The sequence below is a fragment of the Caballeronia mineralivorans PML1(12) genome (genome assembly GCF_001028175.1).
GTDB classification, from domain to species: domain Bacteria; phylum Pseudomonadota; class Gammaproteobacteria; order Burkholderiales; family Burkholderiaceae; genus Caballeronia; species Caballeronia mineralivorans.
Genome location: NZ_AEJF01000171.1, coordinates 1 through 56761 on the forward strand (window position 1 = coordinate 1; position 56761 = coordinate 56761).

The window sequence follows — 56761 nt, forward strand, 5'->3', positions numbered from 1 at the left end:
ATGCCGTCGGCAGCCCGAGACGCGCGACGGCGCGTGCGACGTTCCAGCCCGCACCGCCTGGGCGCGACAGCCAGTCCGACGGACCGGTGCGAATCAGGTCGGTGAGGATGTCGCCGGCCGAGACGAATTGCGGGAAGTTTGAATTGGAGGTCATCGTGCTCACCGTTTAGCCTGTCTCTTTCGCTGTCTCGCGGTTTTCCTGGGGCGCGTTCGCGGCGCCTATTGCGTTGAGCACTTCGTAGCACGCGCCCATCGTGTGGTAATCGGTCTTGCCGGCCGGGCTTTTTTCGTCGCCGTACTTGCGGTTGTCGCAGGTCAGGATGCGGAACCACGCGCCGTATTCGTGATCGACGAAATGCTTCCAGCTATAACGCCAGAGCTCGTCGTAACAATCCCAGAATCGCTCCAGGCCAGTCCGCTTGCCGAGCAGTGCGGCGGTGGCGAAGCTCTCGGCCTGCACCCAGAAGTATTTGTCGTGGTCGCAAATCGAGTCGTCAGGGCCGAAGCCGTAATACAGGCCGCCGTGTTGCTCGTCCCACGCGCGATTGAAACCTGCATCGAATAGTTCGATAGCGCGCGGCGCCAGCCACGGCAACGCGCGATGCCGCTCCAGGATCAGCAGCAGCTTCGCCCATTCGGTCTGATGGCCGGGCTGGAAACCCCATGGGCGAAAAATGTTCGAACTGTCGGATTCGTTGTAATGCCAGTCGATCGACCAGTCGGCGTGGTAATGCTCCCAGACCAGACCGTTGCTCAGCCGCGCCTGGCGCAACGTGATGTTGCCGGCGATTTTTTCCGCGCGATCCAGGTAAAGCACGTGGCCGGTTGCCTCGTACGCGGCGAGCAGCGCTTCGGTTGCGTGCATGTTGGCGTTCTGCCCGCGATACGACGACAACTGCCAGTCGGGCGTGGCTTCATCGGCGTACAGACCGGCGCTCGCGTCCCAGAACTGCTTGTCCATCAACTGGAAGGTTTCATCGATCAAGGGTTTGGCTTCATCGATACCCGCCATTGCCGCGTGCGCGCATGCCAGCAGAACGAACGCGTGGCCATAGCAATGCCGCGTGCCGTCGAGCGTGCGTTTCGCGCCGTCGCGCCATTCGATTTCCCAGTCGTAGCCTTCGTTCACCGCGTCCCAAAGCGCGTTGCGCAGGAACGCAAACGCGTGCCGGGCGTTGTCCTGATGCTGCTGGCCGCCGAAGTGGCGGAAGGCCATCGCATGATTGAAGACGAAGCGCGTGCTGCTGACGAGATGGCGCGTGGTGCGGTCGTAGACCGTGCCGTCGTCCTTGAAAAAATGGAAAAAACCGCCTGAATCGTCGCGGGCGGTTCGCGCGTAGAACGCGAGGGTGTGACGAACGTGGTCGAGGAGGAAGTCGCGGTTGCGAAAGTCCGGTTCTGCCGGACTCGCCACGTTCAGAGCGGTTGAGTTCATACCGGTGTCTGTGTCCGTGTTATGGCCGAGCTCGCGCGAGGAATCAGGCGCACGGGCACGAGCGTGTCGGTGGTGTTCGCGTTGTCCTGATTCTGGGCGGTTTCCAGCAGCAATTCCACGCCGCGCCGTCCGAGCGCTTCCTTGTCGACAGTGACCGTGGTGAGCGGCGGCGTGCTTTGCGCGGCGGCGGGAATATCGTCGAAACCTACGAACGCGATGTCTTCCGGCACCCGCAAACCGTGCGCAAGACAGACGCGCATGGCAGCGAGGGCCGCAGCATCGTTATAGGCGAAAACGGCGTCCGGCAGCGGTGCGGATTGCGCGCGCGCTTGGGCGATCAGGCGTTCCATGGCGTCGGCGGCGGCAAGGTCGGCGTCGATAGCCGGCTGCGTGGTGACTTCCAGCGTCGGATTGAAGAGCAATCCCGCTTCGAAATACGCCAGCCGATAACCCATTGCCCGCTGCGAGATGCTGTAGTGCGCCAGCGATCCGCCAATGAACGCAATCCGTTTGCGTCCGAGTGCAAACAGATGTTGCATGGCGAGCGCGGCGCCGCGGGTGTTATCGACGTTGACCGAACGGAACCCCGGCGCGCGCAAATCGATCAGTACGACCGGCCGGTTCATGGAGCGCAGATGAGCGAGCAGCTCCGGCTCGATAAACCCCGCCACCGCCACGGCGTCCGGCGCGTGAAGCCGCATTTGCTGGGCGAGATCGTGAGTCGGGCCGGCCGTCAGTACCGACGGCACCAGCCGCCGCTCACGGCACGCTTCTTCGAAGCCGTGCAGCACATGCGAAAAGAACGGGCTGACCGCGAAGTTATTGTGCTGGCGATGCAGCAGGAAGGTGACGCGCCGGATGCGGGTGCGAAGCTGGGCCGCGTCGTAGCCAAGTTCCCGCGCCGCTTCCACCACGCGTTCCCGCGTTGCTTCCGACAAGCCCGGCTGGTTTTTCAGCGCCCGCGATACCGTGCCGATCGACACACTGGCTGCGCGCGCGACATCACGAATGGTTGTGGCCATCGGGTTTCTCGTCTCCGCATTGCCTGGATTATTGTTTATCGGCGCTGATGCGTTGTCGACACGTTGCGTGTTTACTAACGCTATAGGGTTCGCACGAATGCGGCGATTGTATAGTAAAACAGAGCATCGATTCCCCTGAAAGCCCTAGAGAAAACCCGTAAGTGGTCTATACATAAGGCTTTCAGTTGTCTTCATTGTTTAGTAAATGAACCGAGGCATTTCAACTAAACACACAATGACACACATTAACGCGCTTCTCGCTGATGTACAGACGCTCCATTCGATGACCACACATCAAGCACCCTGTCATCGTCCTGATACTGATACTGATGCGAAGCAGCCACGGGTCATCGCTGCTTTGATAGCGACCAGCGAAATAGTCCCGGGCGCCCGGTTCCCGCGTCATATCAGTACGACCTCGTACGATCGCGTAAGACGTTCGAGCACGTGCTCAGGCAGGATCGCCTCGCGGCCCGTCGAACTATCGGCTTCGATCTGGCTGCGGAACGCCTGCACCGCGTGAAGCTTGCGGGCAAGCGTGGCCGCGTCCAGCACGATGCGCCGGGCACGGCTCCAGGGCACGCGTGAATCCTCGGGTGTCGCCCAGTGCCAGGTCCACACGGGGACTTCGACGAACGGCAGGTCGAGCGCACCGGCCACGGCCGTCATGGCACGGCCAACCGACTCGTGATCGGGATGACCGTCGAAACGCCAGGTTCCGAACACGATGTCACCGGGTTCCAGATGCGCTTTTAGCGCTTCTGCCAGTTCCGACTCGAACGTTTCGCCGCCGCCATCGGGAAGGTGCAACCGGACCAACGCGACGTGCCTCATGCGCAGACGTTGTAGCGCGTCGCGTGTTTCTTGCGGGCGGATTGCAGCGAGACGCGCTGCTGGCCACTCCGGCGAATCGGGGTGGCTCGCAGTGCCGTCAGTCACGGCGATGATCAGCACCTTGCGGCCCAGATCGGACAATTTCGCTAGCAGACCGCCGGTGCCGAGGATCTCGTCATCTGGGTGCGGCGAGACGATAACGGCGCGTGCGCCGGGCGGCACGAGGGTCGCCGGGTCGACTTCGGGCAAGGTCGACAGCCGCCCGGAGTTTTGCCAGGTAGCTTCCCGCGTGCCGAGCCCCTTGCTAGCGCGGTCGTTTGGCGCGTGAGCGTGAATTACACCAGGTTCCATGTGCCGCATTCCTCGTTGACGATTCGTTCAGCAAGCGTGGCTTCATCGCGCTCGGAGTGACGCTGCCGGAGTGTGTGGATGAAGTCCGGCAAGTCGTGTTCAGTTGCTTGCTGCTATCGGCCGCGTGTGAGCACAAGTGTGGCAAGTCACATGCCCGATCACCAGTCCGCCAAACGGCATAGGGATGCTGAAGAATTGAAACGGGTTTGCCGGCTCACGGCATCAAGTCATAGGCCTTCTGGCCGAATCAACAGAACGTCTGGACAAGTTCCAAATAGCAAAAAAGCCGCACAGGGCGGCTTCATGCTTTGGTTCGCGCAGGCAGTCATGCAACGTGTTTTCACACTATTGCCAGTTTCGGCACGGGTCCGGCGCTTACGGCTGGACTTGCGCGCCGGCGCCTTCTGGCCGTGCAGCTTGCTCACCGGAGGTGTCGCGAGCGCCCCAGCGCTGCGCGAGCACCGCGCACGTCATCAACTGGATCTGATGAAAAAGCATTAACGGCAGCACAACCGCGCCCACCGCATGCGAGGCAAAAATCACCTTCGCCATTGGAATTCCCGACGCGAGGCTTTTCTTCGATCCGCAAAAAACGATCGTGATCTGATCGGCGCGATTAAAGCCCAGCCGCTTGCTGGCAAATGCCGTCAACCCAAGCGCGAGCGCAAGCAGCACCACGTTCACCACGACCAGTCCGCCAAGCGTTTGCAGGGAGATCGTGTGCCAGATGCCTTCATTCACCGCTTCGCTGAACGCGACGTACACCACCAGCAGGATGGAACCTTGATCGACGAAACGCAGAACGCCCCGATTCTTCTCGATCCATTTGCTGATCACCGGCCGCAGCAATTGCCCGGCAATAAACGGCACGAGCAGTTGCAGCACAATATTGCCGACCGTGTGCCATGCCGAACCCGCGTGGCCGCTGCCGTCCGTCACTACCAGTCCGACCAGCGCGGGCGTGATGAAGATGCCGAGCAGGCTCGAAGCCGAAGCGGCGCAGACCGCCGCCGGCACGTTGCCTTTGGCGATGGAAGTGAACGCGATGGACGACTGCACGGTGGAGGGCAGCGTGCAAAGAAACAGGATGCCCATGTAGAGCGCGGGCGTGACGAGCGGCGTGAGAACGGGTTTCAGCGCCAGGCCGAGCAATGGAAACAGCGCAAAGGTACTAAGCAGTACGACGATGTGCAGGCGCCAGTGCGTCATGCCTGAGACGATCGCTTCACGCGAGAGCTTCGCGCCGTGCAGGAAAAACAACAGTCCGACTGCTATGTTCGTCAACCAGTTGAAGCCCACTGCTGCCGCGCCGCGGCACGGCAGCAGGCTGGCAAGGATCACCGTGCCTACGAGTGCGAGAGTGAAGTTGTCGGGGAGAAACTTGGGGCGGGTCATCGGCGTTTCGCATATTCGTGAAAATGCATGACGACTTCCGGCGAACACATTGTGCGCCTGCAAAAAAAGGCGAACGGAAACGCGCGAAAAGCGTCGCAAGCCGCTATTTGACCGGATAGCAATTCAAGATGCAAATTCATTTAAGTGATTTATTAATGCGTCAAATGCATGAATTGGCGCGATTGTGGGCTCGGCAGGACCATCCGCAGACCATTGGCCAGTAACCGGAATCAAGGGTATTTGATAAGACGGAAGCGTCGCGGGCCATCTCGAAAAGAGCCGAAAAACCGTGAAGTAACATGGTGTTACAACCGTCAGGAAGACCTAACACTTTTTGGCTCGACTCCAGTCGTGCAGCACAATAAATTGAGTGGTAGACCGGTTGGCTGGGCGCGTTGTCGTTGTGAAGCGTGGCCCCGATGTTCCGATAATGACCGGTCGGCGATGCTGGCGGATCTCACTTTCCGCCCACACGCTCGAACGAGTCGGACAATTCGCAGTATCGACATGTTGCTCACCCGATTTCGACTTATCGCTCGCTTGATCTTCGCCGCCGCTGCCGGTTTGGTTGCGGCGTCGACCTTGTGCGGGTCGCTCGCGTTCGCCGGCGGGAACAACGGTGCGATGTTCAACCGCAGTGCGGGCCAAGGGCCATGGCAGGCGGCGAACCGCAATGCCATGCGAGTCGATGACGTCGAGCGTGGTGCCCAGCCCTTCCGTTATCAACGCGTGGCGGCAGGCTCTGGCCTGACGCCGATCAGCGCGGAAGTGCGCGGCGGACCGCGCGCCGAGCAAGGCGCGCAGTTGCGCACCGGCGGATCGATCCGTGCCGATATCGCGCGTTATAACGAAGAGCGCAGCACCCCGCGCCCGTCGAGCCGCCAGGGCGACGATCCTCGTTTGCCCGCAAACTCCCCCTATCGGAATTAATTGCGGGCGCGAGGCGTCACGCACTCACGCACGCGAATCAATACTCCGTATTAAATGCGCGAAACGCGCATCGCCCTGCCAATCCCCAAAAAACACAGTGCGTCTAGCGCACTGTCCACTCGCTTGTTCGCGCGACTCGAACTTGCTTTCGAGTGCAAAACAAAAAACAATTCCCGCGTCTACGGAAAGCGTCGCAATGACGTAATCCCGCCACAGTTTCAACGCCAGAACCTCTGCTTCCATTCCTCTCAAAATTAGCGGCATTAACAATGCGTTTCGCCAGCGTTTCTTATCGCGTTCTTATTGTTGCCTGAATGCAGATTGCCCGGCCGCGCCGTGGCATATAGCATCGCGGGCCATCGACTGGCAAGCCGGGCATCCGTTCAAGCGCTTTCCGTATTGCGCGACAGCGCACGCCATAAAAGTGCGCCGCGTGCAATGTATTCAAACCGCTATAGACGGCATAAGGAAAGTTATTTTTGTCCGGAAAAATGATCCGTAAAGATGGTCCCGCCCTAAGCCATGCACATGCATAGCGGACGTCAATAAGAACAGTCCGAAGGCGAAGCAATGCCCGCCAAATACCCGTTTAACGTTAATACGACAGGAGAGTCCATGAAGCCACCCGTGAACCGCGCGTTTAAAGCCGCGGCCAAGGCGACCGTTACTGCAGGCATGTTCGGCTTGCTTGCCGCCGGTTCCGCCCACGCGCAATCGAGCGTCCAGTTATACGGACAAGTCGACGAATGGGTGGGAGCCACGAAATTCCCAGGCAGCGCCACAGCCTGGAACGTGGGCGGCGGCGGTATGTCGACGTCTTACTGGGGCTTGAAAGGCAGCGAAGATCTCGGTGGCGGCTATAAGGCGATCTTCACGCTGGAAAGCTTCTTTCGCGCGCAGAACGGTAACTATGGCCGCTTCGCGGGCGACACGTTTTTTGCGCGCAACTCGTATGTCGGTATCCAGTCGCCGTACGGTACGGTCACCGCTGGCCGGCTGACCACGCAGCTCTTTGTATCGACGATCCTGTTCAACCCGTTCATCGATTCGTACACTTTCTCGCCGATGGTGTATCACGTGTTCCTCGGCCAGAGCACGTTCCCGACGTACACGACGGACCAGGGCGTAGTCGGCGATTCGGGTTGGAACAATTCCGTTCAGTACACAACGCCCGATTTCAGCGGTTTGTCGGGTAGCGCGATGTACAGCTTCGGCAACCAGGCCGGCCAGAACGGCTCGAAGAAATACAGTGCGCAATTCCTGTATTTCCACGGCCCATTTGCGGCGACCGGCGTTTATCAGTATGTGAATTTCAGCGCAACGCCGGGTGACCTCACGTCCTTCGTGGCGGGTTACAAGAGCCAGAGCGTGGCCCAGTTCGGCGCGTCGTACGACATGAAGTTCGTCAAGTTCTTCGCGCAGTACATGTACACGAAGAACGATATCGATCCGGGTACGTTCCACGTGAACACGGGGCAAGGCGGCGTGACGGTACCCCTGGGTGTGGGTTCGGTGATGGCGTCGTATGCGTATTCGCGCAGCAACGGCGGCCTCGACCAGACGCACAAGAGCTGGGCTATCGGCTACGACTATCCGCTGTCCAAGCGCACGGACGTCTATGCTGCGTACCTGAACGACAAGTACACGAGCATGTCGAGCGGCGATACGTACGGCGTGGGCATTCGCACGAAGTTCTAAGCGCGGCAGGCGAGCGCGATGCGCTTGCTCCCGGCAATACCTCCCGGCAATACAAAACGCCGCCTGAATCAGTCAGGCGGCATTTTTGTTATCAAGTGCGAAAAGCGTATCTAACGCGCTATCGCGCGATACCCAACCGCGCTTTCGCGTCGTCGTATTCCTGCTTGAGCCGCGTTACCAGTTCCGCCACTGTCGGTACGTCGTCCATCAGGCCGACGCCTTGTCCCGCACCCCAGATTTCCTTCCACGCCTTGGCCTTGATCGCCGCGTCGCCGAAATTCATCGCGCCTTTGTCCGATGCCGGCAGAGCGTCCGGATCAAGTCCGGCGTTGAGAATGCTCTGACGAATATAGTTACCGTGCACGCCGGTAAAGAGATTCGTGTAGATGATGTCCGCTGCTTTCGAACCGACGATCGCCGTCTTGTACTCTTCCAGCGCATGCGCCTCGCGCGTGGCGATAAAGCGCGTGCCGATATACGCGAAATCCGCGCCCATGGCTTGCGCGGCGAGAATGGAGCCGCCATTCGCGATGGCACCAGACAGCGCAATCGGGCCGTCGAAGATGCGCCGCACTTCGCCCACCAGCGCGAACGGCGAGGTCATGCCCGCGTGTCCGCCCGCACCGGCCGCGACCAGGATCAGGCCGTCGACCCCCGCTTCCAGCGCCTTTTCCGCGTGCCGCAAGTTGATCACGTCGTGCAGCACGATGCCGCCGTAGCTGTGCACGGCGTCGATCATCTCCTTGACCGGCGCCCGCAGGCTCGTGATGAAAATAGGCACACGATGCTCGACGCACACACGCACGTCCGCTTCAAGCCGCGCGTTCGAGTGATGCACGATCTGGTTCACCGCGACCGGACCGACCGGTGCGCCCGGATTTGCCGTCTTATGCGCCTCGATTCCCTCGCCGATTTGCGTGAGCCATTCGTCGAGCAGCTCGGCCGGCCGGGCGTTCAGCGCAGGAAACGAGCCGACGATGCCCGCCTTGCACTGCGCGAGCACGAGCTCGGGATAGCTGACGATGAACATCGGCGAGGCGATGACCGGTAGCGCGAGGTGTTGCAGAGCGGCGGGAAGTGCCATGACTCGAGTCTCCTGATTGAATGTGAAGCCGGCGATACCCGCGCGTCCATCTGATGCGGAATTACGGCAACTGCGCACGGCGATTTCGGTCGGACTTGCAACGCTAAGCGCATGCGCCCAAGGTATGCGAACGACCGTTCTATTATAGGCGAATCTTTCGATGCGCGATCGCCCGGCACATTGGAAGAAGTCTTCAGCTTCTACGAAAGCGCTTGCCAGCAGGCAGTTTAGTATCGCCGGGGACGCCTACAATGCTTTTCCAGCCATCCGAACATTCACGCCATGCCGTTCGAAGACTACGAGCCGTTCACCGTCGACGCCGCGGGCGTCGAACTCTTCGGCATGAAGGGCGGCAACGGGCCGCCGCTTCTGCTGCTTCACGGTCACCCGCAGACGCACGAGATCTGGCATCGGCTGGCTAATGTTCTGGCGCAGCATTTCACCGTGATCGCAACCGATTTGCGCGGTTACGGCGCGTCGGCGAAACCAGTCAGCGACGCGCAGCACACACCTTATTCGAAACGCGCCATGGCCGCCGATCAGGTCGCGCTCATGCGGCACTTCGGCTTCGAGCGTTTCATGGTTTGCGCGCACGATCGCGGTGCGCGCGTGGCGCACCGGATGGCGCTGGATTTCCCGCAGGCCATCGACCGCCTGATGCTGCTCGACATAGCGCCGACGCTCGCGATGTACGAGGCCACCGATCGCGCCTTCGCCACCGCCTATTTTCACTGGTTCTTCCTGATCCAGCCCGAGCCCTTGCCGGAATTGCTGATCGGCGCGCACCCGGATGCGTATGTCGAGCGGGTGATGGGCAGCCGCCACGCGGGGCTCGCACCGTTCGCGCCGCATGCGTTGCAGGCGTATCGCGATGCGCTGCGCCAGCCCGGCGCGGTGCATGCAATGTGCGAGGATTATCGGGCGTCGGCGACTATCGATCTCGAGCATGATCGCGCGGATCTTGAGTGCGGCAACAAGATTGCGTGTCCGATGCGGGTGTTGTGGGGACAGGAAGGTGTGATCGAACAGTGCTTCGAGCCGCTGGACGAATGGCGTCGTGTGGCACGCGATGTCAGCGGCCGTGTGTTGCCTTCGGGCCACTATATTCCGGAAGAAGTACCCGACGAATTGCTCGCGGAAATCCTCGCGTTTTTCGAGGCGAGCGAGGAGGCGTAAGGGTCCTGCGCGCCCGCGTCATGGCCCGTTCATCTAGTTGTTGTAAGTCTGTAGGGAAAGCACCGATGCATCTCGAAAACAGGCGCGTTACGATGCAAACGGCGCTGATCACGTCAACAAAAATTCCGCCGCTTGGTCTACAAGCGGCTTTCTTTTGGCCGTTTCAAGTATCGCGCCTGGGTATTCAGGCAAACCACTCAGGCAATCTTCACCGTCTCGCCTTCCATCTTCAGCGCGCCGCTTGCCGTCAGTTCGGCAAGATACTTGCGCACCAATCCCCGACGATCGTCGGAGAGCAGGTTGGCGGCCGCGCGCATCAGCCGGGCTTCGTCGATTAGCAGCAACAGTTCGTCGATCTGCATCGAGCGCAACTCCATCAGCTTGAACACGATCAGCACCTTTAGCGCGTTCTTCGCGTTGCGCGCGGGATCGGCGCTCAAATAATCGATTCGCGACGAAGCGATATCCAACGCCTTCGAAACATCCGTGAACGGCGCCCCGTGACCGGGAATGACCGCTCGCACGTCCAGCGTGGCGATCACGTCCAACACCGCGCGCTGTTCCGCGAAACCGCTGTCACCCTCCAGTTCGGGAAAAATCACGCCGAAGCCGTTTTCCCACAACGCATCGGCGCTGATCAGGACGCGTTCTTCGGCGCAATACAACATCAGCGAATGCGGGTCGTGGCCGGGCGCGCCGAGCACCGACCAGTCCAGGTCACCAAGCCGGAGCGACACGCCCGGAGCGATCGTGCCGGTGAAAGCGAAACGCTCGCAACTTTGCCCGCTTCCGCGGAACGTGAGTCTGTCTTCGTCCCAGTCGCGCACGGCGTGCGCCTCGGTCTCTGGAATCAGCGTCTCGCACGCGAAGTTCGCCTGCAGCAACGCGTTGCCGCCGCAATGGTCCGAATGCAGATGCGTGTTCACAATCAGATCAAGCGTGCGTTTGCCACCAAGCGCATTGCGCACGAGGGCAAGGGTTTGCGGCGCGTGTATCGTATAGCCGGAATCGACTAAAGCGGCGTGTGTGTCGTCGACGAAAAGCACGTTATTCGACGACAGCCATCCGCGTTCGAACACTCGCATGGACGCGGGGAACGTGATCATGCGTTTGGCTCCTTCGGCAGCGTGGCCGTGAAGCGCTCGCCGATGCGCACCACGAGCGGCCCTTTTTCCCGCGCTTCCGCTTGCTTCAGGACCGCTGCCTTTTGCGTGTCATCGAAGGACGACCAGCCCGCAATTTCATCGATTGTGCGAAAACATCCGTCGCAAAGCCCCGTCGATGGATTCATCCTGCATACATCGATACACGGCGACGCCACGGTCTCAGTCATCACGCAGTCTCGCGCAACGCGACATCGGCTACCGGCGCGCCCGTCAGCGCGACCAGTTCCAGCGGCGTCAGATTGAACACCGCGTGCGGATGACCGGCGGCGGCCCAGAGACTGTCGAGTGCGAGCAAGTCTTCATCGATCAGTGTCAGCGGCGGTGTGGCATGGCCGATCGGGCACACACCGCCAATTGCATAGCCGGTTTTTTCACGGACGAATTTGGCATCGGCGCGGGCGAGTTCGCCTACCCGTTCAGCCACTTTTTTCTCGTCCACACGATTTACACCGCTCGCAATCACGAGCACCGGCGCGTCGTCTTTCTTGCGGCGAAACAGAATCGATTTGGCGATTTGCGCGACCGAGCAGCCGAGGCCAGCCGCCGCTTCAGCCGATGTCTTGCCGGTTTCGGCCAGCATCACGATGGGCTTCGTGTGCCCGCGTTCCTGCAGCAGGAGCGCCACGCGGCGAGCGGAATCGGGCAGGGCGTCGAGTGTTTCGTTCATCGTATTCATAGTGAAAGTAGTGGGTTGACCATCAAACGCACGACGCCGCGCCGTCGCGTTTCTTCGCGAGCAAGGCACGCCCCACCCGCGACGCGCTCGGCTTGCCGATCGCCCGCGAAATGAAGTCGCCGATCTCCACGAGCTGATCGAGATCGACGCCGGTTTTAATACCCAGCCCGTTCAGCAGGAAGATGACGTCCTCGGTCGCCACGTTGCCGGTAGCGCCTTTCGCGTACGGACAGCCACCGAGTCCCGCCACGGAAGCATGGAAAATCTCGATGCCTTCCTGCAGCGACGCGTAGATATTCGCGACCGCCTGACCATAGGTATCGTGGAAATGGCCGGAGAGCCGTTCGCGCGGGAATACCTTCGATACTGCCGCCATCACGTCGCGCGTGCGGCCGGCAGTGCCCACGCCGATGGTGTCGGCAATATCGATTTCATCGCAGCCGAGCGCCTTCATGCGCTGCACGACGTCGACCACGGCTTCGATCGGCACGTCGCCTTGGTACGGACAACCCAGCGCGCAAGAAATGCTGCCTCGCAGGCGCAGCCCGGCCTCTTTCGCGGCCTTCGCAACCGGTTCGAAGCGCGCGATGCTCTCCGCGATGCTGCAGTTGATGTTCTTTTGCGAGAACGCTTCGCTGGCTGCACCGAAGATGACGATTTCATCGACTTTCGCATCGAGCGCCGCTTCGAAGCCGCGCAGATTCGGCGTGAGCGCCGAGTAGATCGTACCCGGACGCCGCTCGATGCCGGCCATCACGGCCGCGCCGTCGGCCATTTGCGGCACCCATTTCGGCGAAACGAACGAAGCCGATTCCACGTTCTGCAAACCCGCGCTCGCCAGCCGGTTCACCAGTTCGATCTTGACCTCGGTCGCGACGAATTCCTTCTCGTTCTGCAAGCCGTCGCGCGGGCCTACTTCGACGATTTTTACTTTGGCGGGAAGCATGCCTGTCTCCTTTGAATACGTGTCAGTCTCTGCGGCTTGATCAACTTGACAGCCTTAATAACCGCGTTTTACGTCGACTATGCCGGATATCGGCTCGCCGCGCGTGAGCGCCATGATCTTGTGCGCGATCTGCTCGATACTTTCCTCGCGCAGCGTTTCGGCGGAAATATGCGGCGTGATCGTGATGCGCGGCGTGCGCCAGAACGGATGATTGTCCGGCAACGGCTCGGTGTGGAAAACATCGAGTGTCGCGGCGGCGATCTGGCCAGTCTGCATGGCGTGGAGCAGATCGTCGTCCACAAGATGTCCGCCGCGCGCCAGGTTGACGAGATACGCGCCCGGCGCGAGCCGTTCGAACGTGCGCTGGTTCAAGATGCCTTCGGTGTCCGGCGTGTGCGGCAGAAGGTTGATGAGCACCCTCGTGCCGTCGAGGAAGGTCTCGAACTGCCCGGCGCCAGCGAAAGTCTGCACACCGTCGATATCCCGTTTCGTGCGGCTGAAACCGCGGACCGGCATGCCGAACCCCGCCAGCGTCTGCGCGACCCGCGCACCGAGAACGCCCATGCCCATCACGCCGACCGTGAAGTCCTTGAGCGCATAAGGCGGGAGTTTTTGCCAGCGATGCTCGCGCTGGAGCGCGTCGTATTCATCCAGGCGGCGCAGGTAGCGCAGCACCGTGTGGGTTGCGTATTCGACCATCTGGTGCGCCATGCCGCTGTCTTCCAGGCGTACGAGCAGCGCATTCGGCGGCAGTGTGCCGGGTTGCTTGCGTTCGACGTCGAGGATCGCATCGACGCCCGCGCCGAGATTGAACACCGCTTTCAGGTCCGGCCGGTTCGCGAACAACTCGGCCGGTGCGCGCCAGACGACCGCGTAGTCGGCGGGTGCGGTGTCTCCTGGTTGCCACTGCCGCACATCGGCTTCGGGAAGCGCGCGGGCCAGATCGTTGAGCCAGAGCAGGGTCTCGGCGTGGTGCTCGTAGAAAATGATCTTCATCGAAGGTTCGTGTTCGCGGCGGATAAGCGCGCGGATGGGTCGGGAGTCAAGTTACGTTTGCGTACCAATCGCGTACCAATTGCACGCGATGTCGGAAACATTTTACGGTTTCGCCGATGAACGCGTGTCACGGCCAAAACTTGGCGTGCCGCCACCGGCCGATAACCAAATGACGAAAACTTGGTTCGCGCGGACGCGCTGACGCAGCAGAATTGTTCCTCACCATGCCGGCAATGAGCCGGCAGCGAGGTTCACATGAGTTCATGCAGCACATCCGCCTGGCCGCCGCGGCTTGTTACCGTGCCGGGTTTGCACGGCAGTGAGGGCGCGCACTGGCAAACGTGGCTGGAGCGGCAATTGCCGAAATCACGACGTGTCGAGCAAGACGACTGGGACGCGCCGCAACTCGACACTTGGGCGCAATCCGTCGCCGATACGGTGGCTCGCGTGCGTGGTCCTGTCATTCTCGCCGCGCATAGTTTCGGTTGCCTCGCGGCTGCGCACGCGATCGCGCAAGGGTTGACCGGCGACGCCGTTGCCGGCGTGCTGTTCGTCGCGCCGGCCAGTCCGGACAAGTTCCGTTTCGCTGGCGCGTTCGAGCCGCGCCGTCTCGGTGTGCCGTCGGTGCTGATTGCGAGCACGACCGATCCGTGGATGCCCTTCGACCAGGCGCTGCGTCTTGCCAGCCAGCTTGGCAGCGCGCTGGTGAATCTCGGCGACGCTGGCCACATCAATACGGCAGCGGGTTTCGGCCCGTGGCCGCGCGCGAAATATTTCGTGGATACGCTGATTCATTGCGCGGCACCGTCGCACTTCGCGGAACAACGTGACGAGTTCGAGCGCTTTGAGCACTTCCAGCAACCGGCGTATGGATGAGTTGCCCGACGCGTTACGGCCCCGGCTTTTCGATAGAATCGCCGCTTCGCAGCGGTTTTCACTATTCGAAGAATCGGGGGATGTATGGCGGGTTTGAAGCATTGGGCAGCCATCGCGGCGCTGGGTCTGACTACGTTCGCACACGCGGAGACGGCGTTGCTCAACGTCTCGTACGACGTCACGCGTGAGTTGTACAAGGACATCGATACCGCTTTTATCGCGGACTATGAGCAGAAGACCGGCCAGACGCTTTCGGTGCGCCAGTCGCATGGGGCGTCGAGTGCGCAGGCTTTGTCGGTGATGCAGGGCCTGCAGGCCGACGTGGTGACGATGAACCAGCCGAACGATATCGACTTGCTGGTCGAGCGCGGTAGCCTCGTGCCGGCCAACTGGCGCACGCGCTTGCCGAACAACGCGGTGCCCTACACGACCACGATGGTGTTTCTCGTGCGCCATGGAAACCCGAAGAACATCAAAGACTGGAGCGATCTCGCGCGTCCGGGCGTGCAGGTCGTGATCGCGAATCCGAAAACCTCGGGCAACGGGCGTTATGCGTATCTGGCGGCCTGGGGTTACAAAAAGCAACAAGGCGCGACCGACGAGCAGGCCCAAGCCTTCGAGAAAGCCATCTTCAAGAACGTGCCGGTGCTCGATACGGGCGGCCGAGGCGCTACGACGACGTTCACGCAACGGGGTATCGGCGATGTGCTGGTGACGTTTGAAAACGAAGTCGCGTTGATGGATGCGGGCGCGGGCGGCAAGGATTTCGACGCAGTGTATCCGTCCGTGAGTTTGCTCGCGGAGCCGCCGGTCGCGGTGGTCGATAAGGTTGTCGATAAACGCGGCACACGCAAGGAAGCGCAGGCGTATCTCGAGTATTTGTGGACACCTGCGGCGCAGGAAATCATCGCGCAACATCATCTGCGGCCGCGTAACGCAGAGGTGCTGGCGAAACACGCGAGCGAATTCAAGCCGATCAAGACGTTCACCGTGGAGCAGGTTTTTGGTAACTGGCAGAAAGCCCAGCAAACCCATTTCTCCGATGGCGGCACGTTCGATCAGGTGATTGTGGATAAGAATTGAGCGTGGGTTGGACGAAGGCTTTGCTCGGAAAGAGCGAATGACTTAAGGGGCAATTTATTGCCCCTTAAGTTCGTTTGCGGCGGTTAAACAGCACATTCCTGCCGCTTACGGGGAGCAAGCGCAGTGCAACCAAAAGAAAATCCCCCGAAATCTGACGACCTCGGGGGATTCTGGAGATCAACTTCGCTTCACCTGTAACTTCACGGCGTGGGTCAGTGAATCAAGTGACTTGTTTCACTGAACCTGCGCATGCCCGCACTTCACCTCACAAGCCTCCGGCGCCTGCATTTGCTGCGACGCTTCCGCGCGCATTCCCAGCCGCTCCAGCAGCTTCCTATCGGCTTCAGCTTGCGGATTGCTCGTGGTCAGCAACTGGTCGCCGTAGAAAATCGAATTCGCGCCGGCCAGGAAACACAGCGCCTGCAGCGCCTCATCCATCTGCTCGCGTCCCGCCGATAACCGCACCATCGCCTTCGGCATCGTGATCCGCGCAACCGCGATCGTACGCACGAATTCGAACGGATCGAGCGGTGCGGTGCCCGTCAGCGGCGTACCTTCCACCTGCACGAGATTGTTGATAGGCACCGATTCCGGATACGGCTCCAAGTTCGCCAATTGCGTAATCAGCCCAGCGCGCTCGCGCCGCGATTCGCCCATGCCCACAATCCCCCCGCAACACACGTTGATACCGGCATCGCGGACATGTTCGAGCGTATCCAGCCGATCCTGATACGTCCGCGTCGAGATGATCTGCCCGTAGAATTCCGGCGATGTATCAAGGTTATGGTTGTAGTAATCCAGCCCGGCATCGCGCAGACGTTCAGCCTGATGCGCTTCCAGCATGCCGAGCGTCACGCAGGTTTCCAGGCCCATCGCTTTCACGCCGCGAATCATGTCGGCGATCGGTTCCAGATGCTGGTCCTTCGGATTGCGCCACGCCGCGCCCATGCAAAAGCGCGTCGCGCCGTTTGCCTTGGCGATCTCGGCGGCCTTCAGCACTTCATCGACGGCCATCAGTTTGTCGGCCTTCAAGCCCGTGTCGTGATGCGACGACTGAGGGCAATACGCGCAATCTTCGGGACATCCACCGGTCTTGATCGACAGCAGCGTGGAGAGCTGAACCGTGTTGGCATCGAAGTGTTCGCGATGCACGGCCTGCGCGCGAAACAGCAAGTCGTTGAAGGGCAGGTCGTAGAGCGCGACGATATCCGCCACGCGCCAGCGAGCCAGCGTTTGCGGTGCGGACGCTTGAGCGGTCTTGTCGGTGGATTGCATTTGCGTCATGTGAGGATCCTTTTCGTTTTGCAGATAACGATGAATTACTGGCCCGCGCCAGCTGAACGAAGCGCGTTCAGCAGCAGGGATGTATCGATATAAGTGGTCGCCGTAAGCGCATCCGGCGGTGAGAGGCGAGGAATCGTGCCAAGCAGCGGCGCGTTGTATTGACTGTCGAGCCGCAGCCCGATTGCTTCAATGTTCTCAGCGGGAAACAGCATGGCCGGATCGATTTGATTAGCCACCCAGCCCACTAGATGCAGCCCTCGCGCCGCGATGGCCTCGGCGCTCAACAACGCATGGCTGATGCAGCCGAGCCGCATGCCGACCACCAGCACGACCGGCAGATTCAAGGCGAACGCAAGGTCGGCTGTATCGTGGACGTCGGTGAGCGGCACGCGGAAGCCGCCCACGCCTTCCACCACGACCACGTCCGCTTGCTGCATGGCGAATTGATGCGCTTCCACAATGCGCGCAATGTCCAGCGACACGTTCTCGCGCGCCGCCGCGATATGCGGCGCGGCCGCTTCTTTGAGCATGAACGGCGTGCGTATCGATGGCGGCAGTGCAACGTTCGCCGCGGCATCGAGTTGATCGGCGTCTTCGTTGTGCCACTCGCCGTCACGCTCGAACGCGCCTGCCGCGATGGGTTTCATCGCGGCGGCGCGCAGGCCGAGCTTGGTGAAACCATGCAACAACGCAGCGGATACGAGCGTCTTGCCGATCTCGGTATCGGTGCCGGTGACGAAGAGTGAGAGTGGTGCGGTCATGGGCGGTTGCTCAAGGTTTGCAAGGCATCGTCGAGCTTGGCGAGGTCATCGTGACTATGCGCTGCGGAAAGCGAAATGCGCAGGCGCGATGTGCCGACGGGCACGGTCGGCGGCCGGATCGCAGGCACCCACATGCGGTATTCATCGAGTGCTGCGGCAAGCGTCAGCGTCTCTTCATTGCCGCCGATAATCAACGGTTGAACCGCTGTATGCGAGTCCACCGGCAGCCATCGCGTGCGCTGCAAAATGGCGCGCGTACTGTCGATGAGCGTCGCCAGATGCGCGCGCCTTAAGTCACCTTCTTGTCCGCCAATGATCTTCAAGCTAGCCGATACCGCGTGCGCCACCGCCGGCGGCGATGCCGTCGTAAAGATGTACGACCGCGCGCGCTGCACGAACCATTCGATCACCGTCTCATGCGCGATTACGAACGCGCCGGACACACCTGCTGCCTTGCCCAACGTGCCGACATAAACCAGGTGCGGCGAGTGCAACGCAGCTTCCGCCAACGCGCCACGGCCTTGCGGGCCGAGCACGCCGAACCCATGCGCATCGTCGACAACGAGCCATGCGCCGTATCGCTCCGCGACTTCAAGTAGCCGCGCAAGCGGGGCGATATCGCCGTCCATGCTGAACACGGAATCGGTGACGATGATCTTCGTCCCACCCTCATTCACCGATGCATCGAGCATCGCATCGAGCGCTTCGACATGCGCGTGGGGATAGATGCGAATTTCAGCACGCGACAAGCGTGCGCCATCGATCAGCGATGCATGGTTCAACGCGTCGCAGAACATCAGCGTGCTGCGGCCGCCGGATGGTCCCACAGCGCCAAGCGTGGTCAGTGTCGCGAGATTTGCCATGTAGCCGGTGCTGAAATACAGCGCTCGCGCCTGGTCGACGAAACCGCCGGAGAACGCCGCGAGGTCGTCTTCGAGCTTCGCATGGGCGCGCGAATGACCGCCGAGCAGATGCGATCCGCCGCTGCCTGCGCCGTATTTTTGCGCGCCTTCCGCGAGTGCTTCACGCAGGGTTTCATGTGCCGCGAGCCCAAGATAGTCGTTGCTCGCAAAGCCGATAATCTCGCGTCCGTCCACCGTCATATGCGCGGCGCACGCGCTGTCGGCGATGCGTCGGCGACGACGCAAACCGTTGCGATCGATATCGGCGAGACCTTGTTTCAATGTGTCGAAAAGAGCGAACGATGTTTTGCTCATGTGGCCTCCGTCAGCGTTGCGTCGAAGACAGTGCGTGTGCGATCGGCGAGCAATCCGAGTTCGTCGTCGCTGAGAATGTACGGTGGCATCAGATAGACGGCCGTGCCTATTGGCCGCAACAATAGCTCATGTTTCAAGGCCTTTTCGAAGAAACGCCGTGAGAACGTGCGCGCTTGAGATGGATCTTCGATCACTGCATCGAAGGCGAAAATCGTGCCGCGTTCGCGCAGGTTTTTCACTTGGCGGTGATCTTGAAGCGGACTCAACGCAGCGCGCAACACGGACGATTTGCGTCGATTTTCTTCAAGCACGTTTGCGCTATCGAAGAGTTCGAGCGTCGCCAAAGCAGCGCGGCACGCAAGCGGATTGCCCGTGTACGAATGCGAGTGCAGGAAACCTCGCGTCATGTCGTCATCGTAGAAAGCAGCGTAGATTTCATCGCGTGTCAGCACGATGGACAACGGCAAATACCCGCCGCTGATCCCCTTCGATAAACACAGGAAATCCGGCCAGATCGCAGCCTGTTCGCACGCGAAGAACGTGCCGCTGCGGCCACAGCCGACGGCAATTTCATCGGCAATCAAATGCACGCCGTAGTCGTCGCACAGTGCACGCAGGCCCTTCAAATACGAGGGATCGTGCATCGCCATGCCGGCGGCGCACTGCACGAGCGGCTCCACGATAACGGCGGCGAGCTGCGAGGCTTTGGCATCGAAGAGAGTCTTCATATCGGCGAGCGCGCGCTGTGCGACATCGCGTGCAGTCTCGCCTTCGCGAGCGCTACGAGCATCCGGCGATGTCACCACGTGCGCATGTCGAATCAGGGGATCGTAGGCGTCCTTGAACAACGCGACATCGGTCACGCCCAGCGCGCCTATTGTCTCGCCGTGATAGCTGTTGGCAAGGCACACGAACTCGCGCTTCTCCGCGTGGCCGCTGTTGCGCCAGAAGTGGAAGCTCATCTTCAAGGCAATTTCAACTGCCGATGCGCCATCGGAGGCGAAGAACGCGTGGCCCAGCGTGTGCTGCGTGAGCGCGCTCAAACGTTCGGCAAGCAGGATCGCGGGCTCGTGCGTGCAGCCGGCGAGCATCGCGTGTTCGAGCGTGTCGAGCTGGTCTTTCAGCGCGGCATTGATGTGAGGATTGGCGTGGCCGAAGAGGTTGACCCACCACGAGCTGATGGCATCGAGATAACGCGCTCCATCGTGGTCATAGAGCCACGCGCCCTTGCCGCGCGCGATGGGCACGAGCGGCGTGCGCTCGTGATGTTTCATTTGCGTACACGGGTGCCATACGGCGCGTAGCGAGCGCACAACCCATTCATCGGGTGCAGGCTTTGGCGGGTTGTTCAGGTTCAAAACGACTCCAGGGGAGCGGCCCGTGATGCACTTAGGCGAGCACTCAGGCAACGCTCCCGATCACATTCAGGCAAGCCACGACGGCTTGCTCTTTTCCAGAAAACTGCGGACACCTTCGCGTCCTTCGTCCGAGGCACGAATTCGTGCGATACGCTCGGCGGTGTCCGAGATCAGCGCTTCATCGATCGGTTTCTCCGCCAGATCGACCACGAGTTGCTTGCACTCGCGCACCGCGTTCGGGCTATTTGCGACGATCGAGGACGCGACCGCATCGACGGCTGCATCTAGCGCTTCCGCTGCAACCACCTGATGCACGAGGCCGATACGCAGCGCCTCGGCGGCATCGAAACGTTCGGCTGTGACGAAGTATCGATGCGATGCGCGCGCGCCGATTGCGCGGATCACATACGGCGCGATGGTCGCGGGCATCAACCCAAGCTTCGCCTCCGATAAACAAAAGTGCGCGGATTCCGTGCTGATGGCGATGTCAGCGACTGCGACGAGGCCCATGCCGCCCGCGTACGCGTCACCCTGCACCCGCGCGATCACCGGCTTTTTGCATGCGTAAATCGTGTTGAGCATAGTGGCGAGGCCGAGTGCATCGGCGCGATTTTCCGCGTCCGAATAGGCTGCCATGCGCTTCATCCAGTTGAGATCGGCCCCTGCGCAGAACGCGGGGCCGTTCGCGGCAAGCACGATGACGCGGATGGACGCATCGTCGGCGAGCGCGCGGAATGCCGCGGTCAATTCGACGATGGTGGCTTCATCGAAGGCGTTGCGTACGTCGGGGCGATCGAGCGTGACGCGCGCCACGTGGGCATCGACGGAGACTTTCAGGCGCTGCAGGTTCATTGCATCGGTCATGGGGTTTCGCGATGTGCGCGACTCGGTGTTTCGCTGAACGCCAATTATCTCTAAATTCACTGCGAGATTCGATTTTGAGCACCTGGATCGAGGCGCGAGGACTGAGATGCGTGAAGCCGATCAACCGTTACCGAGGCTAACTTCGCGCATAACGCCTGCTAATTGCACGCTAACGGAGGCTTCTTGGCGGCGAAATGCAAAACGCCGGCATTGGCGGGCCGGCGTTTTTTATCGAAGACCAGGAGGATCTATCGCGATGCAGTCTGCGTCTGGCTAACGTTACGATCATTCCAGACCACCGCGTTATTAACGGCATACAGCCTGCAGGGATCGCTACTCTGCTTCTGACAACCCGACAACGCTACCGATATCGGGTCATCGCCCCCTTCCGCCCACGACCACGCACCCGAATCCGATACCGCAAACGCGCGGCTCGAATACTGGTGCAGGAAGTTTTGGTAACCCTCACGGCCCCTTTCATCGAGGAAAGGCACCGCAGTCACGGTATCCACGCTCGCATAACCCGTCGGTGTCGGCGCTTGCGGCACTGAAACTTGATACTGCCGATCCGTCGGCATGCCGATATCGGCCAGGAACGTCTTCACGCGCGGCCACCAGATCGCCACACCATCGCGATCTCCAACCAGCCGATGCGCATCGTTCTTATACGCGCCGAAGTTGATCATGTCGGCCTTCGCGCCGTGCGCGCTGTAAGACGCGAACATTTCGTCGGGAAGGTTGCCCTCCCAGACGGAGTCGTTGCTGCCATACATCCACAGCGACGGCAATTTCACATGCTCGCCGTATTCGCCGAATGCACTCGTCAGGTTTTTCTGCCAGCCGGGACATTCGTCCTGCCGCAGGCCACCGGAGAAATTGATCAGGCCACGTACGCCCTTGGCCTCCTGCACGTCGCGAGCGCCGTACGCCATGGTGACGAGGCCGCCATGCGAAGCGCCCGCCACCACCACATGCTTGGTGTCGACGAACGGTTGCTTCTCCATGTAAGCCACCGTGGCCGCCACGTCGCGCGCCTGCGAAAAACCGTTAGCTTCGACATTGCAACCGTTGCCGGCGTACTCGCCGCCCGATTCCGCAAAGCCGCGGCGATTCGGCACGACGACCACATAACCGTGACGCACGAATTCGCGGGCAAACGCGAGCGGACGCGCGCGCGGCTGCTCATGCGCGTTGCCGGGGAGCTTGCCGTGATTGAAGACGATCATCGGGAACGGACCCGCGCCGTCAGGTTTGAAGATCGTGGTTTCGAGCGTGACGTCGCCAGAAGGGATTTGAATGACAGACTCGTTGAGGCTGGCATCGACGACGGGAAGCGAGGGATCGACCACCGGCTGCACCGTGCCGAAGGCGGGCGCATCGAGCTTCGCGTACTGTTGCGCACCCGGGAACGGCTCTGCAAGCGCCGAGGCGGACACCGCCGCGAGCGCACACACCATTACACAACCTGACAACACTTGCCGAAATGCCATCCCCGAAACTCCACCCACTTCTCGACCCGGCTGATTTGCAAAAAGCGCGAGCCAGCTTATTGTCACGATCCATCGATCCGCGCGTTCGTACCTTTAACTCAGTATCGCTTGGCGGATCGTCAAGTCATGCCCCGAATAGGCACGACAATGGGCTTCAATACGCAACACCGACGCGCTGGCTGATATTTGGCTTATGAAACAATGGCTTAATATCATTCGCCAGCGACTGGCGAAAAGCTAGGGTACCCGGACAAAAAGAACTGGCGCAATTAGAAAGTACCCGCGAGGCACACTAATTTCTGGCGAAAGGAGACGTTAAGGAAATTATTGCCGTCGATGCAGCCAGATCCGTCGCTGCGACGTTTCAATCGCGAAGATCACCGTCGACATAACGCCACCGGCCGTCGGCATCGCGTTCGAACCGGCTCGTCTCATGTAGCCGGAACGCGCGGCCGCCGAGCTTGTATCGTGCGACGAATTCAACCTCGGCGTGATCGGCGTCTACCGGCGTGTGGCTTTTTATCTGCAGGCCGAGCCAGCGGGTGGCGGGATCGGCGGAGGTTTCCAGATCGCGAGGGCAGGTGCGCTCGGCCCAGGTCGCGCGCAAGTACGTCGTGTTGCCAAGCACGTAGGCGGTGTAGCGCGAGCGCATCAGTTCCATGGCGTTGCCGGCCGCCACAGCGCCTTCTATGAAACGTCCGCAACACTCCGCGTAATCAGGCGGGCGTTTAACGTGAGCGTCGCCCGATCCCGGCGACGCTCCGCCGCACGGGCATGGCACGGCTTGCTTCATGCGTCCACGCTCGGCATCTCGATGTGACGCGGTTGCGCTTTCACGCGCGCAAGCCACGCGCGAATGGCGGGATATCGCCCGAGGTCGAGGTTCGCTTCATCGGCAACATGGGTGTACGCGTACAACGCAATGTCGGCGATAGTGTATTGCTCATCGACGAAATACGTCCGCGTCGCGAGATGCATTTCCATCACGTCGAGCGCGCGGTACGAACCGGCGGTTTTCTCGGGCAAGCGAGGATCGTCTGGATGTTTGACGAACTGAAGAATGAAGCGCGCAACCGCAACGTTGGGCTCGTGGCTGTATTGCTCGAAGAACATCCATTGCAGGACGCGCGCTCGCGAAAGACGGTCCGTGGGCAGCAATGGCGTGCCTTCGGCGAGGTAATAGAGGATCGCATCCGATTCGAACAGGCACGTGTGCTCATCGATTTGCAGAACCGGCACCTTGCCGTTCGGATTCAACTGACGAAACGCCTCGGTGCGCGTGGCGCCGTTCATCATGTCCACTTCGTGCCAGACATACGGCCGGTTGAGTTGTTCGAGCGCGAGCCGGACCTTGTAGCAATTCCCCGACGACGCCATGCCATGCACTTGATACGCCACTTCATGTCCTCGCTTGATTGGTTGAAACGTTCACTTGGAAAAGCGCACCCACTCACCACGCGAGCGGCGTGCCGTCGTATTGCACGAACCTGCCGTTGAATTTCTGGGGGTCCGCAGCCGCCGCCGCAATCACTGCGCGCATGCCGGAAATGCTGTGCGCCGGATCGATCGCCGCCGACGACCCGCCCATTTCGGTGCGCACCCATCCCGGATGCAACGCGATGCAAGTCGAGCCGCGCGCTTCGAGCGACGTCGCCTTCAACGCCGCATTCACTGCGGCCTTGCTCGCGCGATACAGCCAGCCCGCTGTCCCGTTCATCTCCGCGATACCGCCCATCTTGCTCGATAGCACCGCGAGCACGCCATGGGCGGCGTCGGTGAGGGGGAGCAGGATTGGCATCAGTTGCATCGGGCCGCGGACGTTGGTGTGCATGACCTGATCGAAATCCTCCGGCAGGACCGTCTCCACGTGTTCCGTGCGCGGGCCATAAACGCCCGACACGATAATCGCGACATCCAGCTTCTCACCGTCGAGTTGCCAGCCGAGCGCGGCGATCTGCTCGGGTTGCGTTGTGTCGAGCGAGAAGGTTTTTGCGCCCATCGCGCCAAGCGCTTCCAGCGACGCTGCATCGCGCGCGGTGGCGAGCACGCGCCAGCCGTCGCGACAATACCCTCGCGCGAATTCGTGGCCGAGTCCGCGCGAGGCGCCCACGATCAATACGGTTTTCATATCGTTCTCCCGACCTCCAGGTCTAAACCAGTTCGATACCCATCGCCGTCGCTTCCCCGCCGCCGATGCACAAGCTCGCCACGCCGCGCTTCAATCCACGCTGGCGCAGTGCGCCGATCAGCGTAACGAGAATCCGCGCGCCCGATGCGCCGATCGGATGACCCAGCGCGCACGCGCCGCCGTTGACGTTGACCTTGTCGTGGGGCAAGTCGTGTTCCCGCATCGCGGCCATGGCGACGACGGCGAACGCTTCGTTGATCTCGAACAGATCGACTTCGTTCGCACGCCAGCCGTTCTTTTCAAGCAGCTTGCGGATCGCGCCGACGGGCGCAGTGGTGAACAACGCGGGTTCTTGCGCGAACGTGCTGTGTCCAACCACGCGCGCCAACGGCGTCACGCGGAGCCGCTTTGCAGTGGATGCCCGCATCATCACGAGCGCGGCGGCGCCATCGGATATGGAAGATGCGTTCGCCGCCGTTACCGTGCCGTCTTTCGCAAACGCGGGCTTGAGCGTAGAAATCTTCTCGATGTTTGCCTTGAACGGCTGCTCGTCATGATCGATAACGGTATCGCCCTTGCGTCCCGCCACCGTCACCGGCGCGATTTCCCAGTCGAACGAGCCGTCTTCGTTCGCCCGTTTCGCGCGCGTGAGCGACTCCACGGCAAACGCATCCTGCGCCTCCCGCGAGAACTTGTACGCCCCCGCGCATTGCTCTGCGAACGCGCCCATCAGGCGGCCTTTTTCATACGCATCTTCGAGGCCATCGAGGAACATGTGATCGAGCACCTGGCCGTGGCCCATGCGCATGCCGCCACGCGCTTTCGGCAACAGATACGGCGCGTTCGTCATACTTTCCATCCCGCCGGCCACGATCACATCCGCTGAGCCGGCCAGCAACATGTCGTGAGCGAACATGGCGGCGCGCATGCCGGAGCCGCACATCTTGTTGACCGTGGTGCTGCCGGTGGACAACGGCAGGCCCGCGCCGAGCGCGGCTTGCCGTGCAGGCGCCTGACCGAGTCCCGCAGGCAGCACGCAACCCATCACGGCTTCTTCGATCTGCTCGGGTTTAAGCCCTGCACGTTCGACGGCGGCGCGGATCGCGACCGCGCCGAGTTGCGGCGCCGTCACGCCGGCGAAATCGCCTTGAAAAGCGGCCATCGGCGTACGCGCAGCCGATACGATTACCACGGGGTCATCTGCAAAATCAGTCATGTTTCAGCTCCTTGATAACACCTTCCACGATAGCGGGGACATCGCCCAGACGCGCTGCATCGGCGGCGAGCACGTCGTTCTCCGAGGAATGGGCACCACCGCGCGCCAGCGCCGCGATGCATCGTTGGTAAGCAGGCTCGACTTGGTCGGTGTCGCTGATCATCATGCCCATGTTGCGCACCCGGCCGTCGTGCACGCCGTAGGTCCAGCCATGCACGGTGATCTCCTGGCCACGCGCCCAAGCGTCTTTCAGGATGGTCGTATGGCATACGTTCACCGTCTGTTCGATGGTGTTCAGCTCCACCAGCCGACGATTCCGCGCAACGCCCATCGGCCATTCATCGAGTAGCGCGGAGTGTTTATCGCGCACGTCTTCCACGTGACGCAGCCAGTTATCGGCGAGGCCCACGCGCCGACCCACAAGCGCCGCGCCCACGCCGGAACAGCCGTAGTGCCCGACCACCATGATGTGCTTCACCTTCAGCAAGTCGACGGCGAACTGGATCACGGACAGGCAGTTGAGGTCCGAGTGAACGACCACGTTTGCGATGTTCCTGTGCACGAACACCTCACCCGGCGGCAAACCGATGATCTGATTCGCCGGCACGCGTGAGTCGGAGCAGCCGATCCACAGATACTCCGGCGCTTGCTGATGCGCGAGGCGGGAGAAATATTCGGCGTCTTCCGAGAGCTTGCGCTCGACCCACGCGAGGTTGTTGTCGAACAGGTGCGAGAGCGGATTGTTGTCGGGGCTTTCAGGGTTGTCGATGTTGGGCATGGCATTCAGTGCGGATAGGTTTCATGCGGCGCGTGCTGCAAGTGCGCCGTCCAGAAAACGTTCGGGATAACGAACGCAAAAACGGACGCTGCGTTCGTACGGGAAGAAGTCGGCGAGCTCGCCGTTGAGGATCTGTTCCTTGTGCTTTTGCCAGAGAGCGGGATCGAAGAAATCGGCGTGATGTTTCATGAATACGTCGCGCACGCGCGGGTCGCCGAGCAGGAAGGTGTCGTAGGTTTCCGGGAAGATATCGTGTGGCCCGATGGCATACCACGGCTCGCCCGACATCTCCTCTTCCTCGGTGCGCGCTTGCGGCACTTTGCGCACGTTGCAATCGGTCAGGTATTCGATCTCGTCGTAGTCGTAGAACACCACGCGGCCGTGGCGCGTTACGCCGAAGTTTTTGTACAGCATGTCGCCGGGAAAGATGTTCGCCTGGATCAGCTCCTTGATTGCGTCGCCGTATTCCTTGATGCCGTGCTCGATCTCCGTCAGCGTGCCGTTCTGCAGATACAGGTTCAGCGGCGTCATGCGGCGCTCGATGTACAGATGCCTGATCACGAGGTTATCGCCTTCGTATTCGAGCATCGAAGGGACTTCTTTCGTCAGCTCACGCAGCAAGGCATCGTCGAGACGGGACAGCGGTAATGCGACGCTCGAATACTCGAGCGTATCGGCCATGCGCCCAAGGCGATCATGGCGTTTGACCAGCTGATACTTGTCCTGGATCTTCTTGCGCGTGGTTTCCTTCGGTGGCGGGAAGTTGTCCTTGATGAGCTTGAACACGTACGGAAACGACGGCAGCGTGAACACCAGCATCACCATGCCCTTGATGCCGGGGGCGATGACGAACTTATCGCTGGAATGCGAAAGGTGATGCAGTAAGTCGCGATAAAACAGGTTCTTGCCCTGCTTCTGCAATCCCACCGATGTATAGATTTCCGCCTTCGGTTTGCCCGGCATGATGGTGCGCAAGAACTGCACATACGCCGACGGCACTTCCATATCCACGAGGAAGTATGAATGCGAGAAGCTGAAGATGATCAGCAGTTGTTCGCGTTGCAAGAGGACCGTGTCGAGTGCAAGCAAGCCGGGTTGCGCATGGCGCACGGGCACGGCGAACGGCAGTATCAAATCGCCGTTGATGATCCGGCCCACGATGTACGCCGCTTTGTTGCGAAAGAACAGCGACGACAGCACGTGGATCTGGAAATTCGGCGCGGCTTTGAACTCGCCGAAGGCTTCGGTGATGGCTTGCATCACGCATTGAACATCGCGCGGCAGATCTTCGAACGGCGGCTCCAACTGAAAGTTCGTCACAATCCGTTCGAGCGTCGCGGCGAGGCCATCCTTGCTCGGGTAATACGCGCGATACGTCGGCTTGGCCGCAGGTTCGTCGTTCTCGATGTACTCCGTCGAAATAGCCGGCCGCACGAAAATGAAGTCGTTGTTGAAGTACGAGCGATGCAGGATCTTGCAGCACACGGAGTTGAAGAACGTCTCCGCGCACTCGGGTTGCCGATGCGCCGTCAGCAAGCCGATGTAATGCAGCTTGATCTGCTGCCAGATTTCATCGTCTATGTTCTCGGCGTCGTACTCGTCCTCCAGACGCGTCACGCACTCCTCCACGCGATCGTCGTACGACGTGATGCGTTCCCGCGCCAGCCGCTGCAACGCGTGCCAGTCTCCGGCTTCGAATAGCCCCTTCGCCGCGATGGCTGCATCGCGAAACACGCGATAGTGACGGTCGAAGCCTTCGAGCAGCGTTTCCGCGACATCGAAGCCAATCTGCGACGACAGCAACTTGGGAAAGTGATTCATATCGACCCTGCACTTCGTGTGGTGTCGTGTGAGGTTAGGGCTTCAACCCGGCCCATATTGTATCGCCGGCGGTTTTCGGTTCCTGGGCGGCAGCCGTTCTCGCACGCCGCGAGCTTTGCGGGCTCAAGTCACCTTCGCGCTTTTCTCCGTTGCCGCGGTCGCCTTGCGCAGGCGTTTTTCAGCGTTGGCTGAAAGCAGCGCACGGCCTTGCGCTTCATAGGCGGCGAGCTCGCCAAGCGTTGCGTTCAGGTCCTCCAGTTGCCGCTCCAGCACTGCGCGATGCGCCGCGATGGTGTCCAGGAACGCGTGCAACTGGGCGACCGTACCTGTGGGCGAATCGTAGAGATCGAGCAGCCTGCTCACCTCCTGCAGCGTGAACCCCAGCCGCTTGCCGCGCAGCGTCAGCTTGAGCCGCGTGCGGTCGCGCGCCGAATACACGCGACGCATGCCGTTCGTGCCTTCGCGCGCCGGTGCGAGCAACCCCTGGTTCTCGTAGAAGCGGATCGCGCGCGGCGTGATCTCGAATTCGCGTGCCAGTTCGGTGATTGTGTAGCGCGTGTCTGTCATTGAAATTACGAGGTTCTCAGCGCTTTTTTAAAGCCGACGTTAAAATACAGGTTAACGTTAGCGTCAACTTGGCGGCAATGCAACAACCGACAACCCGGAGACCGTACCCGCATGAACCCGCTCGAACAGCAACTGGATTACGTTTTCGCCGACCGTCTTCCCGAGACCGGCCACACGATGGAAGTCGCGCCCGGCGTGTTCTGGGTGCGCATGCCGCTGCCGTTCGCGCTCGATCACATCAATCTCTGGGTCATGCGTGACGAGATCGACGGCGTGGCGGGCTGGACGATCGTGGACTGCGGTATTTCAGACGACACCATCCGCGCGAACTGGGAGCACACGTTCGACACCTTGCTCGACGGCTTGCCGGTGCTGCGGGTGATCGTCACGCACTGCCATCCGGATCACCTCGGCCTTGCGGACTGGATCTGCAATGGCGGCGAGAAGAAACGGTGGGACCCGGTCCGCCTCTGGATGTCGCTTGGCGAGTACACGATGGGCCGGGTGATGTCCGCCGGGGACGGCTCCGACGCAGGCGGCGAACGTGCGGCGCGGCACTTTGCGCGGCATGGCCTGACGGACCCGGCATCGCTTGAAGCGTTACGCAAACGCGATACGTATTACCCGAAGCTCGTGCCGTCCATCCCGCCGTTTTATCGGCGTATGCGGGATGGGGACACGGTGAAGATCGGTGGCCGTGAGTGGGAAGTGGTGACGGGTTTCGGCCATTCTCCCGAACATTGCGCGTTCTTCTGCGCGGAGACCAAGGTGCTGATTTCCGGCGATATGGTGCTGCCGCGTATATCCACTAATGTCTCGGTGTTTGCTGTCGAACCGGAGGGCAATCCGCTCGCGCTGTTCCTCGATTCGCTGGGCCGCTACGAATCCCTTCCCGCCGATACGCTCGTGCTCCCTTCACATGGCAAGCCGTTTCGCGGCATGCATACGCGCATCGGGCAGCTTCGGGATCATCACGCGGCGCGGCTGCAGGAAGTGCGCGAAGCATGCGCGGTCAAACCGCAAAGCGCCGCCGATATCGTCCCGCTCATGTTCAAGCGTCCGCTCGATGTGCATCAGATGACGTTCGCGCTCGGTGAAGCGTTGGCCCATTTGCACATGCTCTGGCTGCAGGGCGAACTCGTGCGTCATACCAACGATGAAGACGGCGTGATCCGCTTCGCTCCGAAGTAAAAAAAGCCGGGCGTTTGCGCGCCCGGCTTCGCTGAACTGCAGCGTCGGCTGCAGGGTGACTACTGCACTGCGACGGTCGTGAAGTTCTGCCTTCCGAACGGACTCACGCGATATCCGCTGACATTACTCCGTGTGAGCGCCGCGGCCGTCGGATAAGCGAGCGGAATCCACAGCGCCTGCTCGTGAATAATCTGCTGGGCTTCCGTATAAGCCTTGGTCCGCTTGTTCGTATCGGCGGTTGCCTTGCCTTCGTCGATCAACCGGTCCAGCGTCGGGTCGCAGAAACGCGCGAAGTTGATGCCCGAACGCACTGCGGCGCAGCTAAATAGCGGCGACAGATAGTTATCCGGATCGCCGTTATCGCCCGCCCAGCCCATGAACAACATGTCGTGCTGACCCTGCTTCGCTTCCTTGATCAGCTCGCCCCATTCAATCACCTTCACCTGCGCCTTCACGCCGATCTTTGCCAGGTCCGCTTGCAGCAACTCGGCGCCCGCCTTCGGATTCGGGTTCAGCACGCTGCCGTTCGGACGCACCCAGATGGTGGTGTCGAAGCCATTCGGGAAGCCTGCATCGGCGAGAAGTTTCTTCGCGCGATCGACCGAGTACGGATACGGCGATACCTGCTTGTCATAGCTCCACGTATTCGGCGGGAACGGATTCACAGCCGGGGTCGCCGTGTTTTCGAAGACGGTCTTCAGGTAAGTCGTACGATCGAAGGCAATGTTCAACGCCTGGCGCACCTTGGGGTTATCGAGCGGCTTCTTCTGCGTGTTCAACGCGACGAACGCCGTCATGAACGCCGGTGTTTCGACCACTTTCAGCGACCCGTCTTTCTTCGCGTCGAGCACGTCCTGCGGTTTCGGCGACAACGCGATCTGGCATTCACCCGCCTTGATTTTCTGTGCGCGCACTGCAGCGTCGGGCGTGATGGCGTAGATCAGCCGGTCCACTTTAGGCTTCGCTCCCCAGTACGTCGGGTTGACGTCGTAACGGATCACGGCGTCCTTCGTGTAGCTCTTCAACACGAACGGGCCGGTACCGATTGGCTTCGCGTTCAGGTCGGTTTCTCGGCCGGCTTTGAGCAACTGGTCGGCGTATTCGGCCGAATAAATCGATGCAAAGCCCATCGTCAGGATGGGAACGAAGGTCGCGTTCGGCGTGTTGAGCTCGAACTTGACGGTGTTGTCGTCGACCTTCGATACGGACTTGATCAGCTTGATCAGGCCCATGGACTGCGCGTGCGGAAAGCCGCTTGCGCCCGCGATCTTGTGCCACGGGTTGCTGTCGGAGAGCATGCGGTCGAATGAAAACACCACGTCGTCGGCGCTCAGTTTTCTCGATGGCGTGAAGTAGTCCGTGGTCTGGAACGCCACGTCCGGCCGCAGATGAAACGTGTAGGTCAGGCCGTCGGGGCTGACGTCCCACTTCTCCGCCAGCGCGGGCGTGACCTTCTTTGCGACTTCATCGTAGGAGACCAGCGTATTGAAGATCACATCTGCCGATGCGTTGGTCGTCACGAGCGAATTGAACTGCACGACGTCGAAGCCATCCGGACTCGATTCGGTACACACAGTGAGCGGTTTCGCCATCGCGAGCACCGGCGTGATGGCCAGTACGGCGGCTGCGAGCATTCTGAAGCGCATGGGATCTCCCGTTACGAACGTGGTCGTCAGTGTTAGTCAGTCAGACGTTTCTTGTTGCGGCGAGTGGTGCAGCGTGTTGCAGCGGTTGCGGCTTATTGTACGGTGCGCTTCGTCGGATGCGTCAGCGCAACGAAAGGACGTCCGGTGCCGTAGCTCATGGACGTAGCTTACTGAACCGTTATTTCCGCTACAACGACCGATTCGGGATATCCATATGGGCCGTGGCCGGTTTTTTGCGTGCGCCGGCGGGTGGTTGCCTATTCCGCGGACGCACGCTAAACTCGTGGCCGTCTTTGGGGAGTAGCCTTTCTTCCGCAATGGGAGGAGGACGCGTCAACATACTCGGCTTGTCAGCCGTGGCGCGTTCGACCGGTCAGGTTTGGCGAGACCATGGGTGCATCTTGTCGTTCACGGTCGGACGGCGCGGGATTGCATCCTGGTTTGCTGACGTCCGACCGTGAAATCATCGTGTCTCCAAAACAAAAACACCCCAGGCTTGCCCCAAGCCCCACTCTGCGTTCGTCGGTTTCGCTGCCGCTGTCCTGCCATTTCCATTGCGTCGCTTTCGTGCAGGTTTTATTGCGGGGTGTCGCATGACGATGCTCTTCCTGCAACTCGCGCTGATGCTCCTGGTGATCCTGGCGGCATCGGAGCTGTTCACCAACGCGCTCGAACATCTCGGCGAAAAGCTAGGCATCTCCGAAGGAGTCACGGGTTCGCTGTTTGCCGCTATCGGCACGGCGCTGCCGGAGACCACCGTGCCGATCATCGCGCTGATGGGCGGCACGGCCAGCCGCGCGGTGAACGAGGAAATCGGCGTGGGCGCGATTCTCGGCGCACCGCTGATGCTCGCAACCTTGTCCACGTGCCTGATGGCCGTCGCCGTGCTCAAGACGCGCGGCTTCAAGGGTATCGTCGCGCCGGAACATAGCGGCTTTACGCGCGATCTTAACTACTTCCTCTGTGCTTTCCTGATCGCGGCGGGCGCCATGTTCGTGCCGCATCACGCATGGGAAGTGCGCGCGCTATTCGCCGTGGGGCTGGTCGGCGTGTATGTCACGTATGTGGTGTCGACGTTCCGTGCGTCCGCCGGTCTTGTCGAAAAGGGCCACGGCACCGAAGCGCCCGAGCGGCTGCTCATCTCGCGCTTTGGCTTGCCGAGCTCGCTCGCGACCATCGTCTTGCAGATGTTGCTGGGCGTGGCGCTGCTGGTTGGCGGTGCGAAGGGGTTTATCGCCGGCGTGGAAGGGGTCTCGCATGTGCTGGGGATATCGGCGCTGCTGCTCTCGCTGATCATTATTCCCATTGCGACCGAACTGCCCGAGAAGGTCAACAGCATCATCTGGGTGCGGCGCGGCAAGGATACGCTCGCATTTGGCAACATCACCGGCGCGATGGTGTTCCAGGGCACGCTGCTGCCGGGTATCGGCATCATGCTGACGCCGTGGGAGCCGCGGGTGGAAGTGCTGACGGGCGTCTTCATCACGCTCGCGGCGGCCGCGTGGCTGCGGTTCAACGCGAAGAAGAGCGGGGTCGTGCTGTGGGCGCTGCTGGTGAACGGCGGGCTTTATGCGCTGTATCTGGTATTGACGCTAGGACGTTAGAGCGGCCGAAAGCCCATAAGAAAACACTCTGGATTTGAACCGGCCCCGCACAGGTTCCCGGGGTGTTGCCGCGGCCATTGCGCGGATGGACTACGCGCTCACGCAGTGTTGTTGCCGGTTCTTCAGGGTCAGCCGGCGCACCGCCTCCTGCGTCAGTCAGAACTTGGCGGCCTGGTGATACTTGTTGGCCGCCTGAACCTTGTTCATCGCCGAACTGTATTCGCTCTGCAATTCTGTTTGCGTGGTTTTTGCGTCGGCGGCAATGGCTGCGTCGATTGCCTGGATCCTGTTGATCACTTCCATGGCGGTGTCGTCCTGTTCCGGCGTCAACTGCATGAAAAGCGGCGTGCGCTCTTCAGTCAGGCGCGCGGCTTCCTGCCAGTCAGCCATGGCTGCCGCGTGCTGGATCGCGAGCGTCAGCTCGAGCAGGCGGTCGATCAGGCTGTTCTGTTCCATGTCGATTTATCCTTGCTCCATCAGCTGTTGTTGGCCGATGCCAGCGCGCCTGCGCTATTGGTGCCGCCGAACAACTGCGTCAGGTACTGGGAGTTGTTGTTCATCGTCGCCATCAGCGTATTGAGTGCTGTGAACTGCGCCTGGTACTGGCTCGTGAGCTGCTTCGTGTAGGTCGCAAGCGTGGCTTGCTGCGTCGTGATGCTCTTGAGGTCGGCGTTCACCGCACTCTGGCTGTTCGAAACCAAGCCGCCCGCGCTCAGGAACGAGTTCAGGCTGGTCGTCATCTGCGCTGCCACGCCGGTCGTCGAATTGAATAGGGCCGAAACCCCCGACGGGTTGCTTTGGAGCGCAGCGGCGAGCTTGGTGCTATCCAGCACAAGTGAGCCGGCTGGCTGCGTCGCGGAGGCTTGTCCCTGCAGCGTGATCCCGATCGCTCCCAGGGAGATCGTTGAACTGCCGTTCTTCACGCCGCTGCCGATAATGCCCGCCAGCGTGTTCTGGATGGTGTTAAGCATCGGGTCGGCGGACAGCACGCCGCCTTGCTTACTCGCTGCCTGCGAGTTGTCGTTGCCCACCTGGCCGTATGTGGTGACCAAGGTGTTATAGAGGGTAACGAAGCTGCTGATCGCGGTGGTGGCCGACGAGGTGTCCTGCGCCACGGTCACCGTCTGCGAGCCCCCTGTCGTGCTGATGGCCGCAGCGGTCAGGTTGAGCGTCATGCCCTGGATCGCGGTGGTCACCGAGTTGCTGGAACTCGTCCCAGCCGTCCCGTCGACAGTGAACATGGCGTCTTGCGCCGACGCGGATTGGGTCCACGGGTTCGTGGTCGACGCCGACACGATGGTCGATTTGGCCGAGCTGGTGGCGCCGGCAGTGGACGTCACGCCGAGGCTGGACAGGCCGGCATCGCTCGCGACGTTGCTCACCGACACATTGATCGTGTTCGAGGCGCCCGTGGCCGACGAGCGCAGCACCAGGTGCGCGCCGTCCGTGCCAGTCACGACCGTGGCCGTGACGCCGGGGTTGCTTGCCGACGCGTTGATCGCGCTGGCGATACCGCTCACCGTGTTGTTCGCCGACGTGATGTCGAGGCTCATCGACTTGCCGCCGACGGAGATGCTCATCGTGCCGGTGCCGAGTGCTGTCGTGGCGCCGAACGCCGCCGACGAAAGCGTCTGAGCGCTGGCAATTTGCGTGACCGCGACGGAATAGGAGCCGGCCGCCGCGGCGCTGCCGGCGGTCGCGGTCAGTCCGGTGCCGTCCGCGGTCGCGGTGAATTTGTCGAGGGCGGTGCCGTTGGACAGCGACGCGATGCCGGCCTGTAACGCCGACAGCGCCGCCTGCAATGCGCCGATTGCCGATAGTTTGGTGTTGTCGCTCGTTTGCTGCGCGCTCAGCGTGGCTGTCTGGCCAGCGACCTTTGCGTTAACGAGGCTTGTGACCAGCGATGAGACATCCAGCGACGAATTGCCCGTAGAACCGCTGATGATGGACTGCGCTGCAGCCGCTTCGGCTGCTGTTGCTGCTGCCGTGGTTTGGGCTGCTGTAGCTGCGGCCGTGGTAGCGGCGCTGGAAATCGTCGACATGGGGATGCTCCGTACGTCGGTTTTGCTTTCGAGCCTGAATGATAAACGTTTGTAAAACGCCTAGGGGAGGCAAGCCTCCCCGGGAAACACATTCGGCAGGCGCATGGTGCCATGCGCCTGCCGTTACTGCGCAAGACTATTACTGGAGCAGCTTCAGAACTTGCTGCGGGTTGGAGTTGGCTTGCGCCAGCACCGAGATACCCGCTTGTTGCAGAACTTGAGCCTTGCTCAGGTTAGCCGTTTCCTGCGCGAAGTTCGCGTCGGTGATTTGCGACTGAGCGCCCGACAAGTCGGTCGACTGCGCTTGCTGTGCCGAGGAGATCGACGTGAAACGGTTTTGAGCCGCACCCAGGGTTGCCTGGATGTTGTTCACCGTTGCGAGGGCGTTGTCGATTGCTTCCATCGCGGCGTTCGCGCCTGAGGTCGTGCTGACGTTCACTGCCGAGATTGCCGGCGGCGTGTTCAACGTGTTGGCAGTAGCGATACCAAAGTTACCCGCAACGGAGTTCACCGTGCCGAAACCGGTCGGAGCCGCTGCCTGGAGTGCGCCCGTCGTATTGAAGGCGATGGTCGAACCTGCACCTGCGGCACCCGGCGTGATCGTGAACAAGGCTGTAGAAGCTGCCGCGCTCAGCGCATTGCCGTTCTGGTCGGTGAACTTGAAGCCGCCGCTGCCATCGCCCAGCACATTGATCGACGTGATGGCTGCCGTGGTGCCGGCCGCGGCGGTCGCACCGTTACTCGCCAGGTTCACGCCGGTAATCGAACCCAGGCTCGCGTTGTTGGCCGCGTACGTGCCGGCGCCGGTTGCACCGTTGGTCGTGCTGAGCGTACCGAGCGCGGTCGCTGCCGCAGTTTGAGCCGTTGCCTGAACCGTTACGGCAAACGCGCCTGCGCCAACCAGCGTCAGCGGTGACGGCAGCGTGGTCGAGCCCGTCGTGTTCGCGCCGAACAGTGCCGTCGAAGCGGCGGTCGACAGTGCCTGGTTGTTCTGGTCGGTAAAGGTGAAGCCACCGTTGCCGTCTGCGAGCACATTGACCGTCGTGATGGCGGGGGTGGTGCCTGCCGCAGCAGCAGCGCCGGCGGAGGTCAGGCTAACGCCCGCGATCGAAGCGACCGTTGCACCCTTTTGCGGGATACCGCCGCCGAGCGAGGCTGCGGACAGGCTTTGCGTCAGGTTCAGGCCGATCGTTTGACCGACGTTCGCGCCGATCTGGAAGCTCACGTTACCTGCCGAACCATCCAGCACGTTCTTGCCGTTGTAGGTCGTTTGCGACGCTACGCGGTTCACTTCAGCAACTTGCTGCGCAACTTCTTGCTGCAGTGCTGCCTGGTCGCTTGCCGACAACGAGCCGCTCGATGCCTGAACAGCCAGCGTACGGATGGTTTGCAAGCTTGTCGTGATCTGAGCCAAACCGCTCGATGCCGTCTGGATCATCGAAACGCCGTCGTTCGAGTTCGAAACGCCTTGGTTCAAACCGTTGATCTGCGTTTGCATACGATTCGAGATCGCGAGGCCAGCGGCATCGTCTGCTGCGCTGTTGATACGCTTACCAGATGACAGGCGCGTGATGGCTTGCGACAGCGCGCTTCCTGACGTGTTCAGGTTTTGCTGGGCAACCAGCGAGTTGATATTGCTATTAATTCCGAGCATTTGGATCTCTCCTGAAAGAACTTAAAGGGCTGTTGGCTACTTACTGCACGGTCCTGTTGCCTGGCGGTTCCGAGCGTGGTAGCCGGCCGCCTACTTGGGTTAGCGGCTCATGAAAAAAAAACTTGAGGAATTAGGAAAGGATTTGTAGGGAGATTGCTGGCAGAGGGAATGGAGCTCGGCAAGCCGCCTGCGAGTAAGCGAATTCGCGGGTATTCTTTTTCGGGCAGTCATTACGTGTTTGCCCATAACAGCCAGGAGCAACCATGCAGCACCGTACTATCGGTAATTCGGACCTCAAGGTCGCGCCGCTTGTTTTCGGCGGTAATGTGTTCGGCTGGACCGCCGACGAACGCACGTCGTTCTCCCTGCTCGACGCTTTCGTCGACCACGGCCTCAATTTCATCGATACTGCCGACGTCTATTCCCGCTGGGTCGACGGTCATCAGGGCGGTGAGTCGGAAACGATCATCGGCAAGTGGTTCAAGGAGAGCGGTAAGCGCGACAAGATCGTGCTGGCGACGAAAGTCGGCTTGCTGGGCACGCGCCCGGGGTTGTCGGCGGCGAATATCGAAGCTGCCGTCAACGACTCGCTCAAGCGCCTGAAGACGGATTACATCGACGTTTATTTCTCTCATCGCGACGACGACAAAACGCCGCTCCTGGACACGCTCGGTGCGTATCAGAAGCTGATCGCGGCGGGAAAGGTGCGCGTGATCGGCGCGTCGAACTACACCGGCGAGCGGCTGGAAGAAGCGCTGAAGGTATCGGCTAAGGAGGGCATTGCGGGTTATCAGATACTTCAGCCCGAATACAATCTTTATGATCGCGCCGATTATGAGAGCGATCTGGAGCCGGTTGTTAAAGCGCACAAGGTATCGGTCGTGCCGTATTACAGCCTGGCGAGCGGTTTCCTGAGCGGAAAATACCGCTCCAAAGCCGATATTGAGGGCCGTGCACGGGGCGCAAAGGTCGCGGGTTATCTGAACGACCGGGGCTTGAAGATTGTCGATGCGCTTGTGAAAGTGGCAGAACGCCACGACACGGAACCGGCCGCCATCGCGCTCGCGTGGCTGATCGCACGCCCAGGCATAACGGCGCCGATCGCGAGTGCCACATCGGTCAAACAACTCGAAAGCCTTGCTCATGCGACCCGCATTACCCTGGCGCCCGAGGATGTCGCAATCCTGGACGAAGCCAGCGATCTGACCTGAAATCGGCAAAAAGCACGTATCATCATGGGGTTGCAGCCCCGTAAACAGGTGTTGCGGGGTTGGCGACCGTGCGGCGATCTGATAACATCTCGCCCGAATCGAGATTTTTGCCCGATGGCGCCGCTATTTTTACGCGACGCCGGGCGGCCCGAAGTGCGCTGTTCCGTTTCTTACAGACTGCGCATGCCGTGATCGGCGGTGAAATCCCACCTCTCTCTTTTCCGGCCTCCGTGGCCGCTTTGCTCGTGTCCGCGCTGTTGAGTGGACGATCGGAGTGCCGGCGCGCGGCGTTGCCTTGGGCAGACGCTTCGCCGCGCAGTCAGAAAAACGTATTAGCGATTTAGGACTTCCATGACCACTATTGTTTTGAAAGAAAACGAGCCGTTCGACGTCGCGATCCGTCGCTTTCGCCGGACCATCGAAAAGAACGGCCTGATCGCCGAGCTTCGCGAACGCCAGTCGTACGAAAAGCCGACGACAGCACGCAAGCGCAAGAAGGCGGCAGCAGTTAGCCGCCTGCGCAAGCGTCTGCGCAGCCAGATGTTGCCCAAGAAGCTTCACTAAGTCTTGGTAGGTCGCAGCCTGCTTGATGGGCTGCACCAAAGCAAAACGGCGATGCCGCCCGCAAGGGTTGCATCGCCGTTTTGCTTGTCTGGCTTTTATGTTTCGGCTTTTACTTCGGCTCGGGGCGCAACTGCTGCGGGGCGTCTAACGGGCACTGTGGGCCATTTGCGGCCCAGTTGAGCGGGTCTTCTGTGGCCCGATCATCGGTCTGGGCGCGTTTCGTCTATGTCTGGACTGCGCGGTTGCAGGCTTTCGTGCGAGCTGGCCGGCGCGTATCGCACGCATATATCGCACATATCGCACTTATACGAACGCGTGCCGTTCTCCGACGCGTACCAGAAGCTGGGGCCATTCCTCCACGCTGAAATCGTCGTGAACCTCCTCCAGTTCGATCAGCAATTCGACGATATCAGGATCGTAGGCATTAACCTCTGACGCATACAGCGCACGCAACAACGAGCCGTCCTTCGCGTGCCGGTAGTACGAAATGCCGATGCCTTCGATCTCCGGCCGATACAGCTCGTCTGCGATCAGGGATCCAATAGCGCATTTGCGGCCGTTGCCGCTGCGTAGCCGGCACGAGCCGTTTTCATCCTCGGATACGGCCCGTTGCGTGAGCAGATGGTTGCTCACGCGTTCGTAGATGTCTCTCGCTGTTAACATTGCATTGCTCGATGCTCTAACTATGGCGTTGCTCGCCCGTGGCTCGTTCGACTCAAGCGCAAACGGTAAACGCGGACGCGGTTCGTTCGCGGGTCGCGGGTGACTTGGTTGCGTCAGCGGCGCCCCACGGAATCCTGCGGAACCGCCTTCAGGCTGCCGATTTAAGGCGATCCGCCGACAAATTGAACTGCCGGGCGATGGACGCAAAGCGTTCGCGCCATTCCCATTTGCCGAAAACGTCGTGCACGTTTTGCAGGCAACTGAGCAGCTCGACGGTTGTCGGATCGTAGACGTTGATGTTTGAGCGCAACAGGGCGCGCTTCAACGCTGCGACGCCGACGTCCATGTAAGACGGTACGGTTTCCGGCCCTTTACCGACATACCGAATGGGCACGCCTTCCATGGCGGTCATGTAGTCGCGCGGCTTGATGAAGCTGCCGACTGGACAACCGCCGCAATAGCCGCGGTACGCACCGCCGCCGTGCGGCAACAACGCTGCCTGGCCTTGGCCAAACAGGTGAAGAACGGCGCGGTCGAAGATTTCCTGGTGCGTTAAAAAGTTGAGGTTTTTCATTTTGGTTCTCCCCTGCACCGACAACAGCGGTGCTTCGTGGGTGTTCATCAAACAGCGTTATCAGTATCGGACGCGGACTCGGTCGTCATAGCGCGGTCGACCACATAAAACCACGTCATTTCACCCGTTTGTCTGCTTCTGCCGCGACCGTTCGCACGACCTGAACACGCTTGGCAAGTCGCACCGGGCGACAACCGTGTTTAGCGTCAGGCCGCTCGCCGGAAAACCCGCTTACACCATAGTTATAGCGGGTTCTTTCCGGTAAAAAGGTGGCGGTATGTGCGGTTGGCCGCAATTTTGACATGCTGTCCGACTTCTTGCACAGGGGTACAACCCGGGTAAAAGCTTTGTAGTAAAGGCTTCAGAGCGTGATTCACCACGGGCAAACGACAATCGTCAGGATTTTCCCTGATAGTGGCTTAAACCGCGAAAAATGTTGCGAAAACGCAATGTCAAGGTCGGAAAGCCGTGGAGCAAATTGCTTAATTTGTTCGACGTTTGGCGGATTCGCGCTTGGGCACCGCCACGCTGTCGCGGAATCGGCAGAGACAGGCGGCCTCGTGATCGTTGACCATGCCTGTCGCCTGCATGAAGGCATAGCAAATGGTTGTTCCGACGAACTTGCAGCCGTATTTCTTGAGAGCGCGGCTCATGGCGTCGGAAATCTCGTTGGAGGCGGGCGCTTGCGCATAAGTCGCGCGCGGGGTGTCGATAGGCGTATTGCCTACGAATGACCAGACGAAGTTTGCGAGCGAGCCATGTTCCGCCTGGATGCGCTGCACCGCGCGCGCGTTGGCGACGGCCGCCGAGATCTTCGCGCGATTGCGGATGATGCGGGTGTCGAGCAGCAGCCGTGCAGCGTCGTCTTCGCTGAAAGCGGCCACCCGGTCGATGTCGAAGTTGTGGAACAGAGCCCGGTAACCCTCGCGCTTGTTCAAGATCGTCAACCAGGACAACCCGGCCTGCGCGCCTTCCAGTACAAGCATTTCGAACAGGTGGCGATCGTCGTGGGAAGCAACACCCCATTCCTCGTCGTGGTAGCGGACGAGTGCTTCCGTGGTGGCCCAGCCGCAGCGGTGCGGCTCGGTGCTGTCGTCTGGGCGGCCTTTCTTCGTGTTGGTCATGTCGGATTCGGAGCGTGGGTGGTTGGCGTTCGATCAGCATAGGCGCAAGGGTTCGAGGAGAACAGTCGACCGATCGGCCAGGCGCTCTGGCCACTCACCGCCTGTATGCACGCTTTCGAAGGTTGCAGCTCCGGTGCCCGTCTGCTATCCGATGCACTTCCATCACGTTTCGTTCCGATGTCAGTTGACCCACTGCAGATCGTTGCCCGACGGGCCGGGGGACCTAGCCCATTTGGCCGAGTGGCGGCGCGCCGGTCGTGCCGTTAAGCTTGCGCACATGACTACTTCAATTTACACACACAGGTACCTGATCGGCGTCGACGGCGGCGGCAGCGGTACACGCGTTGTCCTGGCCGATGCAAACGGCATCGAACTGGCGCGCGCCACGGGTGGACCATCGGGCCTCGCGCTCGGCGTCGAGCGTGCGTGGGACGCAATCGAAGTGGCGTGTTCACGCGCGTTCGAAACAGCAGGCCTGCCGTTCGAGTGGAGTGCATGTGCGCTCGGCTGCGGCCTGGCTGGCGTGAATCACGCGGGGTGGCTGGCGCAGTTTCACGCAAGCGCGCCCGATGGATGCGCGCTTGCTGTCGAAAGCGACGCCTTCACCACGTTGCTTGGCGCGCATGGCGGCGAGCCGGGCGTGATCGTGGCGTTGGGAACGGGCAGCATCGCCGCGTCGCTGGATGCAGACGGCCAGTTCAGGATTGCAGGCGGTTATGGTTTTCCGAGTGGCGACGAGGCGAGCGGAGCGTGGCTGGGCTTACGGGCAGTCGTACACTTGCAGCAAGTGCTGGACGGCCGCGCACCCGCCGACGACTGGTCCGCCGCGCTTCTCGCGCACACGGATGCGACTGATCGCGACAGTCTCGTCGTATGGTTGTGCGCGGCGAATCAAACGGGTTATGCAACCCTCGCGCCGACGGTTTTCGAGCACAGAAACCATCCGTTTGCAGCGCGTCTACTCGGGCAGGCGGGTTGCGAGATCGCAAAAATGGTGTCGGCACTGGACCCTGACCATGCGCTCCCGGTCGCGTTGTGTGGCGGACTGGCCGTACCGCTCGCGCCATTCGTGCCGCAAGAACTCCGCAACAGGTTGCGTCTGCCGCTAGCGGACTCCGCTACAGGCGCGTTGCAACTGGCTCGCCGCGCCGCGAGCGGAAAATCGGCCCATGAGGGCTAAAATGCCACGGTCCTAATGGCTTAAAGGAAACCGCTTCCTATGTATTCGATTATCGCTACCGATCTCGACGGCACCTTGCTCAACACCGACCATCAGGTCGACCCGTTCACCGTCGAAACGGTCCGCGAACTGGAAGCGCGCGGCGTGCGTTTCATCATCGCGACGGGGCGGCATTATCGCGATGTGGTCGGGATTCGCAAAGTGCTCGGCATCGACGCTTATCTGATCACATCGAACGGCGCCCGTATCCATGCGCCGGACAACGAGCGCATCTATGCCCGCCACATTGCTCCGGCTGCCGTGCGTCGTCTCGTCCAGCCGGACCTGGCGGGAAGCGAGCGCGTGATTGTGAACCTCTTCGCCGACGACGCCTGGCTGATCGACCGCCACGCGCCCGAATTGCTGGCTTTTCACCAGGATTCGGGTTTCGACTATGACGTGATGGATCTGCGTCAGCACGACGGCGAGAACATTGCGAAGGTGCTGTATATCGGCGAGCCGGACGATCTCAAGGTGACCGGCGCGAATCTCGAACGTGAATTCGGCGATTCCATTTACGTCACTTATTCGTTGCCCGATTGTCTGGAAGTCATGACGTCAGATGTATCGAAGGGGCGAGCGTTGCAATTCGTGCTGGACCGGCTCGATATCGACACTGCGCATTGCGTGGCCTTCGGCGACAACATGAACGACATCGATCTGCTCGAAACCGCAGGCCGGCCATTCATGATGAACAACGCAAATCCGGCGCTGATAAAACGCCTGCCGAATGTTCCGCGAACCGGCAACAATTTCGAGGCCGGCGTTGCTCATCAATTGCGCGCGTTATTCGGCATGACCGATGAACTCGCCGCGCCGGCTCGCGCCGACGAATAACGCCGGGGTACTAGTCTTACTGTGTCATAAAAATACTACATCTCCTATAATAAAGATACCGTGACTCTCGGGCGTACATAATGAGTGGAGATGTCGACGAATTCGAAAGGTATCTTAATCATCTAGCGCAGGAGTTGGGTCATTCTGATCGGATCGCCGGCCTCAAGGGTTACTGCACCGGGCTTGTTCTGCCGTTGTCACGCAAGAGCGTAGAGCCTATGGCGGCGCATATCGATCCGATGCATGCGAGCGCGAGACATCAGGCGCTTCATCACTTTGTAGCCAAAGCGGATTGGTCAGATGCGGCACTGATGCAACGCGTGCGCGAATGGGTGGTTCCTGCATTGGCGACATACGCAGCCGATGAGGCTGGCTATTACTGGATCATCGACGACACGGGTTTTCCGAAGAAAGGCAAGCATTCTGTAGGCGTTGCCCGCCAGTATTGTGGGCAGCTCGGCAAGCAGGATAATTGCCAGGTAGCAGTAAGTCTTTCGCTCGCCACGCAGCGCGGTAGCTTGCCTATTGCCTATCAGCTTTATCTTCCCCATGAATGGATCGACGACCCTACTCGCAGGCAGCGGGCAGGCATTCCGGAAGACCAGATCTTCGCAACCAAACCTCAAATAGCGTTAGCGCAACTGCATGAGGCTATCGCGTCGGATATTCCTCCAGGGGTGGTATTGGCTGACGCCGGCTATGGCGACGAAACTGCCTTTCGGGATGGATTAACGCAAATGGGCTTGCTGTATGCGGTTGGCATTCGGCCGGGCACGTCAGTGTGGGGACCTGGAATGGCTCCTCTGCCACCCAAGCCATGGAGCGGACGAGGTAAGCCGCCGACGTTGCTGCGTCGTGCTCCAGGTCACGAGCCTCTTTCTGTCAAAGCACTGGCAATGCAAACGCCGCAAGCAGCTTATCGAACTGTCAATTGGCGCGAAGGCACTAACACCGCATTGTCATCGCGTTTCGCCGCCGTGCGTGTACGGCCTGCACACAGGGACTATTGGAGCAGTTCGGTTCGCGCAGAGGAATGGCTATTAATCGAATGGCCGGAGGGTGACGTCGAACCGCTCAAGTACTTCATGAGCACGGCACCTGAAAACGCAACGCTTGAGCAACTCGTGTTCGTCACAAAGATGCGCTGGAGAATCGAGCGTGACTACCAAGATCTCAAACAAGAGTTTGGCCTAGGCCACTATGAAGGTCGTGGCTGGCGAGGATTTCATCATCATGCTTCGTTGAGTATCGCGGCATATGGCTTTTTGATGGCGCAGCGCCTGGGTACTGACTCCTACGGCGACAGCAAAAAAAACGGCACTAAATTCTCGCTGCCTGTCCTTCCCCCGGATTACATCCCCCGCGGCAGTCCAGCGCGCGCAACGCCATGTCCCTAACTCGATTACGACCCTGCGAATACTACTTGGACTACGACTTATGCAAAGTCTAAACATAAAACACGCACGGATTCGACCTCATATTTTATGACACAGTAAGACTAGCGGGCCGTAGCGATTAGCCGCGGTCGTTTAGCCGTGGCGGTCCATAGCCGCTTATCCGCGACGATCCCAGCCATCACGACGATCGTCGCCGTGATTCCAGCCGGCGCGGTTCCAGTGTCCTCGGTCCCGCCCATCCCAGCGTTCGTCGCGATGATCCCAAGCTACCGGCGGCGCCCGGTAAAAGGGCGCTGGCTGGACATACACCGGTGCGGGTTGCACGTACTCGGGCACGCCGAGCGACAGTCCGATAGACAGATCCGTGTGAGCCTGTGCGACGCCAACCGCTCCCATCGCGAGACCTGCGGCAACCAGCAAATGAGTGACGATGCGCTTCATGGTGTTCTCCTTTAGGGCGACGCGTGTCGCATGAGTCCAACGCATGAGTCCAATCTACGCAATGGCCGTTTTACGAGTATCGACGAGTTGTTAGCAGATGAAAGTAGTGCGAAAGTCGAAGGCGGGATTTGTCCGTGAAGTAAATACCCGCACAGCCCAGCCAGCTATCGCTTCTCGGGTTACCCCTAAGTTCGGGATAAGTAAATGAACTTTTAAAACTTCTGCGACCGGTAAACGCGCATTACATTTGTCGCGAATTATTCATATTGGCCCGCCGTATCGACCCGGCATAGACGAATCGGGCATTAAAAAACGGGCGCCGAGCGCCCGTTTTCTTATCGGTTTTCACCGCTTTTTAATGTCAGGCAGCAGAGAGCGCCCGCTTTTTCGCGCCGGTCAGCAACGGATAGACCACGCCCGCGATGATCGCGCCAATGATCGGGGCGACCCAGAAGAGCCACAACTGTTCCACTGCCGCGCCGCCCACAAACAAGGCCGGACCCGTGGAACGCGCCGGGTTCACCGACGTATTCGTGACCGGAATCGAGATCAGGTGAATCAGCGTCAGGCACAAGCCAATGGCGATCGGTGCGAACCCGGCGGGCGCGCGGCTGTCGGTGGCGCCCAGGATGACGAACAGAAAGAAGAACGTCATGACGACTTCACACACCAGCGCCGCGATCATCGTGTAATGACCGGGAGAGTGATCGCCGTAACCGTTGGTGGCAAAGCCGCTGGCAACGAGGTCGAAGCCCGGTGCACCGCTGGCGATCACGGACAACACATAAGCGCCGATCACGCCGCCGACCACCTGGGCGACAATGTACGGAACCAGATCACGGGCCGGGAAGCGTCCGGCGACCGTCAAGCCGATACTCACCGCCGGATTCAGGTGGCAACCCGAAATATGGCCGATAGCGTAGGCCATGGTGAGTACGGTCAGGCCGAACGCAAGCGCTACGCCCGCGAAGCCGATCCCGAGTTGAGGAAAACCCGCGGCTAGCACTGCGCTGCCGCAGCCGCCCAGCACGAGCCAGAACGTACCAAACATTTCTGCGCCGAGGCGCTGTCCTAATCGCATGATTCGAAGTCCTAAAAATATTTAGAAAACTGAAACAATTCCGACGCTCGTGATCATGAGTATTCGTTCGGACCACCGCCGCGGGTACGCAGTGTAATCCGAGTGCGGCAACTAGTTGTCAACAATTGTTAAACCGCCAAGAACTAAGTCAACTCTTATTAGGAATGCCCTATAGTTTCAAGACTCTTCTCATTCGCATTAGGATTTCTTGCAATTGGATGTTCAAACGTTGCATCTTTTAATCGATGCCGTTACGCTTCTCAATAATCGCGGGCTATTAGAAAGGATTGGAAAATGTCGCAATACACTGAGCTCAAGGCGCAGATCGCGAAGCTTCAGGAACAAGCGGAGGAAGCACGCCGCGCGGAACTGGAAGCAGTACTGGCGGATATCCGGCGCAAGATCGTGGAGTATGGGCTGACAGCCCAGGATCTGGGACTGTCGGTCGTCCGGCGAGGCCGCCCGCCCAAGAAGGAGCCGCTGCCGCCGATCTATCAGGACCCCAAGTCAGGCAACACCTGGAGCGGCCGCGGCAAGCCACCCAAGTGGATCGTGGGAAAAAATCGCGAGCGCTTCCTGATTAGTCAGGCGCATTCCTAAAGCGCCGCATGACTGCTTCGAATATTGCTGATGAATAGGAGCAGAATGTCCGCATGAATTGCAAAGAGCAAAAGCAAAGCACAAAAAAAATCCGCCCTTTCAGGCGGATTTTTTTGTGCTTTGCAATAAACGTTGGATAACTACGCGATCATCGTTTCCAATCGAGTCGGCGCCACATTTTCCTGAGGCGCCCAGGTCTCCAGGCGACTGAATAATTAGCTGAAACTTAGCCGAGCGCGACGCGGCGCAACACAGGACGCTTCGCTGCTTGCAGCAACGCGGTATAGCTGTCGACGTAATTCTGCGCCATGGTCTTCGCGCTAAAGCGGCGTTCGAATTGCGCGCGAATTTCGGTACGCGAGAGTTCGCCGAGACGCTGGAGTGCGCCGACCGCGCCCTGCACGTCCTCGCAAATATAGCCCGTCACGCCGTGGTCGATCACTTCCGGTACCGAGCCGCGATTGAACGCGATCACCGGCGTACCGCACGCCATGGCCTCGATCATCACCAGACCAAACGGCTCCGACCAGTCGATCGGGAACAGCAACGCTTTGGCGCCCGACAAGAACTCCGGCTTTTGCTGCTCATTGATCTCGCCGACGAATTCGACACTGGCCTTCGACTCCGCCAGCAGCGGCTCGATCGTGCTCTTGAAGTATTCCTGGTCGACCTTGTCCACCTTGGCGGCAATCTTCAGCGGCAGACCGCTTTGAGCAGCGATCTTGATGGCGAGATCGGCGCGCTTTTCGGGGCAGATACGACCGAGGAAGGCGAGGTATTCCGGCTTCTTGTGCGTTTGCGGCGTCAGCAGATTTTCCGGCAGTCCGTGATAAATCGTGTTGAGCCATGCGGCTTGCTGCAGCGGTATGCGTTGCGAATCGGAGATCGAGATGACCGATGCTGCAGGGAATGCATCGAATACAGGCTGTAGCTCGGGCAGGTCAAGCCGGCCATGGAGCGTGGTCACAAACGGCGTGTCCATCTGCGAGAAGGTCGAGAACGGCATGTAGTCGAGGTGAAAGTGCAGCACATCGAACTCGTGCGCGCGGCGTCGCACGTTTTCAAGCAGAAGGGCGTGCGGTGCGTTCCAGTCGCGGATGGACGGATCGAGGCGCAACGCGCGCGGCCAGGCGGCTTCCAGCGTCGCTTTGGTTTGCGAGTCGCCGCTCGCGAACAGGGTCACATCGTGGCCGAGATCGACCAACGCGTCGGTCAGGTACGAAACGACGCGCTCGGTGCCGCCGTAGAACTTCGGGGGGACTGCTTCGTGCAACGGTGCAATTTGTGCGATACGCATAACGTGACTCTCCTGTTCGTGAGGGCTTCGAAGCACGGTCTCCGATAGAAACCGGTGAAGCCTTGCGGACGGGCCAGCGCCTTATGCTGCCGCCCCCTGAAAATCGGACCCGCGGTGAATCGGGTTATCCCTTACGAGCCATTATCGAGATGACTCCCGGTATCGCCGAGTCATTTTTCAAACGCTTAACCTTGTTACAGGCCGAAACACCGGCCGTTACGAAGCTCAACGGATTGCGGAAGCCCTTATGCGGCAAGCGATTGCGCGTCCGTCATCAAATTGCGCGGTGCAAGATGCATTGCCGAGGACGCAAGAACCAGCAAAGCGCATGCCACCGCCGTGCCACGCCGGCCATGCCCTCCCTGCGTTGGTGTCGGCCCTGGAGCGGGAAAATAAATGCGCTTCGGTTAAAGATTTTTCACGGCCTGCCGTTAATCAGGCGGTAAGCCATCCGGCTGGCAAAACGATTCGTCTGATCTCTCAACCGGCTGATCCGTACTTACAACTTATTGCCGACCGTAAGGCGGGAACCGGCATCTTTGCCCGGTTTCTTGTTGGTACAACGGTTTGGAGGCGAGGCAGCCGACCAAACCGGCTTACCAAGCCGACCACCTTACACGCTTGAACGCGCCGCCAATAAAGACGCTGCCGGCGCGTCGTAGTGCTCTGCCCATCTGCTATTTCCCTTCAAAGTTTTCCGGCCGCTTGCCGTAAACCACTTAACGGCGGTTTCGCCGATGCAACCATGAGGGTTCGACTGTGCTGATTTTCATCGGAACACTGGTGACGCTGTTGTCCGTTTTCGGCGGTTATGCGCTGGAAGGCGGACACCTCGGCGCATTGCTCCAGCCCGTTGAAATCCTGATGATCGCGGGTGCCGGACTGGGCGCGTTCATTCTCGGCAATGGCATGAAGACGATCAAGGCCACGCTGCGCGTGCTGCCCACGCTCTTCAAGGGCTCGAAGTACAACAAGGATGTGTACATGGAGCTGATGGCGCTGCTCTATGTCTTGCTCGCCAAAGCGCGCAAGGAAGGCACGCTGACGCTGGAGTCGGATATCGACGATCCGGCCAAAAGCCCGATCTTTGGCCAGTATCCGAAGATCCTGGCGGATCGCCATATCGTCGAATTCCTTACGGATTATTTGCGCCTGATGGTCGGCGGCAACATGAACGCGTTCGAGATCGAGAGCCTCATGGACGAGGAGATCGAGACCCATCACGCGGAAGGCGAAGGCCCGGCGCAGGCGCTGCACAAGGTGGGCGACGCGATGCCCGCGTTCGGTATTGTCGCGGCCGTGATGGGTGTGGTTCACACGATGGCGTCCGCCGATCAGCCGCCGGCAGTGCTCGGCGAGATGATCGCGCAGGCGCTGGTCGGTACGTTTCTCGGCATCTTGTTGTCGTACGGGTTGATCGGCCCGCTCGCAAGCGTCGCGGAACAGCGCGTGGCCGAGTCGACGAAGATGTTCCAGTGCATCAAGGTGACGATCCTGGCGAGCCTGAATGGCTATGCACCGGCTATCGCGGTGGAGTTCGGCCGCAAAGTGCTCTTCTCCACCGAGCGTCCGTCGTTCTCCGAACTGGAAGAACACGTGCGCCGCGTGAAGGCGAAGTAACCGCCTTCAGCGACCGAGCGCCCGGAGCCAGCCATGCCGACCCACAAAGATCGTCCGATTTTCATCAAGCGCGTCGTGTCGGGCAAAAAATCGCACCACGGCGGTGCGTGGAAGCTGGCTTATGCCGACTTCATGACCGCGATGATGGCGTTCTTCCTGTTGATGTGGCTGCTGAGCGCCGTGTCGCCGGTGCAGCGCCAGGGTATTGCCGAGTATTTCAACATGCCGCTCAAGAACGCGATTACGGGCGGACAGCGTAGCGGCATGGACTCCAGCATCATCAACGGCGGCGGGCGCGATATTTCGAGTCCCGCACCCGGCACGGTCCGCTTGAGCGACGGCACGCGCCGCATGGACCGGCTCGATGAACAGACGTTAAGAGCGGCGCAGGCTGAACTCGAACGGCGCGACCAGGCGCGTTTGCACGACCTGCAGGTCAAGCTGATGGCCGCGATCGAAGCGAATCCGGTGTTGCGCCAGTTCAGGCAGCAGATCCGGATCGATTCGACGCAACAGGGTTTGCGTATCGAGATAGTCGATACCCAAAAGCGGCCGATGTTCGCGCTCTCCAGCAACAACGTGGAACCGTACATGCGCGACATCCTGCGCGAGATCGGCAAGGCGCTCAACGATGTGCCAAACCGGATCGTGGTGCAGGGACACACCGACGCGACGCAATACGCGGGCGGCGAAAAGGGTTACAGCAACTGGGAGTTGTCGGCGGACCGCGCGAACGCCTCGCGGCGCGAGCTGATCTCGGGCGGCATGGACGAAGCGAAGGTGTTGCGGGTGCTGGGTCTGGCATCGACGCAGAACCTGAACAAGACGGACGCCTTCGACCCCGAGAACCGGCGCATCAGCATTCTCGTGTTGAACCACAAGTCGGAAGAGTCCATGACGCGCGAGGACATGCCGGCGACCACGATCACCAGCAACGCGGGCGGTTTCGACGGCCCGGGCAACGTCAAGCCGAACTTCGGCGCGCTGGCGCCGGCGCTGCCGGTCAAGCCATGACGATCAAGCCGTGAGACAAGCTCACGAGAGCACGACAGGAACATCGGACAGAGGGTGGCACACATCATGATCAAGAACATTCTGGCGATAGACGACTCCGCTGCCATGCGGCAAATCCTCTCGGCGACGCTCGCCGCGGCGGGGTATCGCGTAGTGGTCGCCGTGGATGGCGCGGAAGGTTACGAAGCGGCGCTCGCCCAGCAGTTCGATCTCATCGTGACCGATCAGAACATGCCGGCCATGAGCGGCATCGAGTTGATCGGGAAGTTGCGCGGACATCGTCCGTATGCGAATACGCCGATCCTCGTGCTGACGACCGAATCGAGCGACCCTTTCAAAGCAGCCGCGCGGGCGGCGGGCGCGACAGGCTGGATCGAAAAACCGTTCGACCCCGACATGCTGACCGAACTGGTGACCACGTTGTCGGGAGCGGAACACCCGCACTGAATTTTTTGCACGAAGCACCAGGCACGACGAACACATTAGCTTTTACGACGCGTACAGCGACGACAGACAAGGCATCCGGTGGTGACCCAGGCATGACACTCGACATTACGCAGTTCTATCAAACATTCTTCGACGAAGCCGATGAGCTGCTCGCGGATATGGAGCAGTTGCTGCTCGCGCTGGATCTGGCGAACCCCGATCCCGAGGACCTCGGCGCGATCTTTCGCGCGGCGCATTCGATCAAGGGCGGCGCGGCCACGTTCGGCTTTTCGGCGCTGACCGAGACCACGCACATCCTCGAATCGCTGCTCGACCGGGCGCGTAACAACGAGCTGGTTTTGCGTCGCGACATGATCGATACGTTCCTTGAGACCAAGGACGTACTGTCGGATCAGCTCGGTGCGTATCGCGCGAGTGCGGAGCCGGATGCGGTCGCCGCGAAAGCGATCTGCGCGAAGCTTGAATATCTGCGGGACAACGATCCTGCCGACGAAGTCAGCGCCATTGCCGGGACAACCGACATGGCCGAGCCGGAGCCCGAGCAATCATTCCCCGATACCGCCGCGCTCGCTCAGGATCTCGCGCAAGTCGCGTTGGCGCTGGGGCCGAACGAACCGCCGCCGCATGTGATCGAGCAAGCGAGCGAGGCGGTGGAGGAAGACGGCGAGTGGACCGAATTCCCGGTCGCGCCGGATGCAAGCCATGTGGCCGATAACGCCGCCGAACAAGATGGTCCGCACCTGAAAATTACGCTGCGGGGGGTAGGGGAGAAGGACCAGGCTCTGCTGACTGAGGAGCTTGGAAACTTGGGAACGGTTGTCGGGGAAAGGAAGTCGGGCGCCGATTTGACGTTGTGGCTCGACTCCGATGTGTCCTCCGACGATATCGTCGCCGTGTGCTGTTTCGTGATCGATGAAGCGCAGATCGCGGTGAGCCGCGGCAATGCAGCGGATGCGGCGCCAGCCGGTGCGTCGCAAGCTGCTGCAGAGCTGGAAGAGTCGACCGAGGTGGCAGCCGTTGCACCCGCATCCGAGAAGACGGAACCGGTGGCAGCCCCTGCTGCTGCCGAGTCCCGTACAAATACAGGCACGAGCACCGCGGTGACAGAAGTGCCCGAAGCGCCGAAAGCGCCCGAAGGCGATAAGAAAACGCGCGCCGGTGCCGCGCCCGCCGCCGCCGAAGGCAGTTCTATCCGCGTGGGCGTGGAGAAGGTGGATCAACTGATCAACCTCGTCGGTGAACTGGTGATTACCCAGGCGATGCTCGCCGAAACCACGAGCACCTTCGACCCCGCATTGCACGACCGTCTGTTCAACGGCATGGCGCAACTCGAACGCAATGCGCGCGATCTGCAGGAAGCCGTGATGTCCATCCGCATGATGCCGATGGATTACGTGTTCAGCCGCTTCCCCCGCCTCGTGCGCGATCTGGCCGCGAAGCTCGGCAAGGAAGTCGAACTCGTCACGTTCGGCCAGGCGACGGAGCTGGACAAGAGTTTGATCGAACGCATCATCGATCCGCTGACGCATCTAGTGCGTAACTCGCTCGATCACGGCATCGAAACCGTGGAAGCGCGGCGTGCGGCGGGTAAAGCAGCGGTGGGCCAACTGGTTCTGTCGGCGGCGCACCACGGCGGCAACATCGTGATCGAGGTCAGCGACGACGGCGCAGGCCTGCGCCGCGACAAGATTCTTGCGAAGGCGATGAAGCAGGGCATGCAGGTCAACGAGCAAATGTCCGACGACGAAGTCTGGCAACTGATCTTCATGCCGGGTTTCTCCACCGCCGAGCAGGTCACCGACATCTCCGGCCGCGGCGTGGGCATGGACGTGGTGAAACGCAATATCCAGGCGATGGGCGGCCATGTCGAAATCCAGTCGCGTGAAGGCAAGGGCACGACCACGCGGATCGTGTTGCCGCTGACGCTTGCGATTCTCGACGGCATGTCGGTGAAGGTGGGTAACGAGATCTTCATCCTGCCGCTGAACTTCGTGATGGAGTCGCTGCAGCCCGTTTCCGACGATATCTACACAGTCGCCGGCGGCGAGCGCGTGGTACGTGTGCGCGGCGAATATCTGCCGCTGGTCGCGCTGCACCAGGTCTTCGAAGTAACCGACGCACGTACTGAACCTACGCAGGGAATCATCACGATCATCCAGTCGGAAGGGCGCCGTTTTGCGATGCTGATCGACGAGCTGGTCGGCCAGCAGCAAGTAGTGGTGAAGAACCTGGAAACGAATTACCGCAAGGTGCACGGCATTTCCGCCGCGACCATCCTGGGCGACGGCAGCGTCGCACTGATCGTCGACGTAGCGGCGCTGAACCGTGAAACCCGCTCGGCGCACGGCGCGCTGACACACTAGTGCACTAACAAAACTTACCAACCAAATTCTGGGGGTTAACGTGGCAGCAGACATCCAATCCATCACTTCCGCGGCACAACGCCGTGACGTTCAACGTGTCAGCCAGGCCGAAGCGGCGGGACAGGAATTTCTCGTCTTCACGCTGGGCGCGGAAGAGTACGGCATCGATATCCTGAAGGTGCAGGAAATTCGCGGCTACGACAACGTCACGCGCATCGCGAATGCACCGGCGTTCATCAAGGGCGTGATCAACTTGCGCGGCATCATCGTGCCTATTGTCGATATGCGCATCAAGTTCAATCTCGGCCGCGTGGAGTACGACAACCAGACGGTCGTGATCATCCTGAACGTGGCTCATCGCGTGGTCGGCATGGTGGTGGACGGCGTCTCCGACGTGCTGACGCTGCAAGCCGACCAGGTCATGCCGGCACCGGAATTCGGCGCCACGCTCACGACCGAATATCTGACGGGCCTCGGGACCGTCGATGGCCGGATGCTGATCCTGATGGACATCGAAAAGTTGATGACGAGCAAGGAGATGGAGTTGATCGACTCCGTCGCCGCTTAAGTCTTTATGTGGTCGGTTTATCTCCACGCTGGTCGGGAAGAAAGACATGCTTAAGAACTGGTCGATTCGTACCACGCTGACGCTCGTAGGCCTGCTGTTCGTGGGCTTTGCAGCAGTCGTGAGCGCGTTGTCGCTGAATGGCTTGCGCTCGGCGGGCAATTCGCTTGCCTTGCTGGCCGACAGCGACATGGTGTCGATGCGCGCGCTCAACGACGCGTCGTCGAACCTGCTGCGTTCACGCGTGGCGCTCGACCGCGTGCGTTCGCTGACTGAAGCGAATAAAGCCGATGAAGCGAAGAAGGCGCTCGATCGCGGGCAGGTCCTGCTCGATAAATCGAACGAGAGCTGGAAGCTTTTCGTGGCCACGCCGAAGCCGATGCTGCCGCAAGCCACGCTCGACGAGATCGTCGCGAAGCACGACGCGCTGATGCGCGACGGCGTCGAACCCGAGTTCGCGGCGATCCGCGCCGGCGACATGGCTGCGTATCACGCCATTGCCGACACGAAGATCAGTCCGATGTTCATCGCCTACGACACCGTGACAGCCGTCACGGTCGGCCTTACGCAGAAGCACGCCGAACAGTTGCGCGCGGACGCGGAGGCGAATATCTCGTTGCTGATCAACGTGATCGTCGGCGTGATGGTGCTCGCGCTGCTCACGCTGATCGGTACGCGTGTCGCTATGGGCGGCATGATCGTGCAGCCGATCAACGACGCGGTCGACCACTTCGAGCGCATCGCGAAAGGCGACCTGACCAAGTCCGCGCACACCGATAAAACCAACGAGATTGGCCGCTTGTTTGCGGGCATAGAGCGGATGCGGGTGAACCTAACCGCCATGGTCGGATCGGTGCATCGCGGCGCGGAATCCATCGATGTCGGCGCGCGCGAGATCGCGAGCGGCAACACGGATCTCTCGCAACGCACGGAAGAACAGGCGGCGTCGCTGCAGGAAACAGCATCGAGCATGGAGCAGCTCACCAGCACGGTGAAGCAGAACGCCGAGAACGCGCGCCAGGCTTCGCAACTGGCCGTCAACGCGTCGGATATCGCGTCGCGCGGCGGTGCAGTAGTGGAGCAGGTCGTGGACACCATGAGCGCGATTTCATCGAGTTCCAGCAAGGTGGTCGATATCATCGGCGTGATTGAAGGCATCGCTTTTCAGACGAACATTCTCGCGCTGAACGCGGCCGTGGAAGCGGCGCGCGCAGGCGAAGAAGGGCGCGGTTTCGCGGTCGTGGCAGGCGAAGTGCGCAGTCTCGCGCAGCGCAGCGCGGCGGCAGCGAAAGAGATCAAGTCGCTGATCGGCGATTCCACCGCGAAGGTGGAAAGCGGCTCCGTGCTCGTCGCGCGCGCCGGCAAGACGATGGACGAAATCGTGCAGGCCGTGCGTCGCGTGACGGACATCATGGGCGAGATCAGCGCGGCGTCCGACGAACAGTCGCAGGGCATCGAACAAGTGAGCCGCGCTGTCGGGCAGATGGACGAAGTGACGCAGCAGAACGCGGCGCTGGTTGAACAAGCCGCGGCAGCAGCGGCGTCGCTCGAAGAGCAGACACGCAAGCTGAAGGACGTGGTCGGTCACTGGCAAGTAAGCAGCGACGCGCCGTCCAGCGAGCCGCGTGCGCGGATCGAGCCGACGGTTGCTATCCGGTCGCGCGAAGCGCCGGCGATTAAAGTTGCAGCGCGGGCTAACGTCGCGGCCAATCGCGCCGTTAATAAGCTTATTGCCTTGCCGGCTTCGGCTGCTTCAGCCAGCGCTTCAGCTCCCGCAGCAGCAACACCTGCCGCGAAAGCGCCCGCTACGAAGCTCGCCGTTGCAGCGGCCGGCGAGTGGGAAACTTTTTAAGGCAGTGTCGGACGATCATGCAGGCCCATCACATCGCGCTCCTTGGGGAGCATTTCACTGAGGTGCGCGAACCAGGCGTCAAGCCGGGCGGTGTGGTTGTCGAAGAAACGCGGTGCAGCGCCCGTACGGAATGCAGCCGATGCACGTTCCAGCAGAACAAAGGCTAGATGATGGCAACGCGCCCGCCCGTCGATACACTCCGCGACCGGACCCGAAACGGTTCGGAAGTGGAGCGCGACTTCGAATTCACCAGTGCCGATTTCGGCCGCATTCGCGATCTGATTCATCGTCGCGCGGGGATTTCGCTGTCCGAGCATAAACGCGACATGGCGTACAGCCGTCTCGCGCGACGCCTGCGCGCCTGCAATATCGATACGTTTCGCCTTTACCTCGATCGTCTCGAAGCGCAGCCGGATAGCGACGAGTGGGAAGCGTTCACCAACGCGCTGACCACGAACCTGACCGCGTTCTTCCGCGAATCGCATCATTTTCCGATCCTCGCCACGTTCGCGAAGAGCCGGCCGCAGCCGTTCTCGGTGTGGTGCTCGGCGGCGTCGACGGGGGAGGAGCCGTATTCCATCGCCATGACGCTGATTGAAACGC

General features: G+C 60.6%; 53 protein-coding genes, 1 pseudogene and 1 riboswitch (1 of these 55 cut by a window edge). Of the genes and pseudogenes, 20 read left to right on the top strand and 34 right to left on the bottom strand.

Annotated elements, in window-relative coordinates:
- The 5 genes and pseudogenes from EOS_RS28015 to EOS_RS28035 form a co-directional block, all read right to left on the bottom strand.
- A pseudogene (locus EOS_RS28015) lies at positions 1–154 on the bottom strand (carbohydrate kinase); the annotation flags it as partial.
- 12 nt (positions 155–166) lie between these two features.
- Positions 167–1435 carry an AGE family epimerase/isomerase gene (locus EOS_RS28020; RefSeq protein WP_047895447.1) on the bottom strand — a complete coding sequence of 423 codons (1269 nt, stop codon included), beginning with the start codon at positions 1433–1435 and terminating at the stop codon, positions 167–169.
- Entirely contained in the window at positions 1432–2457 is a 1026-nt protein-coding gene (locus EOS_RS28025; RefSeq protein ID WP_047895448.1) for a LacI family DNA-binding transcriptional regulator, read from the bottom strand. The genes EOS_RS28020 and EOS_RS28025 overlap by 4 nt, the downstream gene beginning before the upstream one ends.
- Before the next feature lie 402 nt (positions 2458–2859).
- Positions 2860–3642: a PIG-L deacetylase family protein gene (locus tag EOS_RS28030; RefSeq protein ID WP_082163544.1), complete on the bottom strand. Its 783-nt coding sequence runs from the start codon at positions 3640–3642 to the stop codon at positions 2860–2862.
- A gap of 375 nt (positions 3643–4017) precedes the next feature.
- Positions 4018–5037, bottom strand: coding sequence for a bile acid:sodium symporter family protein (locus EOS_RS28035; RefSeq protein WP_047895449.1), 1020 nt, complete (start codon positions 5035–5037; stop codon positions 4018–4020).
- A 507-nt stretch (positions 5038–5544) separates the two neighbouring features.
- On the opposite strand from EOS_RS28035, the gene EOS_RS28040 reads away from it, so the two are divergent.
- Together EOS_RS28040 and EOS_RS28050 are read left to right on the top strand one after the other, a co-directional pair.
- Positions 5545–5967 (top strand): hypothetical protein, encoded by a 423-nt coding sequence (locus tag EOS_RS28040; RefSeq protein ID WP_047895450.1) that lies wholly within the window; start codon positions 5545–5547, stop codon positions 5965–5967.
- Between the two features lie 675 nt (positions 5968–6642).
- Complete coding sequence (locus tag EOS_RS28050; protein ID WP_235442996.1) at positions 6643–7665, top strand: porin; 1023 nt, start codon at positions 6643–6645, stop codon at positions 7663–7665.
- 118 nt (positions 7666–7783) lie between these two features.
- Here EOS_RS28050 and EOS_RS28055 read toward each other — a convergent pair whose 3' ends face one another.
- On the bottom strand, positions 7784–8749 hold the full coding sequence (locus tag EOS_RS28055; protein WP_047895453.1) for an NAD(P)H-dependent flavin oxidoreductase: 966 nt from the start codon (positions 8747–8749) through the stop codon (positions 7784–7786).
- Between the two features lie 282 nt (positions 8750–9031).
- On the opposite strand from EOS_RS28055, the gene EOS_RS28060 reads away from it, so the two are divergent.
- Positions 9032–9925 (top strand): alpha/beta fold hydrolase, encoded by an 894-nt coding sequence (locus EOS_RS28060; protein WP_047895454.1) that lies wholly within the window; start codon positions 9032–9034, stop codon positions 9923–9925.
- Between the two features lie 197 nt (positions 9926–10122).
- Here the strand turns inward: EOS_RS28060 and EOS_RS28065 are convergent, their stop codons facing one another.
- The 5 genes from EOS_RS28065 to EOS_RS28085 are packed head-to-tail and all read right to left on the bottom strand — an operon-like array spanning position 10123 to position 13709.
- Complete coding sequence (locus EOS_RS28065) at positions 10123–11031, bottom strand: MBL fold metallo-hydrolase (RefSeq protein WP_047895455.1); 909 nt, start codon at positions 11029–11031, stop codon at positions 10123–10125.
- On the bottom strand, positions 11028–11258 hold the full coding sequence (locus tag EOS_RS28070; protein ID WP_047895456.1) for a DUF1289 domain-containing protein: 231 nt from the start codon (positions 11256–11258) through the stop codon (positions 11028–11030). Before EOS_RS28070 ends, EOS_RS28065 begins: the two co-directional genes overlap by 4 nt.
- Positions 11258–11758 (bottom strand): YbaK/EbsC family protein, encoded by a 501-nt coding sequence (locus EOS_RS28075; RefSeq protein ID WP_407639189.1) that lies wholly within the window; start codon positions 11756–11758, stop codon positions 11258–11260. Before EOS_RS28075 ends, EOS_RS28070 begins: the two co-directional genes overlap by 1 nt.
- Before the next feature lie 31 nt (positions 11759–11789).
- Complete coding sequence (locus tag EOS_RS28080; RefSeq protein ID WP_047895458.1) at positions 11790–12713, bottom strand: hydroxymethylglutaryl-CoA lyase; 924 nt, start codon at positions 12711–12713, stop codon at positions 11790–11792.
- Positions 12714–12767: 54 nt separating this feature from the next.
- Positions 12768–13709, bottom strand: coding sequence for a 2-hydroxyacid dehydrogenase (locus tag EOS_RS28085; protein ID WP_047895459.1), 942 nt, complete (start codon positions 13707–13709; stop codon positions 12768–12770).
- 255 nt (positions 13710–13964) lie between these two features.
- Between EOS_RS28085 and EOS_RS28095 the strand changes: the two genes are divergently transcribed.
- Together EOS_RS28095 and EOS_RS28100 are read left to right on the top strand one after the other, a co-directional pair.
- Positions 13965–14585 carry an RBBP9/YdeN family alpha/beta hydrolase gene (locus tag EOS_RS28095; RefSeq protein WP_047895461.1) on the top strand — a complete coding sequence of 207 codons (621 nt, stop codon included), beginning with the start codon at positions 13965–13967 and terminating at the stop codon, positions 14583–14585.
- Between the two features lie 84 nt (positions 14586–14669).
- Positions 14670–15668, top strand: a complete 999-nt coding sequence (locus EOS_RS28100) for a sulfate ABC transporter substrate-binding protein (protein WP_047895462.1) — start codon at positions 14670–14672, stop codon at positions 15666–15668.
- 234 nt (positions 15669–15902) lie between these two features.
- Here the strand turns inward: EOS_RS28100 and bioB are convergent, their stop codons facing one another.
- The 13 genes from bioB to EOS_RS28165 form a co-directional block, all read right to left on the bottom strand.
- Entirely contained in the window at positions 15903–16952 is a 1050-nt protein-coding gene (gene bioB / locus EOS_RS28105) for a biotin synthase BioB (protein ID WP_047895463.1), read from the bottom strand.
- Positions 16953–16987: 35 nt separating this feature from the next.
- Entirely contained in the window at positions 16988–17713 is a 726-nt protein-coding gene (bioD, locus tag EOS_RS28110) for a dethiobiotin synthase (protein WP_047895464.1), read from the bottom strand.
- Positions 17710–18930 (bottom strand): 8-amino-7-oxononanoate synthase, encoded by a 1221-nt coding sequence (gene bioF, locus EOS_RS28115; RefSeq protein ID WP_047895465.1) that lies wholly within the window; start codon positions 18928–18930, stop codon positions 17710–17712. Before bioF ends, bioD begins: the two co-directional genes overlap by 4 nt.
- Complete coding sequence (gene bioA, locus EOS_RS28120) at positions 18927–20288, bottom strand: adenosylmethionine--8-amino-7-oxononanoate transaminase (protein WP_087882010.1); 1362 nt, start codon at positions 20286–20288, stop codon at positions 18927–18929. Before bioA ends, bioF begins: the two co-directional genes overlap by 4 nt.
- A 66-nt stretch (positions 20289–20354) precedes the next feature.
- Positions 20355–21140, bottom strand: a complete 786-nt coding sequence (locus EOS_RS28125) for an enoyl-CoA hydratase/isomerase family protein (protein ID WP_047895522.1) — start codon at positions 21138–21140, stop codon at positions 20355–20357.
- A 260-nt stretch (positions 21141–21400) separates the two neighbouring features.
- Positions 21401–22642: a dienelactone hydrolase family protein gene (locus tag EOS_RS28130; RefSeq protein WP_047895466.1), complete on the bottom strand. Its 1242-nt coding sequence runs from the start codon at positions 22640–22642 to the stop codon at positions 21401–21403.
- 364 nt (positions 22643–23006) lie between these two features.
- The gene (locus tag EOS_RS28135) at positions 23007–23435 is read right to left on the bottom strand and encodes a YchJ family protein (RefSeq protein WP_047895467.1); all 429 of its coding nucleotides are present in this window, start codon (positions 23433–23435) and stop codon (positions 23007–23009) included.
- Positions 23432–24040: a glutathione S-transferase family protein gene (locus EOS_RS28140; protein WP_047895468.1), complete on the bottom strand. Its 609-nt coding sequence runs from the start codon at positions 24038–24040 to the stop codon at positions 23432–23434. Before EOS_RS28140 ends, EOS_RS28135 begins: the two co-directional genes overlap by 4 nt.
- 52 nt (positions 24041–24092) lie before the next feature.
- Positions 24093–24770: an SDR family oxidoreductase gene (locus tag EOS_RS28145; protein WP_047895469.1), complete on the bottom strand. Its 678-nt coding sequence runs from the start codon at positions 24768–24770 to the stop codon at positions 24093–24095.
- Between the two features lie 22 nt (positions 24771–24792).
- Complete coding sequence (locus tag EOS_RS28150; protein ID WP_047895470.1) at positions 24793–25986, bottom strand: acetyl-CoA C-acetyltransferase; 1194 nt, start codon at positions 25984–25986, stop codon at positions 24793–24795.
- Positions 25979–26764 carry a carbonate dehydratase gene (gene can / locus EOS_RS28155; RefSeq protein ID WP_047895471.1) on the bottom strand — a complete coding sequence of 262 codons (786 nt, stop codon included), beginning with the start codon at positions 26762–26764 and terminating at the stop codon, positions 25979–25981. Before can ends, EOS_RS28150 begins: the two co-directional genes overlap by 8 nt.
- A gap of 21 nt (positions 26765–26785) precedes the next feature.
- The gene (gene aceK, locus EOS_RS28160) at positions 26786–28585 is read right to left on the bottom strand and encodes a bifunctional isocitrate dehydrogenase kinase/phosphatase (RefSeq protein WP_047895472.1); all 1800 of its coding nucleotides are present in this window, start codon (positions 28583–28585) and stop codon (positions 26786–26788) included.
- Between the two features lie 123 nt (positions 28586–28708).
- Positions 28709–29152, bottom strand: a complete 444-nt coding sequence (locus tag EOS_RS28165; RefSeq protein WP_047895473.1) for a MerR family transcriptional regulator — start codon at positions 29150–29152, stop codon at positions 28709–28711.
- Positions 29153–29263: 111 nt separating this feature from the next.
- Between EOS_RS28165 and EOS_RS28170 the strand changes: the two genes are divergently transcribed.
- Entirely contained in the window at positions 29264–30343 is a 1080-nt protein-coding gene (locus EOS_RS28170) for an MBL fold metallo-hydrolase (RefSeq protein WP_047895474.1), read from the top strand.
- Between the two features lie 59 nt (positions 30344–30402).
- On the opposite strand, the gene EOS_RS28175 is transcribed toward EOS_RS28170, so the two are convergent.
- Positions 30403–31989 (bottom strand): ABC transporter substrate-binding protein, encoded by a 1587-nt coding sequence (locus tag EOS_RS28175; protein WP_047895475.1) that lies wholly within the window; start codon positions 31987–31989, stop codon positions 30403–30405.
- Between the two features lie 279 nt (positions 31990–32268).
- A riboswitch (yybP-ykoY riboswitch) is annotated at positions 32269–32446 on the top strand.
- A 136-nt stretch (positions 32447–32582) separates the two neighbouring features.
- Between EOS_RS28175 and EOS_RS28180 the strand changes: the two genes are divergently transcribed.
- Positions 32583–33593: a sodium:calcium antiporter gene (locus EOS_RS28180; protein WP_047895476.1), complete on the top strand. Its 1011-nt coding sequence runs from the start codon at positions 32583–32585 to the stop codon at positions 33591–33593.
- A 156-nt stretch (positions 33594–33749) separates the two neighbouring features.
- On the opposite strand, the gene fliT is transcribed toward EOS_RS28180, so the two are convergent.
- The 3 genes from fliT to EOS_RS28195 all read right to left on the bottom strand — a co-directional run bounded on the left by fliT (position 33750) and on the right by EOS_RS28195 (position 37289).
- Positions 33750–34049, bottom strand: a complete 300-nt coding sequence (gene fliT, locus EOS_RS28185) for a flagellar protein FliT (RefSeq protein ID WP_047895477.1) — start codon at positions 34047–34049, stop codon at positions 33750–33752.
- Between the two features lie 20 nt (positions 34050–34069).
- Complete coding sequence (gene fliD / locus EOS_RS28190; RefSeq protein ID WP_047895478.1) at positions 34070–35635, bottom strand: flagellar filament capping protein FliD; 1566 nt, start codon at positions 35633–35635, stop codon at positions 34070–34072.
- A 139-nt stretch (positions 35636–35774) separates the two neighbouring features.
- Positions 35775–37289, bottom strand: coding sequence for a flagellin N-terminal helical domain-containing protein (locus EOS_RS28195; RefSeq protein ID WP_047895479.1), 1515 nt, complete (start codon positions 37287–37289; stop codon positions 35775–35777).
- 263 nt (positions 37290–37552) lie between these two features.
- On the opposite strand from EOS_RS28195, the gene EOS_RS28200 reads away from it, so the two are divergent.
- The gene (locus tag EOS_RS28200) at positions 37553–38500 is read left to right on the top strand and encodes an aldo/keto reductase (protein WP_047895480.1); all 948 of its coding nucleotides are present in this window, start codon (positions 37553–37555) and stop codon (positions 38498–38500) included.
- 351 nt (positions 38501–38851) lie between these two features.
- Positions 38852–39064 carry a 30S ribosomal protein S21 gene (rpsU, locus tag EOS_RS28205; RefSeq protein WP_031357080.1) on the top strand — a complete coding sequence of 71 codons (213 nt, stop codon included), beginning with the start codon at positions 38852–38854 and terminating at the stop codon, positions 39062–39064.
- A gap of 303 nt (positions 39065–39367) precedes the next feature.
- Here the strand turns inward: rpsU and EOS_RS28210 are convergent, their stop codons facing one another.
- The 3 genes from EOS_RS28210 to EOS_RS28220 all read right to left on the bottom strand — a co-directional run bounded on the left by EOS_RS28210 (position 39368) and on the right by EOS_RS28220 (position 41425).
- Positions 39368–39727 (bottom strand): phospholipase D-like domain-containing protein, encoded by a 360-nt coding sequence (locus EOS_RS28210; protein ID WP_047895481.1) that lies wholly within the window; start codon positions 39725–39727, stop codon positions 39368–39370.
- Positions 39728–39875: 148 nt separating this feature from the next.
- Entirely contained in the window at positions 39876–40301 is a 426-nt protein-coding gene (locus EOS_RS28215) for a hypothetical protein (protein WP_047895482.1), read from the bottom strand.
- 482 nt (positions 40302–40783) lie between these two features.
- A complete protein-coding gene (locus tag EOS_RS28220) occupies positions 40784–41425 on the bottom strand; it encodes a DNA-3-methyladenine glycosylase I (protein WP_047895483.1) in 642 nt (213 codons plus the stop codon).
- Between the two features lie 277 nt (positions 41426–41702).
- On the opposite strand from EOS_RS28220, the gene EOS_RS28225 reads away from it, so the two are divergent.
- The 3 genes from EOS_RS28225 to EOS_RS28235 all read left to right on the top strand — a co-directional run bounded on the left by EOS_RS28225 (position 41703) and on the right by EOS_RS28235 (position 44878).
- Positions 41703–42605, top strand: a complete 903-nt coding sequence (locus EOS_RS28225; protein WP_047895484.1) for a BadF/BadG/BcrA/BcrD ATPase family protein — start codon at positions 41703–41705, stop codon at positions 42603–42605.
- A 39-nt stretch (positions 42606–42644) separates the two neighbouring features.
- Positions 42645–43481 carry a Cof-type HAD-IIB family hydrolase gene (locus EOS_RS28230; protein WP_047895485.1) on the top strand — a complete coding sequence of 279 codons (837 nt, stop codon included), beginning with the start codon at positions 42645–42647 and terminating at the stop codon, positions 43479–43481.
- A gap of 80 nt (positions 43482–43561) precedes the next feature.
- Positions 43562–44878, top strand: a complete 1317-nt coding sequence (locus tag EOS_RS28235) for an IS701 family transposase (protein ID WP_047895486.1) — start codon at positions 43562–43564, stop codon at positions 44876–44878.
- A 156-nt stretch (positions 44879–45034) separates the two neighbouring features.
- Here EOS_RS28235 and EOS_RS28240 read toward each other — a convergent pair whose 3' ends face one another.
- Both EOS_RS28240 and aqpZ read right to left on the bottom strand, forming a co-directional pair.
- Positions 45035–45319, bottom strand: coding sequence for a PXPV repeat protein (locus EOS_RS28240; RefSeq protein ID WP_047895487.1), 285 nt, complete (start codon positions 45317–45319; stop codon positions 45035–45037).
- 361 nt (positions 45320–45680) lie between these two features.
- A complete protein-coding gene (gene aqpZ / locus EOS_RS28245; RefSeq protein WP_047895488.1) occupies positions 45681–46400 on the bottom strand; it encodes an aquaporin Z in 720 nt (239 codons plus the stop codon).
- Between the two features lie 294 nt (positions 46401–46694).
- Between aqpZ and EOS_RS28250 the strand changes: the two genes are divergently transcribed.
- Positions 46695–47000, top strand: coding sequence for an H-NS histone family protein (locus EOS_RS28250; protein WP_047895489.1), 306 nt, complete (start codon positions 46695–46697; stop codon positions 46998–47000).
- 226 nt (positions 47001–47226) lie between these two features.
- Here the strand turns inward: EOS_RS28250 and EOS_RS28255 are convergent, their stop codons facing one another.
- The gene (locus tag EOS_RS28255; protein ID WP_047895490.1) at positions 47227–48297 is read right to left on the bottom strand and encodes a glycosyltransferase family 4 protein; all 1071 of its coding nucleotides are present in this window, start codon (positions 48295–48297) and stop codon (positions 47227–47229) included.
- Positions 48298–49056: 759 nt separating this feature from the next.
- On the opposite strand from EOS_RS28255, the gene motA reads away from it, so the two are divergent.
- The 7 genes from motA to EOS_RS28290 all read left to right on the top strand — a co-directional run.
- Positions 49057–49917, top strand: a complete 861-nt coding sequence (gene motA, locus EOS_RS28260) for a flagellar motor stator protein MotA (protein ID WP_047895491.1) — start codon at positions 49057–49059, stop codon at positions 49915–49917.
- Positions 49918–49950: 33 nt separating this feature from the next.
- Positions 49951–50931 carry a flagellar motor protein MotB gene (gene motB, locus EOS_RS28265; RefSeq protein ID WP_047895492.1) on the top strand — a complete coding sequence of 327 codons (981 nt, stop codon included), beginning with the start codon at positions 49951–49953 and terminating at the stop codon, positions 50929–50931.
- Positions 50932–50997: 66 nt separating this feature from the next.
- Complete coding sequence (locus tag EOS_RS28270) at positions 50998–51378, top strand: response regulator (RefSeq protein WP_047895493.1); 381 nt, start codon at positions 50998–51000, stop codon at positions 51376–51378.
- Positions 51379–51470: 92 nt separating this feature from the next.
- Entirely contained in the window at positions 51471–53741 is a 2271-nt protein-coding gene (gene cheA, locus EOS_RS28275; protein ID WP_047895494.1) for a chemotaxis protein CheA, read from the top strand.
- A 40-nt stretch (positions 53742–53781) separates the two neighbouring features.
- Positions 53782–54309 (top strand): chemotaxis protein CheW, encoded by a 528-nt coding sequence (cheW, locus tag EOS_RS28280; protein ID WP_047895495.1) that lies wholly within the window; start codon positions 53782–53784, stop codon positions 54307–54309.
- A gap of 46 nt (positions 54310–54355) precedes the next feature.
- The gene (locus EOS_RS28285) at positions 54356–56158 is read left to right on the top strand and encodes a methyl-accepting chemotaxis protein (RefSeq protein WP_047895496.1); all 1803 of its coding nucleotides are present in this window, start codon (positions 54356–54358) and stop codon (positions 56156–56158) included.
- 167 nt (positions 56159–56325) lie between these two features.
- Positions 56326–56761, top strand: the start of a protein-coding gene (locus EOS_RS28290; RefSeq protein WP_047895497.1) for a CheR family methyltransferase. It continues 509 nt past the right edge of the window; only the first 436 of its 945 coding nucleotides appear in the window; its start codon is at positions 56326–56328; its stop codon lies beyond the right edge, outside the window.

Coding starts and splice junctions, on each gene's coding strand:
- EOS_RS28020 (WP_047895447.1), bottom strand. CDS start 1,435: ATGAACTCAACCGCTCTGAACGTGGCGAGTCCGGCAGAACCGGACTTT.
- EOS_RS28025 (WP_047895448.1), bottom strand. CDS start 2,457: ATGGCCACAACCATTCGTGATGTCGCGCGCGCAGCCAGTGTGTCGATC.
- EOS_RS28030 (WP_082163544.1), bottom strand. CDS start 3,642: ATGGAACCTGGTGTAATTCACGCTCACGCGCCAAACGACCGCGCTAGC.
- EOS_RS28035 (WP_047895449.1), bottom strand. CDS start 5,037: ATGACCCGCCCCAAGTTTCTCCCCGACAACTTCACTCTCGCACTCGTA.
- EOS_RS28040 (WP_047895450.1), top strand. CDS start 5,545: ATGTTGCTCACCCGATTTCGACTTATCGCTCGCTTGATCTTCGCCGCC.
- EOS_RS28050 (WP_235442996.1), top strand. CDS start 6,643: ATGTTCGGCTTGCTTGCCGCCGGTTCCGCCCACGCGCAATCGAGCGTC.
- EOS_RS28055 (WP_047895453.1), bottom strand. CDS start 8,749: ATGGCACTTCCCGCCGCTCTGCAACACCTCGCGCTACCGGTCATCGCC.
- EOS_RS28060 (WP_047895454.1), top strand. CDS start 9,032: ATGCCGTTCGAAGACTACGAGCCGTTCACCGTCGACGCCGCGGGCGTC.
- EOS_RS28065 (WP_047895455.1), bottom strand. CDS start 11,031: ATGATCACGTTCCCCGCGTCCATGCGAGTGTTCGAACGCGGATGGCTG.
- EOS_RS28070 (WP_047895456.1), bottom strand. CDS start 11,258: ATGACTGAGACCGTGGCGTCGCCGTGTATCGATGTATGCAGGATGAAT.
- EOS_RS28075 (WP_407639189.1), bottom strand. CDS start 11,758: ATGAACGAAACACTCGACGCCCTGCCCGATTCCGCTCGCCGCGTGGCG.
- EOS_RS28080 (WP_047895458.1), bottom strand. CDS start 12,713: ATGCTTCCCGCCAAAGTAAAAATCGTCGAAGTAGGCCCGCGCGACGGC.
- EOS_RS28085 (WP_047895459.1), bottom strand. CDS start 13,709: ATGAAGATCATTTTCTACGAGCACCACGCCGAGACCCTGCTCTGGCTC.
- EOS_RS28095 (WP_047895461.1), top strand. CDS start 13,965: ATGAGTTCATGCAGCACATCCGCCTGGCCGCCGCGGCTTGTTACCGTG.
- EOS_RS28100 (WP_047895462.1), top strand. CDS start 14,670: ATGGCGGGTTTGAAGCATTGGGCAGCCATCGCGGCGCTGGGTCTGACT.
- bioB (WP_047895463.1), bottom strand. CDS start 16,952: ATGACGCAAATGCAATCCACCGACAAGACCGCTCAAGCGTCCGCACCG.
- bioD (WP_047895464.1), bottom strand. CDS start 17,713: ATGACCGCACCACTCTCACTCTTCGTCACCGGCACCGATACCGAGATC.
- bioF (WP_047895465.1), bottom strand. CDS start 18,930: ATGAGCAAAACATCGTTCGCTCTTTTCGACACATTGAAACAAGGTCTC.
- EOS_RS28125 (WP_047895522.1), bottom strand. CDS start 21,140: ATGAACCTGCAGCGCCTGAAAGTCTCCGTCGATGCCCACGTGGCGCGC.
- EOS_RS28130 (WP_047895466.1), bottom strand. CDS start 22,642: ATGGCATTTCGGCAAGTGTTGTCAGGTTGTGTAATGGTGTGTGCGCTC.
- EOS_RS28135 (WP_047895467.1), bottom strand. CDS start 23,435: ATGAAGCAAGCCGTGCCATGCCCGTGCGGCGGAGCGTCGCCGGGATCG.
- EOS_RS28145 (WP_047895469.1), bottom strand. CDS start 24,770: ATGAAAACCGTATTGATCGTGGGCGCCTCGCGCGGACTCGGCCACGAA.
- EOS_RS28150 (WP_047895470.1), bottom strand. CDS start 25,986: ATGACTGATTTTGCAGATGACCCCGTGGTAATCGTATCGGCTGCGCGT.
- can (WP_047895471.1), bottom strand. CDS start 26,764: ATGCCCAACATCGACAACCCTGAAAGCCCCGACAACAATCCGCTCTCG.
- aceK (WP_047895472.1), bottom strand. CDS start 28,585: ATGAATCACTTTCCCAAGTTGCTGTCGTCGCAGATTGGCTTCGATGTC.
- EOS_RS28165 (WP_047895473.1), bottom strand. CDS start 29,152: ATGACAGACACGCGCTACACAATCACCGAACTGGCACGCGAATTCGAG.
- EOS_RS28170 (WP_047895474.1), top strand. CDS start 29,264: ATGAACCCGCTCGAACAGCAACTGGATTACGTTTTCGCCGACCGTCTT.
- EOS_RS28175 (WP_047895475.1), bottom strand. CDS start 31,989: ATGCGCTTCAGAATGCTCGCAGCCGCCGTACTGGCCATCACGCCGGTG.
- EOS_RS28180 (WP_047895476.1), top strand. CDS start 32,583: ATGACGATGCTCTTCCTGCAACTCGCGCTGATGCTCCTGGTGATCCTG.
- fliT (WP_047895477.1), bottom strand. CDS start 34,049: ATGGAACAGAACAGCCTGATCGACCGCCTGCTCGAGCTGACGCTCGCG.
- fliD (WP_047895478.1), bottom strand. CDS start 35,635: ATGTCGACGATTTCCAGCGCCGCTACCACGGCCGCAGCTACAGCAGCC.
- EOS_RS28195 (WP_047895479.1), bottom strand. CDS start 37,289: ATGCTCGGAATTAATAGCAATATCAACTCGCTGGTTGCCCAGCAAAAC.
- EOS_RS28200 (WP_047895480.1), top strand. CDS start 37,553: ATGCAGCACCGTACTATCGGTAATTCGGACCTCAAGGTCGCGCCGCTT.
- rpsU (WP_031357080.1), top strand. CDS start 38,852: ATGACCACTATTGTTTTGAAAGAAAACGAGCCGTTCGACGTCGCGATC.
- EOS_RS28210 (WP_047895481.1), bottom strand. CDS start 39,727: ATGTTAACAGCGAGAGACATCTACGAACGCGTGAGCAACCATCTGCTC.
- EOS_RS28215 (WP_047895482.1), bottom strand. CDS start 40,301: ATGAAAAACCTCAACTTTTTAACGCACCAGGAAATCTTCGACCGCGCC.
- EOS_RS28220 (WP_047895483.1), bottom strand. CDS start 41,425: ATGACCAACACGAAGAAAGGCCGCCCAGACGACAGCACCGAGCCGCAC.
- EOS_RS28225 (WP_047895484.1), top strand. CDS start 41,703: ATGACTACTTCAATTTACACACACAGGTACCTGATCGGCGTCGACGGC.
- EOS_RS28230 (WP_047895485.1), top strand. CDS start 42,645: ATGTATTCGATTATCGCTACCGATCTCGACGGCACCTTGCTCAACACC.
- EOS_RS28235 (WP_047895486.1), top strand. CDS start 43,562: ATGAGTGGAGATGTCGACGAATTCGAAAGGTATCTTAATCATCTAGCG.
- EOS_RS28240 (WP_047895487.1), bottom strand. CDS start 45,319: ATGAAGCGCATCGTCACTCATTTGCTGGTTGCCGCAGGTCTCGCGATG.
- aqpZ (WP_047895488.1), bottom strand. CDS start 46,400: ATGCGATTAGGACAGCGCCTCGGCGCAGAAATGTTTGGTACGTTCTGG.
- EOS_RS28250 (WP_047895489.1), top strand. CDS start 46,695: ATGTCGCAATACACTGAGCTCAAGGCGCAGATCGCGAAGCTTCAGGAA.
- EOS_RS28255 (WP_047895490.1), bottom strand. CDS start 48,297: ATGCGTATCGCACAAATTGCACCGTTGCACGAAGCAGTCCCCCCGAAG.
- motB (WP_047895492.1), top strand. CDS start 49,951: ATGCCGACCCACAAAGATCGTCCGATTTTCATCAAGCGCGTCGTGTCG.
- EOS_RS28270 (WP_047895493.1), top strand. CDS start 50,998: ATGATCAAGAACATTCTGGCGATAGACGACTCCGCTGCCATGCGGCAA.
- cheA (WP_047895494.1), top strand. CDS start 51,471: ATGACACTCGACATTACGCAGTTCTATCAAACATTCTTCGACGAAGCC.
- EOS_RS28285 (WP_047895496.1), top strand. CDS start 54,356: ATGCTTAAGAACTGGTCGATTCGTACCACGCTGACGCTCGTAGGCCTG.